Origin of the sequence: Inquilinus sp. Marseille-Q2685, from assembly GCF_916619195.1 — a bacterium.
In the GTDB taxonomy this organism is placed as follows: Bacteria; Pseudomonadota; Alphaproteobacteria; order DSM-16000; family Inquilinaceae; genus Inquilinus.
This window is the reverse complement of sequence record NZ_CAKAKL010000003.1, coordinates 335778-393299: the sequence shown is the minus strand read 5'-3', so window position 1 is coordinate 393299 and position 57522 is coordinate 335778. Positions and strand designations below refer to the sequence as shown.

At 68.8% G+C, this 57522-nt stretch carries 49 protein-coding genes (2 of these 49 running past the window's edge); 22 read left to right on the top strand and 27 right to left on the bottom strand.

Annotated elements, in window-relative coordinates:
- The 7 genes in view from tssE to LG391_RS19605 are tightly spaced (at most 45 nt apart) and all read left to right on the top strand, a layout consistent with a single transcriptional unit that may run on beyond the window.
- On the top strand, positions 1-304 hold the 3' portion of the coding sequence (gene tssE / locus LG391_RS19635) for a type VI secretion system baseplate subunit TssE (RefSeq protein ID WP_225769727.1). The gene continues 203 nt to the left of window position 1, outside the view; 304 of the gene's 507 nt are visible here — the last part of the coding sequence; the start codon falls outside the window, past its left edge; its stop codon occupies positions 302-304.
- Positions 304-2190: a type VI secretion system baseplate subunit TssF gene (gene tssF, locus LG391_RS19630; protein ID WP_225769726.1), complete on the top strand. Its 1887-nt coding sequence runs from the start codon at positions 304-306 to the stop codon at positions 2188-2190. Before tssE ends, tssF begins: the two co-directional genes overlap by 1 nt.
- Complete coding sequence (gene tssH / locus LG391_RS19625; RefSeq protein WP_225769725.1) at positions 2154-5891, top strand: type VI secretion system ATPase TssH; 3738 nt, start codon at positions 2154-2156, stop codon at positions 5889-5891. Before tssF ends, tssH begins: the two co-directional genes overlap by 37 nt.
- A 13-nt stretch (positions 5892-5904) precedes the next feature.
- On the top strand, positions 5905-7254 hold the full coding sequence (locus LG391_RS19620; protein WP_225769724.1) for a hypothetical protein: 1350 nt from the start codon (positions 5905-5907) through the stop codon (positions 7252-7254).
- Between the two features lie 45 nt (positions 7255-7299).
- On the top strand, positions 7300-9390 hold the full coding sequence (locus tag LG391_RS19615) for a type VI secretion system Vgr family protein (protein ID WP_225769723.1): 2091 nt from the start codon (positions 7300-7302) through the stop codon (positions 9388-9390).
- 9 nt (positions 9391-9399) lie between these two features.
- Positions 9400-10677: an ImcF-related family protein gene (locus LG391_RS19610; protein ID WP_225769722.1), complete on the top strand. Its 1278-nt coding sequence runs from the start codon at positions 9400-9402 to the stop codon at positions 10675-10677.
- Positions 10677-12041 (top strand): M23 family metallopeptidase, encoded by a 1365-nt coding sequence (locus LG391_RS19605; RefSeq protein ID WP_225769721.1) that lies wholly within the window; start codon positions 10677-10679, stop codon positions 12039-12041. Before LG391_RS19610 ends, LG391_RS19605 begins: the two co-directional genes overlap by 1 nt.
- 47 nt (positions 12042-12088) lie before the next feature.
- Here the strand turns inward: LG391_RS19605 and LG391_RS19600 are convergent, their stop codons facing one another.
- Positions 12089-12802 carry a hypothetical protein gene (locus tag LG391_RS19600; protein WP_225769720.1) on the bottom strand — a complete coding sequence of 238 codons (714 nt, stop codon included), beginning with the start codon at positions 12800-12802 and terminating at the stop codon, positions 12089-12091.
- Positions 12803-12895: 93 nt separating this feature from the next.
- Between LG391_RS19600 and LG391_RS19595 the strand changes: the two genes are divergently transcribed.
- From LG391_RS19595 to LG391_RS19570, 6 genes are read left to right on the top strand one after another with little or no spacing between them, the layout of a single operon-like run.
- Complete coding sequence (locus tag LG391_RS19595) at positions 12896-13414, top strand: peptidase S1 (RefSeq protein ID WP_225769719.1); 519 nt, start codon at positions 12896-12898, stop codon at positions 13412-13414.
- Positions 13415-13422: 8 nt separating this feature from the next.
- Entirely contained in the window at positions 13423-14814 is a 1392-nt protein-coding gene (locus LG391_RS19590) for a serine/threonine-protein kinase (protein WP_225769718.1), read from the top strand.
- Positions 14811-16826, top strand: a complete 2016-nt coding sequence (locus LG391_RS19585; RefSeq protein ID WP_225769717.1) for a vWA domain-containing protein — start codon at positions 14811-14813, stop codon at positions 16824-16826. Before LG391_RS19590 ends, LG391_RS19585 begins: the two co-directional genes overlap by 4 nt.
- Positions 16823-17551 (top strand): ABC transporter ATP-binding protein, encoded by a 729-nt coding sequence (locus LG391_RS19580; protein WP_225769716.1) that lies wholly within the window; start codon positions 16823-16825, stop codon positions 17549-17551. The genes LG391_RS19585 and LG391_RS19580 overlap by 4 nt, the downstream gene beginning before the upstream one ends.
- Before the next feature lie 4 nt (positions 17552-17555).
- Positions 17556-18770 carry an FtsX-like permease family protein gene (locus LG391_RS19575; protein WP_225769715.1) on the top strand — a complete coding sequence of 405 codons (1215 nt, stop codon included), beginning with the start codon at positions 17556-17558 and terminating at the stop codon, positions 18768-18770.
- Positions 18763-20382 (top strand): SUMF1/EgtB/PvdO family nonheme iron enzyme, encoded by a 1620-nt coding sequence (locus tag LG391_RS19570; protein ID WP_225769714.1) that lies wholly within the window; start codon positions 18763-18765, stop codon positions 20380-20382. The genes LG391_RS19575 and LG391_RS19570 overlap by 8 nt, the downstream gene beginning before the upstream one ends.
- Before the next feature lie 33 nt (positions 20383-20415).
- Here LG391_RS19570 and LG391_RS19565 read toward each other — a convergent pair whose 3' ends face one another.
- Both LG391_RS19565 and LG391_RS19560 read right to left on the bottom strand, forming a co-directional pair.
- Positions 20416-22101: a hybrid-cluster NAD(P)-dependent oxidoreductase gene (locus LG391_RS19565; protein ID WP_225769713.1), complete on the bottom strand. Its 1686-nt coding sequence runs from the start codon at positions 22099-22101 to the stop codon at positions 20416-20418.
- A gap of 33 nt (positions 22102-22134) precedes the next feature.
- Entirely contained in the window at positions 22135-25251 is a 3117-nt protein-coding gene (locus LG391_RS19560) for a 4Fe-4S binding protein (RefSeq protein ID WP_225769712.1), read from the bottom strand.
- Positions 25252-25610: 359 nt separating this feature from the next.
- Between LG391_RS19560 and LG391_RS19555 the strand changes: the two genes are divergently transcribed.
- The 3 genes from LG391_RS19555 to LG391_RS19545 are packed head-to-tail and all read left to right on the top strand — an operon-like array spanning position 25611 to position 29305.
- Positions 25611-26576 carry a cytochrome-c peroxidase gene (locus tag LG391_RS19555; RefSeq protein ID WP_225769711.1) on the top strand — a complete coding sequence of 322 codons (966 nt, stop codon included), beginning with the start codon at positions 25611-25613 and terminating at the stop codon, positions 26574-26576.
- A gap of 49 nt (positions 26577-26625) precedes the next feature.
- A complete protein-coding gene (locus LG391_RS19550) occupies positions 26626-28335 on the top strand; it encodes a DAHL domain-containing protein (protein WP_225769710.1) in 1710 nt (569 codons plus the stop codon).
- Positions 28336-28384: 49 nt separating this feature from the next.
- A complete protein-coding gene (locus LG391_RS19545) occupies positions 28385-29305 on the top strand; it encodes a response regulator (protein ID WP_225769709.1) in 921 nt (306 codons plus the stop codon).
- On the opposite strand, the gene LG391_RS19540 is transcribed toward LG391_RS19545, so the two are convergent.
- A complete protein-coding gene (locus tag LG391_RS19540) occupies positions 29298-30905 on the bottom strand; it encodes a hypothetical protein (protein WP_225769708.1) in 1608 nt (535 codons plus the stop codon). The two genes, LG391_RS19545 and LG391_RS19540, sit on opposite strands and share 8 nt — an antisense overlap.
- Before the next feature lie 514 nt (positions 30906-31419).
- Between LG391_RS19540 and LG391_RS19535 the strand changes: the two genes are divergently transcribed.
- A complete protein-coding gene (locus LG391_RS19535; RefSeq protein WP_225769707.1) occupies positions 31420-32097 on the top strand; it encodes an NrsF family protein in 678 nt (225 codons plus the stop codon).
- Positions 32098-32157: 60 nt separating this feature from the next.
- Here LG391_RS19535 and LG391_RS19530 read toward each other — a convergent pair whose 3' ends face one another.
- The gene (locus LG391_RS19530; protein ID WP_225769706.1) at positions 32158-32367 is read right to left on the bottom strand and encodes a hypothetical protein; all 210 of its coding nucleotides are present in this window, start codon (positions 32365-32367) and stop codon (positions 32158-32160) included.
- Positions 32368-32643: 276 nt separating this feature from the next.
- A complete protein-coding gene (petA, locus tag LG391_RS19525; protein WP_225769705.1) occupies positions 32644-33204 on the bottom strand; it encodes a ubiquinol-cytochrome c reductase iron-sulfur subunit in 561 nt (186 codons plus the stop codon).
- Positions 33205-33602: 398 nt separating this feature from the next.
- Here petA and LG391_RS19520 point away from each other — a divergent pair, with 398 nt between their 5' ends.
- The 4 genes from LG391_RS19520 (at position 33603) to lgt (ending at position 37803) form a co-directional block, all read left to right on the top strand.
- Complete coding sequence (locus LG391_RS19520; protein WP_374200752.1) at positions 33603-35927, top strand: heavy metal translocating P-type ATPase; 2325 nt, start codon at positions 33603-33605, stop codon at positions 35925-35927.
- 102 nt (positions 35928-36029) lie between these two features.
- On the top strand, positions 36030-36347 hold the full coding sequence (locus LG391_RS19515) for a DUF2933 domain-containing protein (RefSeq protein WP_225769703.1): 318 nt from the start codon (positions 36030-36032) through the stop codon (positions 36345-36347).
- A 72-nt stretch (positions 36348-36419) separates the two neighbouring features.
- On the top strand, positions 36420-36893 hold the full coding sequence (gene cueR, locus LG391_RS19510; RefSeq protein ID WP_308013058.1) for a Cu(I)-responsive transcriptional regulator: 474 nt from the start codon (positions 36420-36422) through the stop codon (positions 36891-36893).
- A 112-nt stretch (positions 36894-37005) separates the two neighbouring features.
- Complete coding sequence (gene lgt, locus LG391_RS19505) at positions 37006-37803, top strand: prolipoprotein diacylglyceryl transferase (protein WP_225769702.1); 798 nt, start codon at positions 37006-37008, stop codon at positions 37801-37803.
- Positions 37804-37825: 22 nt separating this feature from the next.
- On the opposite strand, the gene LG391_RS19500 is transcribed toward lgt, so the two are convergent.
- The 21 genes from LG391_RS19500 to LG391_RS19400 form a co-directional block, all read right to left on the bottom strand.
- Complete coding sequence (locus LG391_RS19500) at positions 37826-38749, bottom strand: hypothetical protein (RefSeq protein WP_225769701.1); 924 nt, start codon at positions 38747-38749, stop codon at positions 37826-37828.
- Positions 38749-39489, bottom strand: a complete 741-nt coding sequence (locus LG391_RS19495; RefSeq protein WP_225769700.1) for a cytochrome c biogenesis CcdA family protein — start codon at positions 39487-39489, stop codon at positions 38749-38751. The genes LG391_RS19500 and LG391_RS19495 overlap by 1 nt, the downstream gene beginning before the upstream one ends.
- Before the next feature lie 14 nt (positions 39490-39503).
- A complete protein-coding gene (locus LG391_RS19490) occupies positions 39504-40076 on the bottom strand; it encodes a hypothetical protein (protein WP_225769699.1) in 573 nt (190 codons plus the stop codon).
- Between the two features lie 130 nt (positions 40077-40206).
- Entirely contained in the window at positions 40207-40677 is a 471-nt protein-coding gene (locus tag LG391_RS19485) for a copper chaperone PCu(A)C (protein ID WP_225769698.1), read from the bottom strand.
- A 10-nt stretch (positions 40678-40687) separates the two neighbouring features.
- Positions 40688-41314, bottom strand: coding sequence for an SCO family protein (locus LG391_RS19480; RefSeq protein WP_225769697.1), 627 nt, complete (start codon positions 41312-41314; stop codon positions 40688-40690).
- Between the two features lie 138 nt (positions 41315-41452).
- On the bottom strand, positions 41453-41803 hold the full coding sequence (locus LG391_RS19475; RefSeq protein WP_225769696.1) for a hypothetical protein: 351 nt from the start codon (positions 41801-41803) through the stop codon (positions 41453-41455).
- Between the two features lie 4 nt (positions 41804-41807).
- Positions 41808-42101 carry a hypothetical protein gene (locus tag LG391_RS19470; protein WP_225769695.1) on the bottom strand — a complete coding sequence of 98 codons (294 nt, stop codon included), beginning with the start codon at positions 42099-42101 and terminating at the stop codon, positions 41808-41810.
- The gene (locus tag LG391_RS19465) at positions 42098-42592 is read right to left on the bottom strand and encodes a TlpA disulfide reductase family protein (RefSeq protein WP_225769694.1); all 495 of its coding nucleotides are present in this window, start codon (positions 42590-42592) and stop codon (positions 42098-42100) included. The genes LG391_RS19470 and LG391_RS19465 overlap by 4 nt, the downstream gene beginning before the upstream one ends.
- Positions 42593-42735: 143 nt before the next feature.
- Complete coding sequence (locus tag LG391_RS19460; protein WP_225769693.1) at positions 42736-43335, bottom strand: DsbE family thiol:disulfide interchange protein; 600 nt, start codon at positions 43333-43335, stop codon at positions 42736-42738.
- Between the two features lie 31 nt (positions 43336-43366).
- Positions 43367-43807, bottom strand: coding sequence for a DUF411 domain-containing protein (locus LG391_RS19455; RefSeq protein ID WP_225769692.1), 441 nt, complete (start codon positions 43805-43807; stop codon positions 43367-43369).
- A gap of 28 nt (positions 43808-43835) precedes the next feature.
- Positions 43836-45218 (bottom strand): multicopper oxidase family protein, encoded by a 1383-nt coding sequence (locus LG391_RS19450; RefSeq protein ID WP_225769691.1) that lies wholly within the window; start codon positions 45216-45218, stop codon positions 43836-43838.
- 184 nt (positions 45219-45402) lie between these two features.
- Positions 45403-45765 carry a hypothetical protein gene (locus LG391_RS19445; RefSeq protein ID WP_225769690.1) on the bottom strand — a complete coding sequence of 121 codons (363 nt, stop codon included), beginning with the start codon at positions 45763-45765 and terminating at the stop codon, positions 45403-45405.
- A gap of 164 nt (positions 45766-45929) precedes the next feature.
- Positions 45930-46112: a hypothetical protein gene (locus LG391_RS19440; RefSeq protein ID WP_225769689.1), complete on the bottom strand. Its 183-nt coding sequence runs from the start codon at positions 46110-46112 to the stop codon at positions 45930-45932.
- 173 nt (positions 46113-46285) lie between these two features.
- The gene (locus LG391_RS19435; protein WP_225769688.1) at positions 46286-46900 is read right to left on the bottom strand and encodes a class I SAM-dependent methyltransferase; all 615 of its coding nucleotides are present in this window, start codon (positions 46898-46900) and stop codon (positions 46286-46288) included.
- Between the two features lie 79 nt (positions 46901-46979).
- A complete protein-coding gene (locus LG391_RS19430) occupies positions 46980-50144 on the bottom strand; it encodes an efflux RND transporter permease subunit (RefSeq protein WP_225769687.1) in 3165 nt (1054 codons plus the stop codon).
- On the bottom strand, positions 50141-51814 hold the full coding sequence (locus tag LG391_RS19425; RefSeq protein WP_225769686.1) for an efflux RND transporter periplasmic adaptor subunit: 1674 nt from the start codon (positions 51812-51814) through the stop codon (positions 50141-50143). Before LG391_RS19425 ends, LG391_RS19430 begins: the two co-directional genes overlap by 4 nt.
- A 48-nt stretch (positions 51815-51862) precedes the next feature.
- On the bottom strand, positions 51863-52177 hold the full coding sequence (locus LG391_RS19420; protein ID WP_225769685.1) for a hypothetical protein: 315 nt from the start codon (positions 52175-52177) through the stop codon (positions 51863-51865).
- 133 nt (positions 52178-52310) lie between these two features.
- On the bottom strand, positions 52311-54026 hold the full coding sequence (locus LG391_RS19415; RefSeq protein WP_225769684.1) for a penicillin-binding protein 2: 1716 nt from the start codon (positions 54024-54026) through the stop codon (positions 52311-52313).
- Positions 54026-54781 (bottom strand): hypothetical protein, encoded by a 756-nt coding sequence (locus LG391_RS19410; RefSeq protein WP_225769683.1) that lies wholly within the window; start codon positions 54779-54781, stop codon positions 54026-54028. The genes LG391_RS19415 and LG391_RS19410 overlap by 1 nt, the downstream gene beginning before the upstream one ends.
- A gap of 5 nt (positions 54782-54786) precedes the next feature.
- Entirely contained in the window at positions 54787-55737 is a 951-nt protein-coding gene (locus tag LG391_RS19405) for a hypothetical protein (RefSeq protein WP_225769682.1), read from the bottom strand.
- A gap of 98 nt (positions 55738-55835) precedes the next feature.
- Positions 55836-56195: a hypothetical protein gene (locus LG391_RS19400; RefSeq protein ID WP_225769681.1), complete on the bottom strand. Its 360-nt coding sequence runs from the start codon at positions 56193-56195 to the stop codon at positions 55836-55838.
- Positions 56196-56448: 253 nt separating this feature from the next.
- Between LG391_RS19400 and LG391_RS19395 the strand changes: the two genes are divergently transcribed.
- Positions 56449-57522: the 5' portion of a L,D-transpeptidase family protein gene (locus LG391_RS19395; RefSeq protein ID WP_225769680.1), read on the top strand. It continues 87 nt past the right edge of the window; 1074 of the gene's 1161 nt are visible here — the first part of the coding sequence; the start codon lies at positions 56449-56451; the stop codon falls past the right edge of the window.

Genomic DNA, 57522 nt, shown 5'->3' with positions numbered 1-57522 from the left:
TGTCGCCGCTAGCACGCTGAACTACGGCATCTGGCCGCTGGGCGGGCATATCCGTGAAGGCGTCGACGCGAACGCCCTGCGGCAGGAGATTGTCGCCAGCCTGCACCGCTTCGAGCCCCGGCTCCTGCCCGACAGCCTGCGGGTGACGGCGATCGAGGACGGGCAGGATACCGGCTCGCTCCATTTCCGGATCGAGGCTGATCTGTGGGCCCATCCGGTGCCGCTGCGCATGGTGATGCGCACCGAGGTCGACCGCGAGCTCGACTTCGTCCGCGTCGTCGAGCTGGGCGCGGAGAACGGCTGATGGACCCCCGGCTGCTGCGCCTCTACAACGACGAGCTCGCCTATATGCGCGACATGGGGGCCGAGTTCGCCCGCGCCTTCCCCAAGGTCGCCGGCCGGCTCGGCATGGAGACGACCGAGGTCGCCGACCCCTATGTCGAGCGGCTGCTCGAAGGCTTCGCCTTCATGGCAGCGCGGGTTCAGCTGAAGCTGCAGTCGCGCTTCCCGGATTTCACCCAGCATCTGCTGGAGCTGGTCTATCCGCATTTCCTGCCGCCGGTGCCATCGATGGCGATCGTCCGGTTCGAGCCGGACCCGGAGGCCGGCCGGCTGGAGAACGGGTATCTGGTGCCGCGCGGGACCAAGCTCTTGAGCCAGCTCGCTCCCGGCGCCGTGACCCATTGCGAGTTCCGCACCGCCCACGACGTCCATCTCTGGCCGGTCGTGGTCAGCGGGGTCGACTACTACGCGACGCCGGGCCAGCTCTCGGCGCTGCACCTGCCCGGCCGGCAGGCGGTGAAAGCGGCGCTGCGCCTGCGGCTGCGGACGACCAACGGGCTGCCCTTCAACAAGCTGGCGTTGAGGGCGCTGACGCTGCATCTGACCGGCCCCGGCGGCATCGGCGCGACCCTGGCCGAGCAGCTGATCGCCGACACCCGAGCCATCGTCGCCCGGCCGCTGAGCCGGCCCGTGCCCTGGCAGGAAACGATCCCGCGGCAGGCGCTGCGGCAGGTCGGGCTGGAGCCGGGCTGGTCGCTGCTGCCGGAGGTCCCGCGCTCCTTCGACGGCTACCGGCTGCTGCAGGAATACTTCGCGCTCGCAGACCGGACGCTGTTCGTCGAGCTCGGCGGGATGGCCGATGCGATGGCGCTGTCGACCACCGAGGAGCTGGAGATCGTGTTCGCGCTGGGCCGCGCCGAGCCGCGGCTGGAGCGCCATCTCGGCCCGCAGAACATCGCCCTGTTCGCGACCCCGGCGGTCAACCTGTTCGAGCGCCAGGCCGACCGGATCCATGTCAGCGACAAGCATTACGAGCACCATGTGGTGGTCGACCGGATCCGGCCGCTCGACATCGAGCTGCACTCGATCCTGGAGATGAGCGGCGAGGGCGAGAGCAGCGACGCGGCGCCGGTGCCGTTCCTGCCCTTCTACAGCATCCAGGAGCACGGGCGGCGGGAGCAGCATTCCAGCTACTACACGGTGCGGCGTGAGCAGCGCCTGCTGTCCGAGCACCAGCGCGTGAACGGCACGCGGACGGGCTATATCGGCAGCGAGACCTTCGTCTCCCTGGTCGACCGCCACGCCGCCCCCTATTCCGCCGATCTGCGCCAGCTGTCGCTGCGCTGCCTGTGCTCGAACCGGGATCTGCCTCTGCTGCTGCCCATCGGCCGGGGCGAGACCGACTTCACGCTGGAGATCGGCGCCCCGGTGACCAGCGTCCGCTGCCTGTCGCTGCCGAGCCGGCCGCGGCCGTCCTTCGCCCATGGTGACGTTGCCTGGAAGCTGATCAGCCATCTGTCGCTGAACCACCTGTCGATCACCAATTCCGACCGGCCCGACCACCAGGGTGCCGAGGCGCTGCGGGAGTTGCTGCGCCTCTATGTCGATCCCGACGACGCCTCCGCCGCGCGGCAGATCGACGGCGTCCGGGACGTCCGGTCCAAGCCTGTGGTCCGGCGCCTGCCGGGCGGCGGGCAGGCCGCGGTGGCGCGCGGGATCGAGATCGGCGTCACCCTCGACGAGGCCGCCTTCGAAGGCGTCGGCATCTTCCCGCTGGCCTCAGTGCTGAACCAGTTTTTCGCGAAATACGTCTCCATCAACGGCTTCACCGAGATGGTGCTGTCGACCCTGCAGCGCGGGGAGGTGATGCGATGGCCGCCGATGATCGGCCGCCGGGCGGTGGTGTGATGCCGGACGCCCTCGACAACTTCCTCGACGCGGTCGCGGCCGAACCGCACGCCTTCGACGTCTTCCAGACGCTGCGGCGGATCGATGCCCTGTGCCCCGACCGCCCGAGGCTGGGGGAATCGAGCCGGCCGGACCAGGACCGGGTGCGGATCGGGCAACAGCCGGCGCTGGCCTTCCCGACCCGGCCGATCGCGGGCCTGACCGAGCCCGAGGAGGAGGATGGCCCCGCCCGGCTTGCCACCTATGTGTTCGGGCTGTTCGGGCCGAACGGTCCGCTGCCGCTGCACCTGACGGAATACGCCCATCTGCGGCAGCACAACGCCGCCGACGAGACGCTGGTCCGCTTCGCCGACATCTTCCACCACCGCATGGCCTCGCTGTTCTTCCGCGCCTGGGCGGAGAGCGAGCCGACGGTGAGCCACGACCGGCCGCAGCAGGACCGCTTCGCGCTGCAGCTCGGCGCCCTTGCCGGCTTCGGCATGGAGTCGCTGCAAGGCCGGGACGCCATGCCCGACCTGGCCAAGGTCCATTTCACCGGCCGGCTCGCCTCGCACACCCGCAACGCCGAGGGGCTGGGCGCCATCCTCGCCAGCTTCTTCGCGGCACCGGTCGAGATCCGCGAATTCGTGCCGAAATGGGTCCAGCTGCCGCGCGACGCGCTGTGCCTGCTGGGCCGCGACCCGGGCACCGGCACGCTGGGCAGCACCGCCACCGCCGGCGCCCAGATCCGGGTCTATCACCACCGGTTCCGCATCGTCATCGGCCCGCTCGACCTGGCCCAGTACGAGCGGCTGCTGCCCGGCGCCCCCGGCCTCGACAAGATGGCCCATGTCATCCGCAACTATCTCGGCGACGAGCTGGACTGGGAGGTCAACCTGGTCCTGCGCCGCGACGAGGTGCCGGCGGCCCGGCTGGGCCGCAGCGGCCGGCTCGGCTGGACCGGCTGGATGGGCAAGCGCCGCTCGCGCCGCCATGCCGACGACCTGACGACCACCCCCCCCTCCCGCCCCGACGGAAGCGGCATCCCCCGAAACAGCCTCGTGGAGTCCGTGATGACGGGCATCAGCCGCCGGAACCTGTTCAGCAAGCTGAACGCGCCCTGCTACGCCGCGATCGAGAGCGCCACCGCGTTCTGCAAGCTGCGCGGCAACGCCTATGTCGAGCTGGTCCACTGGCTGCACCAGTTGAACGAGGTCGCCGATTCCGATTTCGGGCGGATCCTGCGCAGCTTCGGCGTCGACCCCGGCATCCTGGCGCGCGACCTGACCCGCGCGCTGGACCGGCTGCCGCGGGGCGCCACCGCCGTCTCCGACCTGTCGCAGCATATCGAGGACGCGACGCAGGAGGCTTGGCTGGTCGCGACCCTGGCCTTTGGCGACGACCGCATCCGCTCCGGCCATCTGCTCTATGGCTGCCTGGCGAGCCGCCCTCTCAGCCAGGTCCTGCTCGCGATCTCCCCCGAATTCGGCAAGCTGGCGCTGGATCGGCTGCGCGACGGGTTCGAGGCGATCACCCGCGGCTCGCCCGAGGCCACGGCCGCGCAAGCGCCGGTGGAAGCGGCGGACGGGGCGACGCCCTCGGCGGCGTCCGGCGGGCGTGGCGGCGCCCTGGCGCGCTACACCGTGGACCTGACCGCGAGCGCCCGGGCCGGCAAGCTGGACCCGGTGATCGGCCGCGACCCCGAGATCCGGCAGATCATCGACGTGCTGATGCGGCGGCGGCAGAACAACCCGATCCTGACCGGCGAGGCCGGCGTCGGGAAGACCGCGATCGTCGAGGGCCTGGCGCTCAGGATCACGGCCGGCGAGGTGCCGGCGCCGCTGCGCGACGTCGCCCTGCACGCGCTCGACCTCGGCCTGGTGCAGGCGGGCGCCGGGGTGAAGGGCGAGTTCGAGCAGCGCCTGCGGGACGTCATCGCCGAGGTCCAGGCGGCGCCGCATCCGGTGATCCTGTTCATCGATGAGGCGCACACGCTGATCGGCGCCGGCGGCCAGGAAGGCACCGGCGACGCCGCCAACATGCTGAAGCCCGCCTTGGCCCGCGGCACGCTGCGGACCATCGGCGCCACCACCTGGGCCGAGTACAAGCGCTACATCGAGAAGGACCCGGCGCTGAGTCGGCGCTTCCAGGCCATCCCGGTGGCCGAGCCGGACGAGCCGGAGGCCGTCACCATGATGCGCCGCATGGTGCGGACGCTGGAGGCGCATCACGGCGTCGAGATCCTGGACGAGGCGGTGGAGGCCGCGGTCGCACTGTCGCGGCGCTACATCCCGGCCCGCCAGCTGCCGGACAAGTCGCTGAGCCTGCTGGACACCGCCTGCGCCCGCGTTGCCGTCAGCCGCCATGCCCGGCCCGACCGGCTGGAGCATGAGCGGCAGCGGATCGACGCCCTGACGCTGGAGTTGGAGATGCTCGGCCGCGAGGAGGCCGACGGCGGCGATGTCGGCGAGCGCCGGGCGGAGGTGGAAGAGGCGCTGGAGGAGGCGAGGCAGGAGGCGGCGCGGCTCGACGTCCGCTGGCAGGCCGAGCGCAGCCTGGTCGAGGAGATCCAGCGGGCCCGGGCCGCGCTCCGCGCCGATCGTAACGCCGATCCGGCCGAGTTGCGGCGGCTCGACGGCGAATGGCGCGAGATCCAGGAGGAGGCGCCGCTGGTGCTCGACCGGGTCGACCGCAACGCCGTGGCCGCCGTGGTGCAGGACTGGACCGGCATCCCGGTCGGCCGCCTGCTGAAGGACGAGGCCACCACCCTGCTCTCCCTCGCCGAGGCCCTGGGCCGGCGCGTCGTCGGCCAGGACCACGCCATGGAGGCGATCGCCCAGCGGGTGCAGACCAGCCGCGCCGGCCTGGACGATCCGGCCAAGCCGATCGGCGTCTTCCTGCTGTGCGGTCCGTCTGGCGTCGGCAAGACCGAGACGGCGCTGGCGCTGGCCGACACCCTGCTGGGCGGCGAGAGCAACCTGATCACGATCAACATGAGCGAATTCCAGGAGGCGCACACGGTCTCCTCGCTCAAGGGCGCCCCGCCGGGCTATGTCGGCTACGGCCAGGGCGGCGTGCTGACCGAGGCGGTGCGCCGGCGGCCGCATGCGGTGATCCTGCTCGACGAGATCGAGAAAGCGCATCCGGACGTCCACGAGATCTTCTTCCAGGTCTTCGACAAGGGCGTGATGGAGGATGGCGAGGGGCGGAAGATCGACTTCCGCAACACGCTGATCCTGCTGACCTCGAATGTCGGTGGCGAGCAGATCGCCAGGCTGTGCGCCGCCGAGGCGCGGCCGGAGCCGGAGGTGCTGGAGAGTGCGCTGCACCGGCCGCTGCGCGAGGTCTTCCCGCCGGCCCTGCTGGGCCGCATGACCGTCATCCCCTACTACGCGCTCAGCGACGGCATGCTGGACCGCATCGTGCGCCTGCGGCTGGAGCGGATCGCCGACCGCATGATGCAGGCGCACAAGGTGCCGCTGACCTTCGGCGACGATGTCGCCGAGACGGTCGCCGCCCGCGCGCGCCAGGTCGACACCGGCGGGCGGATGGTCGACGCCATCCTGACCGGCACGCTGCTGCCCACGATCAGCCGGCACATTCTTGCGGAGCAGCGCGAGGGCCGGCAGATCGGCCCGCTGCATCTCGACGTCGTAGACGGCGCATTCGCCCTGAACATCGCCGACCGCCTGGTCGCCGAACCCTCTCCAACCCTCGACTGAAGGCGTTCAGACAATGACCGGACTCACCGACAGGTTCTCGGCGTGGCTCGCCGAGCTTTGCCAGACACGGCCGAAACGCCCCGCAGACGATCTCGAAGCCCAGCTGGGCCACACCGGCACGGAGCCGATCGAGCTGGACTGGATGTCGCGCACGGACCTCGCCCCGATGAGCGCCGTCGAATGGAGCACCGATGAGGTCGAGCACGGATGCGCGGTCGGCCGTTACCAGGACCGGCCGGTCCTGGCCGGCTCCGTCAACGGCCGGCCCGTCGTCGTCGAGCGATCGCAGGCCGGCGAGATGCGGCTGCTCACCTCGACCTTCGCGCCGGGGGAAACGGTCCTGTCCGGAGGCGACGGCATCTTCATTCCGGACCGGCTCGGGGTGAAGCGCACGGAGTCCGTGGCGGGCGCCACCTTCGAAGTCCATGACGGGACCTATAACGGCCGCATCGTCGAGGTGCTCCGGACGCCCGGCACCGACAGCTTCCAGATCAGGGAGGTCGAGCGCGACGCAAGCGGCGCGGAGACGGTGAGGCCCGGCGCCATCGTTCGGCCCGCCCGGACGAACAGCGCAGAGTTCGTCGACTTGGTGACCAGGCTGCCGGACGCCTCGTCGCCGGAAGCCGCCCCGGTGATGGCCTTCCCCGATGGGGACAAGCCGAACACGATCTCGAAGGCGAAAGCGACGACCGGAAGCCCGATCAAGGAATTTCCGAAAAGCGGCCTCGTGGAGATCGGCAAGGACGAGGATCGCAAATTCTACGTCCCGGTTCTCGTCCGGATGCAGAGGGACGAGGACGCGGCAGGAGGAGCCGGCGTTCAGGACGAACCGCCAAAGATTGTTTACGCCGAGTACCGCCCCTCGGTGCCGGGGATCTGGGGAGAAGGTACGCTCGTCCTGCGACGGGAGCTGGGCTCAGGGGCCAAGGAAGGCCCTGCCGTGAAGTATGACGCCCACAACGGCCGATGGGTGTCGCCCGAAGAATACCGGAAAGCGATGGACCAGTTCGTCGACGCCACCATGAAGGCCGTTGATCAAGGCATCATGATCTGCTTCAGGGACGCGATGGATGGCGCCCTCGCCCTGCAGATGGAGGCCTTCAGGAGCCAGGTCCGGAACCTGGCCCGACAGGCCATCGCCAACGACATCACGGAAGACAAGTTCCAGGAAGGCGTGGCTAAGGTCCTGTCTGAGATCGGCAAGAAGGGCGAAGACACGAAATACAGAAACAGGACGGATTCCCAGATCAATTGGACGCGGGTGTCCCAGGTGGTGTCCCCGCTGATCGCCATCACGATGGGCGCCGTCTCAATGTACCTGATCCAGCAGTACAGAGCCGAAAGGCTCGCGGCTGCTCCGTAGCCGCCCGACGACGTCACCCATCCCTGCAGACCGGCGGAACACACCATGCCCCTGTCGACCATCGAGAGCCTTCTGAAGGACAACCGCTTCGCCGCGGTGACTTCGGCCGCGTTCCAGCTGAACGAGGTCTATCTCAGGCGGCTTAGAGGCACCGAGCGGCTGGGCGAGCCTTTCTTCTTCGAGGTGACGCTCGCCAGCCCCGACCCGATCCAGAACTTCGCCAAGGTTCCCGGCCAGACCCTGACCGCCGGTCTCAAGCTCAAGGGCACGGCGACGCGCTTCTTCCACGGCATCGTCACCAAGTTCCAGTATCTCGGCCTCGACGACACCGAGCGCCTCAATTACGTGGCGGAGGTGCGGCCCTGGCTGTCGCTGCTCGACTACCGTCGCAACAGCCGGATCTTCCAGAACAAGACCAGCCTCGAGATCATCACCACGATCTTCCGGGAGCACAAAGGCACCTTCAAGAACAGGACCACCGGCCGACTACCGCAGCGGCCCTTCTGTGTCCAGTACGACGAGACCGACCTGGCCTTCGTCAGCCGGCTGATGGAGCAGGACGGGATCTATTACTACTTCGAGCATTCGGAGAACCGGCACGACCTGGTGCTGGTCGACAACGCCTCCAGCCACAAGCCCTGCACGCCGCAAGTGGTGGAGACCCACCACAATCTGCGCCCGGCCCGGAACCTGCACCAGGACGACCTGATCTTGCGCTGGGAGGAGGTGGTGTCGATGCAGCCGGACCGGGTCGTCATGCGGGACTACGACCATGAGAAGCCGACGGCGAATCTCGAGGCCGTGGCCCGCGTCCCGTCCGTGAAGGTCGGCGGCATCCCGCCGCGCAAGACCCTGGCGGGCGCCGCCCCCGGGCGTCCCGGCGGCACGCCGGTCGCGCCGGTGACGGCAACCAAGACCTCGACAGCCGCGGGCGGCGCCTCGCCGACGCAGGAGAGCTTCGTCTATCCGGGCCGCTACATCGAAAAGAAGGACGGCGATTTCTACGCTACGATCCGGGCTGAGGAGCTGGCCTGCAACGCCTATCGCGCGCGGGTCGAAAGCACCGCGCGGCAGATCACGACCGGATCGATCTTCACGGCCGCGAACCCCTTCTACTACGGCGACGTCGATTCCCGCCCCAAGCCCACCGAGCGCTTCCTGGCGGTGGGGAACGAATTCACGATCGTCGGCGAGGTCGGGGAGGTCGGCGGCGGGCCGGGGAACGCGGTCGACGCCAGCGACCGCTTCCTCTATCGAAGCATGGTCGAGATCATACCGGCGACCACCCAGTACCGCCCGCCGCGTCGCACGCCGGCGCCGGTGATCCAGGGGCCGCAGACGGCGGTCGTCGTCGGCCCCAGGGCCGAGACGATCACGACCGATAAGCTCGGCCGCATCAAGGTCCAGTTCTTCTGGGATCGCGAAGGCAGGAAGGACGAGAACAGCTCCTGCTGGATCCGGGTCGCGCAGAGCTGGGCCGGCAAGGGCTTCGGCGGCCTGATCATTCCGCGCATCGGTCAGGAGGTCGTGGTCGAGTTCATCCACGGCAACCCCGACTGGCCGCTGGTGACCGGGGTCGTCTACAACGCCACCAACCTGCCGCCCGAGACCCTGCCGGCGGACAAGACGCGGTCGACCTTCCGGACGCACACCGACCGCGGTGCGGTCAACGCCTATAACGAGCTGCGCTTCGAGGACAAGCAGGGGCGGGAGGAGGTCTATCTCAAGGCGCAGAAGGACCACAATGTCGAGGTCGGCGACGTCTATTCCATCGACGTCAGGACGCAATACGTCCTGACTTCATCCCCCACCGCGATGGCGCCGGGGCCGGCCGCCGCGTCGACGCCCGGCAGCAGCCGCATCGAGGTCACCCCCGACAAGATCCGCTTCGTGGTGAACGGAGTGACCGGCCCGCAGATCATCGAGATCAGCGCCACGGGCATCGCCATGATCGGCACCACGATCGGCATGATGGCTAGGCCCGCCCGCGCCGGCGCCATCGTCTCGATGCCGCCCGCGATCCCGGCGCCGCCGACCCCGGCGCTGCTCCAGGCCCTGACCGCGGCGGGGCTGCCGGCGCCGCCCTCCACCGAGTTGCCGACGCCGCCTACGTCGCCGACGCTGGCGCCGGTGTGACCGCGGGCCATGGACACCCGTCGCCGCCTGACCCGCCTCGTAGGCTGCGTTCTGGCCGCGGCCGTGCTGGCGGGCCTGGCGGCGATCCATGTCTCCAACCACCGTCTCGCCGACCGGGCGCGCGCCGCGATCGAGCGTGCACAGGCGGCGACACCGGCGCCCGGGGCGGCTCCGGAGGATCCGGCGGCGGCGCTGCCCGCCCTGGATGCGCTGACTGCCTCGCCCCTGGCGGCCCCTGGCCCCCTGCCCTGGTGGCGGCAACTGAGCCTGAACGCCGCGCCGCTGGAGGATCTCTCCGCCGCGACCGCCGGGCTCGACCGGGAGCTGCTGCGGGACGCGTTCCTGCGCCGGCTGGCACAGCGCATCCTGGCCCGCATCGACCGGCCGGATATCGCCTCCGACCTCGCCTTCGACGGGCTGAAGGCGGCGCTGGCCATCGGCGGCGCCGGCCCGCGGCAGGACGGGTTGATCCGGCTGTGGGCGTCGACCGACTGGTCGCTGACCGCGCCGGACGCGTTGCGCCAGCCGCTGCTCGGGCTCCTCGACCGCGCCCTTGCCACCGAGCCGCGCCTCGCCGCCCCAACCGATATGACCGTCGTGGAGCGGATCCGGGCCCGGCTGCGCAGCGAGCCGTTGTCGGCCAGGGCCTACGCCGCCATCCGCACCTCGGATGCGGCCCAGAACCTGCTGCCTTTCCGCGCCGACCTCGTGCTCGGGGCGGACAGCTGGGCGGTGCGGCGTCGGTCGGGCGCCTCGCTGTCCATGCCGATCCCGGGGCTGCTGACCGCCGACGGTTTCCACCAAGTGGTCGTGCCGGCGCTGACGGACCTGTCCGTCTCTCTCGATTCCGACGACTGGGTGCTCGGCGCGGCGCCGGCGGAGAGCGGCGACCTGACGGCGTCGGTGCTGGCGCTCTATCTCGACGACGTGGCCCGCGCCTGGGATGGGCTGCAGGACGACCTCGAGCTGACTCCCGCCGATGATCCGGACGCCGCGGCACGCATCATCGCCGTGCTGACCCGGTCGCCCAGCCCGCTGCTGCGCCTCGCCGTCGCCGCCCGTCGGGCCACGCGGTTCGATCGCGGCCAGGGCGACGACGCGGCCCTCGCGGCGCTGGCCCGGAAGCTCGGCGGTCTGCGCCTGTGGACCGCCATCGACCGCCGCTATGCTTGGCTCGACGGCGCGGAGCCGCAGGGCGCTCCGTCGTTTGACGCCATCCGCCGCTTCGTCGCGACCGCCGGCAGCATGCCCGCCGATGCGGCGGCGCCGGCGCCGGCCCTCGACTGATGCCGCGGGATCTGATCGAGGCCGCGCCCTCCGGCGCCGTCACCGGCGCGGCTGGTACGGCCTGCCTCTGCCGTCCCGAGATCGGGCTCTGGGCCGTCACTGCGGACGATCCGCGATCCCGCCGCCTGGTCGTTGCTCTCGCCGCGCTCGACGGCGCAATTGACGAACCCCAGCTGGCGCGCATTGCGCGGCGGACGACTGGTGTCTCGGCCGCGATCGCCCTGTTGCGGCCGCCGCATCTGCTGTGCCTCCGTCTGGGCGACGGCGTCGCTCGTCACCTGACCCGATCCGGTCTCGTTCCCCTCGCTGCGGAAGCACCTGTCGGAACGATCCGTGTCCGGCTGGAAGCAGGCGATCGCGTCATCCTCGGCGCGCCTCCCATCGCCGATATCGTCGACGGGGCCGCGCTGCTGCTCGAACGGCTGCCGCCCGACGCCGCCGCCCGGCTGCTGGTGCAGCGCGCCGAGGAGGCCGCCCGGCGCGGCAGCGGTGCGGTGGTGCTGGCATTGTCCGACCGGCTGCCGGTGACGCGGGTCGAGGTCCCTGCCCCAACCCGTCCCCGGCCGCCGTCCCGCCTCCGGCCGTTGGCGGTCAGCGCTGCGGCCGCCCTCGCCTTGTCCTTCACCGCGGCGCTCGGCCTCGCCGTCTTCCGCAATGTCCCCGAGCCGACGCCGCGGCGTGAGATCCCCGCGACATCGCCCGAGGACAGCGGGTCGGCGTCAACCGACGAGTCCGGCGGCGATCTGGCCGCAGCCGACCGCCGCTTCGCCCGGATGGCGCGGCTGGCGACCGCCGTCGCTGCGATCGACCGCACGCTGCAGCCGCTCGACCTGCCGCCGGTCGCGGAGGATCGTATCGCCGCGATCCGCCCCTTCGCTCCGGCGGCGCTCGACGCGCAGGCCCGGACTCTCATCGCCCGCCTGCCGGGCTGGCCCCTTGCCGTGCCGCTGCGCGTGCCCTTGCGGCTGTCCAGCCCTTTCGGCCTGCGGGTCCATCCGGTGACCGGCGTTCCGACCCTGCATGCCGGGCTGGACCTGGTGGCGCCGGCGGGGACCCCGATCTACGCGACCGGGGACGGCCGCGTTCTGCGGGCCGGGCCGGCCGGCGGCTATGGCAACATGGTGGAGATCCAGCACGCAGACGGCCTGGTCACGCGCTATGGCCACATGCAGTCGATCGCGGTGGAGGCGGGGCAGGAGGTGACGGCAGCCACCGTGATCGGCCAGCTCGGCTCGACCGGCGTCTCGACTGGCCCGCACCTGCATTACGAGATCCGGCGCGCGGAAGAGCCGGTCGACCCGATGCCCTTCCTGCAGGCCGGGCAGGCGCTGAAATCGCTGCTGGCGGCCGTCATCCCTAACTGAAAGGGCGGCCTTCGGCCGCCCTCTGTCTTTTCCGGACGATCCGAGACTCAACTCGCCCCGGCCGCGGCGACCGGACCGGCCGGGGTGACGGGCACGGCGACGGGAAGGGCCTGTACCGGTTCGAACACGCCGGTTTCGCCGACATCGGACGGCTTCGCGGCACCTCCCGCCTGCGCCGTTGTCCCGGGAACCGGCTGCCCGTCGCCGATGGTGTTGACCAGACCGGAGACGGAGACGATCAGGCCGCTGAGGTCGTTGATCGTCGACGCCTGCTCGGTCCAGCCAGCGGTCTGGTCGCCTGTGGAGATCCGGGCACGGACCATGCCGCGGCGGACCTGACGTTCCGCCTGCCGCAGCGCCGCGTACTGCGCCGGGGTGCCGTTCCGGCCGAGATTGGCCCTGGCCTCGATCACCAGCTTCTTCAGATAGCTGAGCCGCTGTTCCATCGTGTCCATCGCGCGGTCGAGCGTGACGCGCGATGATTGCGCCTTGCGGGCGATGACTTCGATCGGCAGCGCCGTGCCGGCGACCGGCGTCACGGGCAACGCACCGGCGGCCGCAGCCTCGGCCCCCTTGCCGTATTGGGAGAACGGCTTCGGATCCGGCAGCCTATCGGCGCAGGCGGCGCAGAGCAGACCCAGACCGAGCACGATCGTCGGCGGCTTGAACGGAGACATGGGCAGCGCCTTCTCGAAAGTGGGTCGCGGAAGTCCGGCATCCTTGCCCCGGCATGGCCGCGACGGAGCATGCGGAATTGACATGATCGTATCCAGGCCGAACGGCCGGTGAATTCTGGCCCGCCCCCAGTTCGCGACGCATATTTCCCGAGAACAGCCCCGGATCTGGAGGCAATAATGCCAATCGCAAAATGCGCCTTTGCGGTTCTTTTCTGCCTGTTATTGACAATATCAGCATCGATCGCACAGCAGGCCGCATCCGCGCCGGTTTCAGCGACGGCGCCGGACCCGACGGCCCGGCCATATTATCTGGCCGCCACCCTCACGGGCGCGTTCCGGACCGACCCTCTACCGATCGGCGTCCTGGCGGGCGGGCGTAGCTCGGTCGTCGGCCTGGCCAATGACTGCGTCGGCAACGTCACGCCGGAACGTCCCGATGCGACCATCGATCTCGAGGATGTCCGCGGCCCCGTGAATTTCTACGTGGCGGCCGGCACGGACACGGCCCTGGTGATCCACACGCCCGCAGGGCAGTGGCTGTGCACCGACGACAGCGAGGCGGGCGGCGTCAATCCTGCGATGACGCTGACCGCTCCCGGAAACGGCCGCTACGCCATCTGGGTCGCGTCGGTCGAGGCGCCCGACCGGCCGGTGCCGGCCGTGCTGGTGGTCAGCGAGTTCCCTCCGGTCTGGTAGCCGAGGCCATGACCGCCGATCCGATCCGTGACGCCGCGGTGCCGTCGGGCGACGAGACGCGCTTCCTCGCCCCGGCCGCGCCGGCCGAAGCCGGCTCGGCATTGGCTCCAGGCACGGTGGTTCTGCACACCTATCGGATCATCCGGCTGATAGGCCGCGGCGGCATGGGTGAGATCTATCAAGCCGAGCACCGCGACCAGCGGACCCTGCACGCGATCAAGATCATCCGGCCCGACCTGGTCGGCGACGAGTCGATCGTCAACCTGTTCCTGCGCGAAGCCGAGGCTCTGCGCAAGATCCGGCACGCGGCGATCGTCAGCTATGACGGCCTGTTCCGCGATGCCAGCGGCCGGCTGCATCTGGTGATGGAGTATGTCGACGGCCCTTCTCTGCGTGACCGGCTGCGCGACGGGCCGCTGGCGCCGGACGAGATCGCGCGGCTACGCGACCGCCTGGCCGCCGGGTTGGCCGAGGCGCATGACAAGGGCATCTACCATCGCGATTTGTCCCCCGACAACGTGATCCTGGAGCACGGCCGGCTGGAGCAGGCGAAGCTGATCGATTTCGGCATCGCACGCTTTGCCGATCCCAGCATGCGGACCCTGGTCGGCAGTCGTTTCGCCGGGAAGCTCTCCTGGGCGTCGCCGGAGCAGATCGGCCTGTTCGGCGCACAGGTCGACGGCCGGTCCGACATCTACAGCCTGGGTCTCATCCTTGCCGCCGCCGCACGCGGCCGGCCGCTGGAGATGGGCAAGACCATGACGGCCACGGTCGAGGCCCGGAAAGCGACCCCCGATCTCGACGGCGTGCCGCCCGGCCTCGTCACCCAGATCACCCGCATGCTCGCCCCGGATCCACGCGACCGGCCGCAGACGATGCGGAGCCTGGTCGACGAGCCGGCGCTCGATCGGTCCCGCTGGACCGTGCTCCTCCGGTCGTGGCCGGCCCTGGGCGCAGCCCTGTCGCTGATGCTGGCAGCCGTCGGAAGCGCATGGTGGTGGTCCGCCCCACCACCGGCGGTGCCCGCGCCGGCAGCGCTGATGTCGGCAGCACCGACCCCGCCGGCCGCGGTGCAGGCGCTCGACCGCCGGCAGTTGCCGCGGATCCTGGCGCTGGCACCCGCAGAGATCTTCGCCGCCGGCCAGCGCTTCCTGACCGAGCAGCGCGACGCCGACACGGCACTGGTGCTGTGGGAGGAGGCGTCGCGGCGTGGCAACGGTGACGCCGCCTTCGGCATCGCCCAATTTTACGATCCGAAGGCCCGGAGCACCGGCCCGAACCCGTTCAGCGCCCCCAATCCGACCAAGGCGCGGGAGTTCTACGCCTTGGCCCTGCAACGCGGCATCGGCATCGCCCGCGCCCGGCTGCAGGCCCTCGACAACGCGGATTCGACGCGATGACGACACCCGCCTTCCGGCTCCGCCTCGCCGCCCTGCTGGGCTTGGCCTGGCTGGCCGCCTTCTCCGTCGCCGCCCCGGCGATCGCCCAGGATCCGGCGCCACCTGCCGCTGGCGCCCGCAAGCCGCTGCTGATGGCCGGCGCGACGAGCCTGTGGCAGCGCATCCTGACCCGCCCGGGCGCGCGGCCATCCCAGGCACCCGGCGGACCGCCTGCCGAGGCCGAGATCCCACCCCTGACCATGCTGTTCGTCTATGCCCGCGCGGCGGGCGACGGCGGCAACTGGCTCGAGGTCGGCCCCACCATAGGCGGCCAGACGCTGGGCTGGCTTCCCGAGGCGGAGGCGATCGACTGGAAGCAGACCCTGGTGGTGAACTTCACCAACCCGGTCAACCGCGACCGCGCCCTGTTCTTCAAGGACTCCGCGCCGCTGCTGTCGATCATGGAGGCCCCGGATGCGGAGGCCCGGACCGCGGCACTGCGCCAGGCGGCGATCACCGGAACCCTGCCGCCGGACAGCCCAATCGCGGCGATCGAGCCGTCGACCTGGGTCGACCCGGCCAAGAACTTCTATCTGCTGCCGATCCTGAACTGGACCGACGGCTATTTCGCCAAGGGTTTTCCCGGCCTGGCCCTGCAGGTGGCGGCGACCTCGCTGCAGGAGGCCGCGGATCCGCCGCCACAGGCGGCCGACCCCGGCAGCGCGGCGCAGGTGATGGCCGGTTACCGCGCCGGCGTCGTCTTCGTGGTCGACACCACCGTCTCGATGGATCCCTACTTGGCGCGGACGCGCGAGACCATCCGAACCCTGATCGAGAAGCTGCATGCCGAAGAGGGCGACAGGCTGAGCCTCGGCCTGGTCGGATTCCGCGACGTGCTCGATGACGGCCGCCCGGACGAGTACATCGCCAAGGTCTTCGCCGCCCTGTCCGACGGACTCGACCCGAAGGAATTCCTCGACCGCTTCGATCAAGCCACGGTCTCGCATGTCGACAACCGCGACTTCCGTGAGGATTCCTTCGCCGGGGTGAAGGCCGCGTTGGACGACATCGACTGGGCCGGCGTGGCCGGGCGGCTGATCGTCCTGATCACTGATGCCAGCCCGCGCCGGGCGAACGACCCGTATTCCTCCACCCATCTCGATCCCGACCAGTTGCGGCTGCTGGCCCAGTCGAAGGGCGCCGCGGTGCTGGTCATCCACTTGAAGACCGCGGCCGGGAAGGACGACCACGCCGCCGCCGAGGAGGCCTATCAGCCGCTGTCCGACTATCCCAATGTCGGCAGCCTCTACTTCCCGATCGAGGGCGGCGACCTGCGCACCTTCGGGTCGGTGATCGACCGGATCGCCGGGGTCATGCTCGGCCAGATGCAGGCGGCAGCGAAGGGCCAGGTGGCGCCGGCGACGGATGCGCCGGCCGACGCCAAGTCCGACGATCCAAGCCGGACGGCCCTCGCCCGCACCGGCTTGGTCGGGCGCGCCATGCAGCTCGCCTATCTCGGCCGGAAGGAAGGTGGTCGCGTTCCCCGCCTGTTCTCGTCCTGGATCTCGGACCGCGATATCGCCAACCCGGCCCGCAAGGCGCTGGACGTGCGCGTCCTGATCACCAAGAACCAGCTCTCCGATCTCCAGACGACCCTCAACGCCATCATCGATGCCGGCGAGGCGACGCGGGTGGCGCCGAACGATTTCTTCCGCCAGCTGCGCAGCGCCGCTGCGACCATGGCCCGGCGGCCGGAGGGCGTCGGGCAGGAGGAGGCCCGGCACCTGGCCGATCTCGGCCTGATCGGCGAATACCTCCAAGGCCTGCCCTATCGCAGCCGGATCATGGAGCTGACCGAGGACGACTGGCTGTCCTGGAGCTTCGGCCAGCAGCGCCAGTTCCTGGACGACCTGCAGGCCAAGGCGACCCTGTACCAGCAGATCTACGACAACACCGATTTGTGGATCGCGCTCGACGGCCAGCGGACCGGCGGCGATGCGGTCTATCCGATGCCCCTCGATGCACTGCCATGATGGGTCCCGCCCCCGTCTACACGCTGCGCAACGTGGTGCTGCGGCGCGGCACCCGCAAAGCCGGGTTCGAGCTGCATGTCAGCAGCCTCGTGGTGCCACGCGGCGAGATCCTGTTCCTCAACGGCCAGTCGGGCTCCGGCAAATCGACGCTGCTGGACCTGCTGGCCGGGACATTGGCGCCGGACCGGGCGGAGACCTTCGAGCTGACGGCGCTCGGCCGTCCGCCCTTGGATCTAGCGGAGCTGTGGCGCCGACGGCGGCAGGACGCGTTCGCCGCCGTCCGGGCGGGCAGCATCGGCTATGTGCTGCAGACCGGCGGCCTGCTGCCTTATCTCTCGGTGGTCGAGAACATCGCCCTGACCGCCCGCCTCGCCGGGCGCCACGATCCCGGCCATGTGCGCGAGCTGGCGGAGCGGCTGGGCCTCGACCGGCTGCTCGGCCTCAGGCCGGACCGGCTGTCGGTCGGCGAGCGGCAGCGCGTCGCCATCGCCCGCGCCCTGGCCCATCGTCCTGACGTCCTGCTGGCCGACGAGCCCACGGCCTCGCTCGACCCGCCGACGGCCGACCGGGTCTTCGCCCTGCTGGTCGAAACGGTCGAACGCTTCCGCACCACCGCCGTGATCGCCTCGCATGACTGGTCGCGCACGCAGGCGACGGGGCGGCGGAGCATCGGCCATGCCCTGCGCCGCGAAGACGACGTCGTGCGCGCCTATTTCTGGACCTGAGCCGATGACCGTACGCATCGCCATGGCGGCGCGCCTCGCCACCCGGGATTTCGGCCATGACTGGCGCATCGCGGTGTGCCAGGTGCTCGGCCTCGCGGCCGTCCTCGCCCCTCTCCTCGTCCTGTTCGGGCTGCGCTTCGGCCTGATCGACACCCTGGCCCAGCGCCTGATCGAGGATCCCCGCAACCGCGAGATCATCCCCGCCGGCAGCGGCCGCTTCGACGGCGCCTTCTTCACGACGCTGGCCGCCAGGCCGGACATCGCCTTCGTCACGCCGTCGACCCGCGCGATCGCCGCCGGCGTGACCCGGCTGCGCAGCGAGGCGGGCGGCCGCACCCTGTCCGGCACGCCGCTGCTGCCGACCGGGCCGGGCGACCCGATGCTCGGCGCGGCGGAACCCCCGGCCGGTGCCGCGGTGGTGCTGACGCGGCGGCTGGCGGACTCCCTGGGCGTCGCAGAGGGCGGCCGTCTGGTCGCCGAGATCACCCGCCAGCGCGACGGCGTGCTGGAGGCGCAGCGCATCGCGCTCACCGTCTCCGGCATCACCGACCAGCCGGTGTCGCCGGGCGAAGCGATCCTGGCGCCGCTCGACCTGCTCGTCGCCACCGAGGACTGGCGGGACGGCTTCGCCGTCGACGACCGCGGCTGGCCCGGGGCGCCACGGCCGCAGGCCGAGCGCAGCTTCGCCCGCTTCCGACTCTATGCCCGCTCGATCTACGACGTGGCCGGGCTGGAGGAGGCGTTCCGGCGCCAGGATATCTCGGTCCGCACGGCCGCGGCCGACATCGCCCAGATGCAATCGCTCGACCGCAATCTCGGCATCGCCTTCTGGCTGATCGCCGGCTGCGGCGGATTCGGCTACCTGGTCTCGCTGGCGGCCGGGCTGCGCAGCCATGTCGAGCGGAAGCGGCGCGACCTCGCCCTGCTGCGGCTGATCGGTCTGCCGACCCGCGCCCTGGTCGCCTTCCCGGTCACCCAGGCGGTCCTGATCGCCCTGTTCGGCCTCCTCCTCGGCGGCGCGGTCTTCCAGGGGGCGGCCACCGTGCTCAACACTGTGTTCGCCACCGGGCTGCTGCCCGGCGAGCGCATCTGCCGGCTGCTGCCCGTCCATCTCGCCGTGGCCGCGGCGGCGACGATGGCGGCCGCGCTGCTGTCGGCCAGCTGGGGCGGTTTGCTGGCGGCCAGGATCGAAGTCTCCAGGGAGCTGCGCGATGGCTGAATACCGACCATCGTCCCTCAGGGGCCTGCTGATCGGCGTGGCGCTGCTGGCCGCGGCGCACCCGGCCGTTGCCGATGACGTCTCCTGGCCGGTGGAGGCTTACAACCCCGCCCCGGCGGAGGGCGACGTGGCGCTGCCGATGCCCTGCGGCGGCGCCATGGTCTTCCGCCGCGTCGCCCTGCCCTCGACCGGGGTGCTGGACGACGTCCGGGTGCAGTTCGGCGATGCCCAGCCCGAGCTCGGCTTCTTCAGCGACCGGCGGTTCGACGTGATCGCCGGCGCCTTCGGCGACCCCGCCGTACCCGGCACCCGCTATTTCCTGATCGGCAAATACGAGGTCACGCGCGCGCAATGGGCCGCGCTGTCCGGCGATGCCTGCCCGGATCCCGGGATGCGGCAGCGTGTGCCGCAGACCGAGATCTCCTGGTTCGACGTGGTCGGCTTCGCCAACCGCTACTCGCAATGGCTGCTGGCCCATGCCCGCGACGCGCTGCCGGCGGAATCGGGCACGCCCGGCTTCCTGCGCCTGCCGACCGAAGACGAATGGGAATATGCGGCCCGCGGCGGCATGGCCGTGTCCTCCGAGAATTTTCTGGCGCCACGATTCCCGATGCCGGAGGGCGCCGCTGCCTATGTCTGGTACCAGGGCAGCGGCTCAGCCGAAGGCCGGATGCACCCGATCGGGCTGCTCAAGCCCAACCCGCTCGGCCTCCACGACATCCTGGGCAACGCCTCGGAGATGATGCTCGAATCCTTCCGGCTGAACCGGCGCGGCCGGCTGCACGGCCAGGCCGGCGGCTTCATCGCACGCGGCGGCGACTACAACACGCCGCTCAGCCAGATCCGGTCCGGCATGCGGGTCGAGATGCCCTACTACACGGCCGGCGCCGCCACGGCCACGGCCAGCCGGCAGCTGGGATTCCGCCTGGTGGTGGCGGCTCCGGTGGTGACCTCGCCCGAGAAGCTGACCGAGATCGAGAAGGCCTGGGAGGCGATGCCGTCCTCCGGCGAGGCGCCGTCCACCGCACGCCGTGAGGACGCCGCGCTCGGCACCCTCGACCGTCTCGCCGACCAGGCGGGCGACGAGACGGTCCGCATCCAGCTGCGCGACGCCGGCCGGTCGATCCGTGAGGCGCTGGTCGACCGCAACGATGCGCGCGACCGCACCGTCCGGCTGCTGATCAATGTCGGCGCCCTGCTGGGCAACAAGCTGCGCATCGACCACCAGCGGCTGCTGGCGGTGCAGAGGGCGATCGACGGCGTGGCCCGGCCGGCGCTGCGGCAATTGCAGGCGCGGCGCCAGGACACCCAGATCCGCAAGGCCATCGCCGACGCCACCGCGCGGATCGGAGAGATGGAGGACCAGCGGGACGGGCTTGAGGACACCGTCAAGACCTCCCGCGAGACCTATCTCGACACCGTTCTCAGCACCAGCAGCGACTATTCGGACGAGGTGATCGCCGCCCAGCTGCCGGCGCTGAAGGCCGAGTTGCACGCCCGCGGCTCCGACGCGCTGTTGCCCTATGTCGACCTCTTCGTCCGGCACATGCGGCGGATGCGCGACGACGGCGCCGCCGACCCGCAGAGCCTGATCGACGACCTGACCCGGTAAGGCGACGGCCGATCGGCCGTCGCCTTACCGCCTTCAGGCGTCGATGACGACGGTCCCCCGGGCCTGGCCGATGCAGGCCAGGAAATAGCCCTCCGCGATCTCGGGATCGGACAGGGCTGCCTGGCCCTCCATGCTGACGGTACCGCTCAGCTTCCGCATCCGGCAGGTGCCGCAGACGCCGGAGCGGCAGGAGCTCGGGACCGGGACTGCATGGCGGTCGGCGGCGTCGAGGATGGATTCGTCCGCGCCGCAGTCGATCGTCCGGTTGCTGTTGCGGAAGACCAGCCTGGCCTCGGCGGATGCGGCGGCGATCGAGGCCGGTGCGGTCGCGGCGGTCACTCCAGGAACCGGCGGCGCCTGGGGCGCCCGCGACACCTGGGGTGCCGGCAGCGCGGGCGCAGAGGCCGGTGCGCCGCCGAAGCTCTCCTCATGATAGCGGGCCATGGGGAAGCCTCGTGCCTGCAGAAGCATCCTGATCGTCGCCATATAGCCGGAGGGGCCGCAGACGAAAACCTCGCGCTCCAGCACGTCCGGCGCCAGCAGCCGCAGCAGCGCCTCGCTGAAATGGCCGGTCGGGCCGTTCCAGGACTGCCCCGGGGACACCCGCGACGGCACGACCGCGAGGCGCAGGGCATCGCCCAGGCGCGAGCTGAGATGCTGCAGCTCCTGTCCGAAGATCACGTCGTCGGGCGTCCGGACGTTGTTGATCAGCACGATGTCGGCGGCGCAGCCGGTGTCGGCGAGCCACCGGAGCATCGACATCGCCGGCGTGATGCCGCTGCCGCCGGCGATGAACAGCAGCTTGGATGCGGGCCGGTCGACGCAGGTGAAATGGCCATGCGGGCCGATCAGATCGAGCTCGAACCCCGGCGTCATGGTGTCGTGCAGCCAGTTCGAGACCCAGCCCTTGGGCACGCGCTTGACCGTGATCGACAGGGTGTAGGGCCGCGACGGCGAGGACGAGATCGTGTAGCTGCGGCGCAGGATGCGGCCGTCGATCGGCAGCTCCAGCGTGACGAACTGGCCGGGCTTGTAGCTGAAAAGGCGGGGCGGGTCGGCGGCCAGGGTGAAGGTCCTGGTATCCCGCGTCTCGTCGACGCAGGAGATGCAACGCACCCTGAGCTGGCCACCCTGCCACACCGGCGCGTCGCCGATCGCCATCCGCGCCGCGGGCCAAGACTCGGTCCCTGGAGTTGCAGTGAGAGCCGGCTCCGGCTTCGGTTCGATCTCGGGGTCGCGCGACGCGGCCGTCGCTGCGGCGGATATCGGAGGCGCCAGCAGCGCTTCGAGCTCCTGCCGGGCGCTGGCCCGTCCCTTCGACTCCCCGAGGGCGAATCTGACGCCTGATCGTGACGGTCCCCGGCTGATGCGCTGCACCAGGTCGGCCAACGATGCCTTCAGCGCGTCCGCGCGTTCGCTGCCGAACGCCCGGTCGAACCGGACCAGCTGGCCGGCGATCGCATCCCGGTCCGCCGCCAACGTCCCGGCCTCGTAGTCGGCCCAGGTCGCCGTATAGTTGAACCGCAGCGTCGTCAGCGCCCGGCACATGTCCTCGTTGTCGGTCCAGTGCAGGTCGTTCATCAGCATCTGGAAACGCTGCACCTCCTGCGGTGTGATGTCCTTCTCGCTGTCGGAGACGAAGACGAAGACCAGGAACACGAGAACCGCCAGATCGGTCCCCTGTGCTTCAGCTGTCATAGTTTCGGTCAGCGTGTCCATGCGCGTGATGTCCCTGTCTTGGTTCGCATGTCGTTAGCTGGCGTAGCGGAGGGGCGGCGCGAGATCCGCCGCCTCGGGATGCCCCGTCGGTTCCGGCGCCGTCGCAGCCGGGTCGGGCCGCGGGATGGTCATGACGACCGCGAAGTCGCTGACGATCTCGAGCGCGCCGTCGCCATCGCCCGGATCCATGAGATCTCCGGCCTCGAAGGCGCGCGCGGATGTGCGGGCTGATCCGAACTGGAGGAAGCGCATCTCGCCCGGCCCGGCCGCCGGCAGTTCGTCGCCGGCCCGGAAACGTCCGACCCGGCAGTCGCGGACGGTCTCGGCGAGGGCGGAGAGGCCCAGCGGCCGCAGCGCCGGGCTGCGGGCCAGCGCCACCAGCCGCAACACCGGGTCGAAGGACCGCAGGCAGCGGCTTTCGGTGGCGTCCTGCCAGTCGATCCGGAGGGTGGGCCCGGCGCCCGGCCCGAAGGTCAGCAGGGCGTCGCGGCGAAGGGTGGTTGCTTCACCGTCGCAGGCAACGCCGTCGATGAGGATCCCGGCGTCGTCGAGCCGCAGGAGACGGACTTCGCCATGGGCCAAGGACAGCGCCATGTGGTATGGCCACACCAGCGGGCTGGCGATGGTGATGTCGTTGCCGGGGCCTCGGCCGACGGTGATCACCGGCTGCGCATGCGTCGAGCGGCTCTGCGTGCCGTCGGGCAGCACGATCACGGCGTGGATCACCGGCTCGGGCGCACCAGCCTCCGCCACCGCGGCGCCACTCAGGATGTCCACCGTCTGCCGCAGCAGCCAGTGGCCGTCGCCCTCCCCACTGTCCGCAAGCCGGCGCGCCGCGGCGCGCGACAGGGCGTCGTCGACATAGCTGAACGCTGTCAGCGTCAGGGCGCGGGCGACCGGTGACCCGTGCTCCAGCAGCAGGTCCAGGCTGGCGGCGCGGTCGAGGCCGGCAGCGATGACCTCGCGGAACGACCGGCGCGGCAGCTCCGCGGGGCGCTTGTCGTCGGTGTCGGGCGCGCCCTCCAGGATGGCCGTGATGGTCTCGCCGAGCGCCTCGCTCCAGCGGACCTCCTCCTGCCCCGCGACCGGGCGGGACAGCGCGTCGATCACGCCGTCGCCCGCCAACGCAGCCAGGTCCTGCGCGTACCAGCGGGCGATCTTTCCGTCGCCGAAGGCGTGCAGGCAGGACAGGGCGGCTTCATGCATCGCCGTGAAACGGTCCGACCCGGCTGCCAGCAGCAGCTCGTTCAGCGTCCGGGCGAAGCGATCGGGCAGGCTGGAGCTCTGCAGGCAGAAATACGCCCCCTGCAGCTTCGCCAAGCCGTCGAGGATCGAGTCCATCTGCCTGGCCAGCATGCCACCCTGGGCGGTGAATTCCGCCATCACGCTCCGGTGCTCGGCATCGGTGATCTGCAGGCTGGTGCGGAGGGTCCGGATGGTCGCCTGCATGCCCGGGTCGGTCCGGATCGTGTCGAGCATCCGGCCGGACGCGACATGGGCGATGAGATACCGGCCGATGATCTGATGGTAGTTGGCGACGCAGGCCATCCGCTCCTTGGTGGTGGTGGTGCGGACGGCATCGAGAACCGCTGCCTCGGAGATCTCCGGCTCCTCCAGCAGCCGCAGGTGGTCTTCGTCGCTGATCTCCATCTGCTGCCGCACGTCATGCAGCAGCTCGGCCGAGGACACGGCCCCGGTCTTGCCCGTGCTGATGGCATCGTCCAGCAGGTTACGGTAGGCCTTGAGCTTCTGGTCGTGCGGCAGCTCCGGCAACACCTTGGCCAGGACGTAGACCTCGTCGGGCTTGAGCTCGCCGATTGACCGGCCGTCCAGGTACCGGCTGACATCGACCTTCAGCTTCTTCAGCTGATCGAGCAGGCTCGAGGCGATCTTCTCGCGCTCATACCTGAAGGCCGAGCGGTTCAGCGCCTGCCACAGCCACATGGTGCTCAGCGAGACGATCAGGATATCGACGAAGTGGATCGCGGCCGAGGGCAGCATCAGCAGGCTGGGCCGGCCGCCATGCAGATAGAAGATGTTGATCGACAGATAGGCGCTGACGCTCAGGCAATGGTTGACGACCTCGACCTCGGGGATCGGCTTGCCGGCGCGGCTCCGCGCCCAGCGATAGGCCCGCTCCAGGCCGGTGCCCAGGGCCAGCGAAGCCAGGACAGCGGCCCCCATGACCAGCGGCACGGCGGCGAGCTTGGGGATCGGTATCGCCTGGCCGGCGAGATACAGGCCCGGATCGAGAAGCCGGCCGAGCGCCCCGGACTCATGGCTCCAGACGCCGGAGAGATAGTAGTCCCAGCTTCCGGCATAGAGGTAGAAATACCAGTAGAAGCCGATGATCAGCCCGTTGAACATGTAGTAGATGCGACGCCGGGCCGGATCGAGGATCGAACTCCAGTAGGATTGCTCGAGGTCGATGTCGCCGCAGTTGGCGGTGCAGCCGACGCAGGCGCTGCGGTCGCCGTCCGGCGAGCTGCTGCGGCACATCGACTGCGGCACGGCCGGGCGCTGCAGATGCGGTGCGCTTTCCAAAAGCCCGCGCGGCTCGGTGTAGATCTTCTGGACGATGTTCGCCGGGCAGAAGTAGTTGCACCAGGACTTGCCGCCCCAGAGAAAGCCGACGAGGAACGCCGCGGCCAGGACCAGGATCAGCGCCGCCGCCAGTGCGGTGCGATCGCTGTTGATGAACAGGATCCGCGCATTCAGCCCGGCGAACAGGATGCCGAACTGGACGTACCACGCGTTGCGTTCGAGCCAGCCGCCGCGGGGGATCAGGGCCAGGGTGCGCTCGAGCTTGCCGGTCCGGCGCCGCACCACCGTGCGCTGCCGCTGCCAGCCGAGATAGCGCGGCAGCTGGGACATCAGCGACAGCGGGCAGATACGGCGCCATGCCTCGTGACCGAACACCATCAGGAACAGCGGAATGACCGGCACGACCATGGTCCAGAACACCCGGGCCCCGACCTGATAGGGCTCGCTGGCCAGCATGCGGTCCTGGACCGCGACCACACCGCCGGCCTGGCTGGTCCAGCCCGTCGAGACGGGGTCCCAGAACAGTGAGGCGATGAGCCCGACCCATCCGGTCAGCAGCACGCCCCGTACGGCGAGCATCTTGCGTTCGGCGGTCCGGGCGAGCATGTCAGGCGTCCCCTGCAGTTGCGGCTGGGCAACGACTGGCCGGGACATTCATGTCCTGGCCAGTGGTGCGCGACGCTCGGGAGTGCGTGTCAGCACTCTGGTTCCGGAGGCCCGCGGGTCCTGACGGTACCGCAACAGCGGAGGCTCTCCGCCCATCGCCGCGATGATACGGCCATAACGAGATCGCATGGTGCGGAGATCTTCTTCCGGCAGACAATAATTCTCGCCACGCCCCAATGTCGTGGCCACGAATTCATCTGGGCAGGCAGAAGATGAAGCGCGATCTCGACCCTCGGCGTCTACGTGCGACAGGACAGGCTTCGGCCCCGGCCACCAGGCGGCCGCTCCTGATCGCCGCCATGCCCGCCCTGGCCCTGGCGTTTCTGGGTCCCGCCCTGGTCGTGGCGCAGACGCCGGAGCCGATCGCGCCGATCCCGTTCCAGCTGGAGCTGGATCAGCGGAAGGTCGATCTGGGCGAGGCCCTGTTCCACGACGTCCGGCTGTCCAGGAACAATGAGAACGCCTGCTCGTCCTGTCACGATCTCGGCAATGGCGGCGACGACGGGCTGCCCAAGTCGCGCGGGCTGGGCGGCAAGGCCGGGAAGCGGAACACGCTGACGATCTTCAACTCGACACTGAATTTCCGCCTGATGTGGGACGGTCGCTTCGCGTCGGCGGAACAGCAGATCGAGGCGGCGATCCACGACCCGACCGTGATGGGCGAAACCTGGCCGGCCATCATCGGCAAGCTGTCGCAGGACCAGGCGCTGAGCCAGGCTTTCGCCGGCCTCTATCCGGAAGGGATGCAGCCGCAGACCATCACCGACGCGCTCGTCGTCTACGAACGTTCCCTGACCACGCCGAACGCGCGGTTCGACAAATTCCTGCGCGGCGACGCGGCAGCCCTCAGCCCCGACGAGCTCGAGGGCTACAGCCTGTTCAAGACCTATGGCTGCGCCTCCTGCCACCAGGGGGTGAATGTCGGCGGCAACATGTTCCAGGTGTTCGGCGTGCTGGGGACGCCCGGGGACTACTTCCGGTCGCACGGCGCCGCCGCAGATCCCGATTTCGGCCTCTACAACACCACCAAGGCCGAAGAGGACAAGTTCGTCTTCCGGGTCCCCAGCCTGCGCAACGTCGCGCTCACGGCGCCCTACTTCAACGACGGCTCAGCCGCGACGCTGACCGAAGCCGTCGACGCCATGGCGAAATACCAGCTCGGGCGCCAGATCCCGTCCCGCGACAACGCGCTGATCGTGGCGTTCCTGCGAACCCTGACCGGCGAATACAAGGGCCGTCCCCTCGACGCCCGCCCTTCGCAGTGAACTGCCCACCGCAATCGAAGAGCCACCGGCCGGTGACGGAGATCACGTCATGATCGTCACATCCAGGATCGTCTGCAGTGTCTTCATCGCCGTTCTTCTCGCCGTACTGGCGACCCTTCTGGCCATGCTGCGCGCGCCGGACACCCGGCCGTCGGAGCTGCTGGCCAGCCTCGCCGAGATGAAGCAGATCGACGCCCTGTGGAGCGCCGACGTCCTGAGCCTGGAGCTGGGCCTGAACCCCAATTACGACTCCGTGGCCGCCCCCGTCGGCAAGCTGGCCGAGCGCTATCGAGCGATCGAGACGCTGGCCGCGGGCGCCCCGGCGTGGGGCCACGATCTGTCGGCCTCGCTGGCCGCCTATCGCTCGGCCATGGACGACAAGATCCGCATCGTCGAACGGATCAAGGCGCAGTATTCGATCATCAGCAACTCCTCACGCCTGTTGCCGATCGCCGCGGCCGACCTGTTCGCCGAGCTCGAGGGCAGCAGGCCTCAATCCAATCCGCCGATCGCCGACCTGCTGACCCGCATCGTCATCGATATGGCCAGCTACATCGTCACCCCCAGCGAGCAGCTGCGGCAGGCCATCGACACCCAGATGACGGCCCTGCGCGAGGCCGCCGGCCGGGCATCGCCCGAGGCAGCTTCGAAGGCAGAGACGCTGCTGGCCCATATGGCGGTCATCCTCCGCCAGAAGCAGCTCGGCACCAGGCTGATCGTCGACCTCACGGCCGTGCCGACCGCCCAGGCCATCGATCGGTTGCAGCGCGATGCGCAGGCCCTGGAAGCCGATCAGAACCGCGACCGGTCGCTGCTGCGCGACCTGGTGCTGGCGTGCACTTTCCTGCTCATCGCCGCGACGGCCTGGGCCGGCTATCTGCTACGCCGGCACTACCGGCGGCTCAACCAGGACAATTCGGCGCTGCAGCAGGCCAATGAGGACGCGCAGTCGCAGCTGATCCAGTCGTCGAAGCTGTCCGCCATGGGCCAGATGGTGGCGGGCATCACCCACGAGATCAACACGCCGCTGGCCTATGTGAAGGCCGTGTTCTGCCTGATCCGGGACCAGATGGCGGAGATGCATCCGGTCGGCACGGCCGCCCCCGGCACCGTTGCGGAGTTGCGGCCGGCCGCGGCGGACGGGCAGCCCGACGACCGGATCGGCGAGCTCAACATGCTGATCGACGAGGGGCTGCACGGCCTTGAGGAGATCACCAACCTGATCATCACGATGAAGAACTTCTCGCGCCTCGACAAAGGCCGCCTTGAATATGTCGACATAGAAGAGGCCCTGGACAGCGCCGCCCTGATCGCGCGGTCCGAGGTCAAGTACATCGCGGACACGGTCAAGGACTACGGCAAGATCCCCAGGATCCATGCATCGCCGACGCAGCTGAAGCAGGTGTTCCTGAACCTGATCAACAACGCCGCCCATGCCATGGCCGACCAGCCCAAACGAGGCAAGCTGACCCTGCGCACGCGGGCGGAATCCGAGGACTCGATCCGGATCGAGATCGAGGACAGCGGCACCGGCATTCCCCCGGACGTGCTGCCCAGGATCTTCGACCCGTTCTTCACCACCAAGGATGTCGGCAAGGGCACCGGCATGGGGCTGTCGATCTGCTACCGCATCATCCAGACCCATGGCGGCACCATCTCCGCCCGGTCCGAGGTCGGCGTCGGCACCACCTTCACCATCATCCTGCCGCACCGCGCCAAGGCCGACGCCGAGCATCGGCTCGAGCAGGCGGCTGCATAGACGGTTCCGCCACCCTCCCATGACGCTTCGAGGTACGAAGGAGAGCGAGATGACTGACAGGCCCAGCCTGCTCTTCGTGGACGACGAAGAGCGCATCGTGAAGCTGCTCAAGGTGATGTTCCGGTCCAGCTACGACGTCTACACCGCGACCAGCGGGCGGGAGGCCTTGGCGATCCTGGAGGCCCACCGGATCGACGTGATCGTCTCCGACCAGCGGATGCCGGAGATGGTCGGCATCGAGTTGCTGTCGCAGGTCTGCAAGCGCTGGCCCAACACGGTGCGGATCCTGCTGACCGGCTACAGCGACCTGGTCGCCATCATCGGCGCGGTCAATGAAGGCGAGGTGTTCCGTTTCCTCAACAAGCCCTGGAACCAGGATGAGCTGCGTCAGGTCATCGCCGAGGCGGTCGACATCGCGCGCGCCGCCCCGGCCGCGGCCGAGGAGGTCGAGGCGGTGCTGACGCCGCCGCTCGGCGTCGCCACCAAGCTGCTGGCGATCGACGGCGTGGCGGCCGACCGCCAGGAAATGCTCGAGATGTTCACCCGCGACTACAGCATCCTGACCGCCTCCACCATGGAGGAGGCGCTGGAGATCCTGGAGCAGGAGGAGATCGGCGTCATCGTCACCAACAGCGAGGTCGACGGCGTCGACGTCACCGACATGCTGGCGCGGGTCGCCAAGATCGACCCCTCCATCACCGTGGTGGCCACGACCTCCGCCCCCGACGCCGACACCATCGTCAAGCTGATCAACCAGGGGCAGATCTACCGCTTCGCCATCAAGCCCCTCAGCCCGAACGTCTTCCGCCTCGCCGTCAGCGCCGCCATCCGCGAGCATCGCCGGCGCCTGGTCGATCCGAGATTCGCCCGGCAGCCGGTGCAGAGACAGGTCGAGGCCGCGGCAACGGAGGGCGGCGGTCTGCTCGACAACATCGTCCGCAGCCTCGGCCGCTTCACCAAGGTCAGCTAGCGGGCTCGCCCCGGACCGTACGCACCGGCTTTCGGGCCCGCGGGAGACACGCGGACCCGTGCGCAGTCGCGTCGGCGGTCGATCGAGGAGAAGTCATGCTCGCATCTCGGCCTGCCCGCGACGCCGGATCCGCGACCCTGCGGCAGATGATGCCCGGATCGTCCGGCCGCTTGCGTGCGTGCTCACCCTCGCGGCCTCCGGCATCCCGCCAAGAAGGCGACGCTCCTCGAAGGGGAGCGTCGACGGCTGTACATCTGTTTCCAACCGGAGGTTGGCTAGGCGGCAGCCTCGCCCGAGCCGCGGCGCCTATGCCCGTCCTCTTCCTGCTCCGCCTCCTCGCCCTCCTCCCGATCGTCGCCCGGCGGCATGAGCACGGGAGGCCGTCGCCTGCCTCCCCGTCGGTGGCCCCGCGCTCCTCGGGGGCCGGGCGTGCCTTGGTGGTGCAGGCCAGGATCCAGGGATAGTACAGGGCGAAGCAGAGCAGACAATTCATCGCGTTCGATGCAACGTTGTAGCCGGCGTCCCCCAGCCTTTCCGGGGTGATCAGGTTCTTGTTGACGGCCAGCAGGCCGGCATTGACGAGCTGGATGTAGACGACACGGGCCAGCATGATGCCGCCCGCCTGCATCATCAGGTCGTGCAGGGTGGGAAACTTCAGCTTGATGCGCAGCTTGAGATCCTTGAGCTGCATCGGGGTCGCCCCCTCCACCAGCTTGCCCCAAAGCACCGTCGTCGCCGGAAAGCTCAGGCCGTTGCCGAATTCGGGAAGGGCGTAGAGGCCCGCGAACTTGGTTGCTTCCCAGGCGCTCTGCCCCCAGGTGAGATCCTTTGAGGCCTCGGCGTTCCCGGACAGGAAGAACCCCGAGTAGAACAGAGCGGTCGGCAGGATCTGGGTTCCGGCATACAGGACCGAATCTGCGGTCATGGACAGCCATGACGGCGCCATGACGCCATCCTGGTTGTTGTCGAGGCCGATCATGGTCGAGACCCCGTCGCGCACCGCGCCCGTCAGCAACGCCTTGGCGGCGATCGGCGCCATGGGGGCGAGAACGCCCGTCGCCCCGGCGACGGCAGTGCCGGCGACCATCAGGGCGAAGTTCGCCGTCAAGCCGATGTCCGAATCCCGGGTGCTGGTCCCGGTCTTCCGGGTATAGGCCAGGGCGAGAATGTTCCCGAGCGCCGTCAGGCCCATCAGGCTTCCGGCCAGCGCGGCCTTTCCCTCCTCCGAGTACTTGTCCATCGACAGCAGCATGCCCTTGGCGGCGAGTTCGCGGGCGAGGAGCACCCACATCGCATGCAGCCCGTGCCGGCCGCCGATATGGACGACGTTCCCGATCCAGGTCTCGGGTGTCCCCTCGAAGGCCTGGAACATCTTCGCGAGCACGCCCTGAAGCCGGTTGCTGTGATCGACCACCTGCCGCTCGGCCTCGTCCTCCCCTTCATCGCCCTCCGCGGCCGGCGAGGCGGGCGCGACGGTCAATTCCAGCCCTTCTCCGAGCTCGGCGAGGGCGCCCTCCGGATCGACCGGCAGCTTCAGATTCGTCAGGGTGTCGGCTGCGCACGCGGCCGCGCCCATCATGCGAAGCTGATATTCCGGCATGTCGCCAGCGCTTCCCTGCCGGGCCGGCGACAGGAGCCGGCGCCATCCCGAGGCGAAGCAGAAGAAGGTTCGGCAACGTCTGACGGAAGCGGGCGCGGCCGTGATCAAGATGACCGGCCCTGTTACAGATCAACCATTTAGCATGGAGATTGGTGAGCCGGGTGGAAGGTAAATAACTCTGTAATTTCAATACATTGGAGGCTACAAACCCCGTGTCCGGCCCAACCAGAAATCAATGGGTTACGGCGCATTTTCCAAACCCACACTCCTCCCCATTCCCAGCCCGGGAGCGCACTGTCGGGACCGCCTTGGCCGGCTTCCGCTGCAGCAAAAAGCTATCATCCAGCACAAGGGACATCGAGCCACCGGACGATGCTGAGTTCCTCGCCGAAACCTTTCCCGTGCCCGAAGCGAACAACCATTCGACAGGTGCCCGGAACCAGCACTCTGTGCCGGGCGACTACGGCGATCCGTCCAGGGCAGCGCTAGCGCTGCAACCGTGTGTTGGGACCATATGATCAGGAAGAGGGCGGACAGAGCCGAAACCCTGATCGACCGCCTCGTTGCCGAAGCCGAGCCGGTGCGACCCTTGCGGCCGCCCCTCTGGCGCTGCCTCCTCTGGCTTCTGATCGCGGTGATCGTGATCGGCGGGGCCGTGTCCTCGATCGGTCTCCGGCCTGATCTCGCGCAGCAGATGGCGCGACCGGCCTATCGGCTCGAATGGCTGGCGTCGCTGTTGGCCGGCGTCCTCTCGGCCATAGCCGCGTTCCATCTCGGTCTCCCGGATCGGTCGCCGCGCTGGACGCTGGTGCCCGCGTCGGCGCTGATCGTCTGGATGGCCGTGATCGGCTACGGCGGCCTGACCGACTGGATCCGCCGCGGCTCGCAGGGCTTCGTGATCGGCAGCAGCTTCCCTTGCTTCATGTCGATCCTCACGATGAGCATCCCACTCTCGGCGGCGATGCTCATCATGCTGCGCCATGCCGGGCACGTTCGGCCGGTCGCCACCATCGCCACCGGGATGTTCGCCACTACCGCGCTCGCAGCCACCGGCCTTACGCTTTACCACCCGCTCGACACCTCGATCATGGTGCTGATCTGGCACGGCGGCACGATCGCCCTGCTGGTCGGTCTGACGACGTTGGCCAGTCGACGGCTTTTCGCGCTTGCTGGGGTGGCCTCGCCCACTTGATCACTCACCAAGAGGTACCCGGCGGCCCAGATGCATCGGTTCGTTGGCAGCGGGAGAAGCTTAATGCGCCCAGGTTTTCTGCGGTCGCGGCTTCGCCGGCAGATCGGCGACGGCTAGGTAAGCATCGTCGAGCGTGAGGTCCGATCGATCCTGTTGCTCCAGTTGTTCCAATGCATGGAGCAGATGCTCGGCGACGTCGAGCCGACCTTCGCGGCACGACCGCTTGAACAGCCTGAGGACGCCCTCCTCCAGCGACTTGGCTCGCGACATTTGGACCTCCCTTTAAGAGGGCAGCTTCGGTGAGGATGCACCTTCCGGCATTGTGAAGGTCAATGACGATCCGTGGGCTGACTACGATACTGAGGCAAGCCCCATCGATCTCATCTCGGAGCGGGATTTCCCCCTTCGCCAAAGATGGCAGGGCTGGCGTGATCGTGGAGTCGATCACCAGACGACAGGCAGAATCCCCCGAGCGCGTTCGGCGCGGCGCGGACTTCACCGCCGAGAGATTGATGAACGGGTGCCGGCTATAGGCGTCAACAGCGCTCATCCGATCTGAATCCGGGTACCGTCGAGGAATCGATAACGCGGAACCTCGAGATTGCGCGGCGCCGGCCCCCGCCTCACGCGCCCGGACGTGTCATACATCGACCCATGGCACGGGCAGAACCAGCCGCCGAAGGGACTGCGCGGATCCACCGGCCGCTGGCCGAGCGGGATGCAGCCGAGATGCGTGCACACGCCGACGATCACAAGCCATTCCGGCCGCTGCACGCGCGCGGCATCCGGCTCCGGATCGATGAGGCCGGGGTTCGCATCGTCCGCCCGGGCACGGGCGATTTCGGCCTCCGTGCGGTGCGCAATGAACACTGGGCGGCCCCTCCATTTGAGGGTGATCCGCTGACCGACGGCAACGGGCTCGAGATCGACGTCGATGCTCGACAGGGCCGTCACATCCGCCGCGGGATTCATGCTGTCGATCAGCGGCCAGACCGCCGACACCGTTCCCAGGGCGGCCACGGCACCCGCGGTCAGGTAAAGAAAGTCCCTGCGAGTCCCGCCATCGGGGGCTGATGGCTCCGGTGTCGCTGTGTTGTCGGCGGTCATCGGCTGATGGCCTGTTTGCGCCCCGGTTATTGCGGCCGAGGCCCTCCCGAAGCTCGTGCTCGGCAAGCCGTCCCGGTGAGCGCGACCGCCTTCACCGAAGGACGCCCCATCGAACAGAGCTGGTTAGGGCACGATGGACCTTCACAGTATGTGAGGGTCAAGACTGCGCTTGGCGCCTCGGCGACACCGGAAGCAAGGGCCATGATCGGGCTTGACCTTACCATGATGGGAAGCCGTAGCGCTTACGGCAGATCGGAGCGGCATCATTGGTTCGGGCCCATTCAACTCAGGACAGATATCGCGTTGCGAGGAGCAAGAGGATGACCAGCCACCATCAACATGAGGGGGCTCCCTCAGAGACAGGTTCTGCATCCATCGGCGGGCCGACGCAGAGCCGAGTGAAGGACCCGGTCTGCGGGATGATGGTCGATCCGACGGCCACGCCGCATCGGCACGAGATCGACGGCACAACCTATCACTTCTGTAGCGCCGGCTGCCGCGCCGAGTTCGCATCCGATCCTCAGCGCTACATCCATCCCTCCGCAGCAGCGCCCATAGCAGGCGATGCGGCCCCGAGCGCCCCGCCCGTCTCCCTTGAAGGCTCAGTCTGGACCTGCCCCATGCACCCGGAGATTCGCCAGGCCGGACCGGGGAGCTGCCCGATCTGCGGCATGGCGTTGGAGCCGTTGGCTCCCTCGGTCGAAGAGGGTCCGAACCCGGAACTCCGCGACATGACTCTGCGGTTCTGGGTGAGCGTCGCGCTTACGCTCCCCATCGTCGTGCTCGCCACGGGGGAGGAGCTGTTCGGCTGGGCGCCGCTGCCGGCCCCGGCATCGACCCTGGCGCAGCTCGCCCTGGCGACACCGGTCGTGCTCTGGGGCGGATGGCCGTTCTTCCAGCGCGGCTGGGCCTCGGTGATCAACCGCAGCCTCAACATGTTCTCGCTGATCGCGCTCGGCGTGGGCGTCGCCTATGCCTACAGCGCCGTGGGCGCGCTCTTCCCCGGCCTGCTGCCGGCTTCGTTCCGATCGCCGATGAGGGGACAGGTGCCGGTCTATTTCGAGGCGGCCGCTGTCATCGTCACGCTGGTCCTGCTGGGCCAGGTGATCGAGCTCCGCGCCCGATCGGCCACGGGCCGGGCCATCCGTGCCCTGCTCGGCCTCGCCCCCAAGACCGCCCGCATCGTCCACGACGATGGTCGCGAGGAGGACGTCCCGCTCGACCAGATCCACGCGGGCGCCGTGCTGCGCGTGCGACCCGGGGAAAAGGTGCCGGTGGACGGCGTCGTGATCGAAGGCCGCTCCTCCGTCGACGAGTCGATGATCTCCGGCGAACCGGTGCCGGTCGAGAAGACGGCCGGGGACAAGGTCACCGGGGCGACGGTCAACGGGACTGGCGGCTTTTTGATGCGGGCGGAACGCGTCGGGCAGGACACGATGCTTGCGCAGATCGTGCGCATGGTGGCCGAGGCGCAGCGCTCACGGGCGCCGATCCAGAAGCTGGCGGACCTCGTCTCCGCCTGGTTCGTGCCGGCCGTCGTCGCGATCGCCATCCTCGCCTTCGCCGTCTGGTCGATGTTCGGCCCGGAACCGGCAATGACCTTTGCCCTCCTGAACGCGGTCGCGGTTCTGATCATCGCCTGCCCGTGCGCGCTGGGCCTCGCCACGCCGATGTCGATCATGGTCGGCACGGGCCGCGGCGCCCAGGCCGGCGTGCTGGTCAGGAACGCGGAGGCCCTGGAGCTCACGGAGAAGATCGACACCCTGGTCGTCGACAAGACGGGCACGCTCACCGAGGGCAAGCCTCGGCTCGTTTCCGTTGTCGTCGCTCCCGACGGCGGCGTCCCAGAGGACGAACTCCTGCGCCTGGGTGCCAGCATCGAGCGCGGCAGCGAGCATCCGCTCGCGGCCGCCATCGTGAAGGGAGCCGAGGAGTTGGACCTCTCTATAGCGGCAGCCTCCGATTTCCGCTCCGCGACCGGCAAGGGCGTCACCGGGATGGTCGACGGCCGGACGGTGGCGCTCGGCAATCTCGGCCTGCTCGACGATCTCGGCATCGATCCAGACGGCTTGGACGAGCGGGCGCAGGCCCTGCGCGCAGACGGTCAGGGCGTGATGTATGTTGCCGTCGACGGCCGCGCGGCCGGCCTCCTGGTCGTCGCCGACCCGGTGAAGGACAGCGCCGCGGCCGCGATCCAGGCCCTGCGGGCGGACGGGATCCGCGTCGTCATGTTGACCGGCGACAACCGCACCACCGCCGAGGCGGTGGCGCGCAGGGTCGGCGGCATCGACGAGGTCGTCGCCGATGTTTTGCCCGACCAGAAGCAGGCGGTGGTGGCGCGGCTGCGGCAGTCCGGGAGGCGGGTCGCCATGGCGGGCGACGGCATCAACGACGCGCCGGCGCTCGCCGCGGCCGATGTCGGCATCGCCATGGGCACCGGCACGGATGTCGCGATGGAAAGCGCCGCCGTGACCCTGATCAAGGGCGACCTCAACGGCATCGTGCGCGCCCGGCGGCTCTCGCGCGCCGTGATGCGCAATATCCGGCAGAACCTGTTCTTCGCCTTCGTCTTCAACGCTCTCGCCGTTCCGATCGCGGCCGGCGTTCTCTACCCGATCTGGGGACTCCTGCTCTCTCCGATGATTGCGGGTGCAGCCATGGCACTGAGCTCGGTCACAGTGATCGGCAACTCGCTACGCTTGCGAGCCAGCAAGTTGTCCTGACCTCGCCCCAGAGGCCTCTGCGGGCCGCCCCACAGGCCCCTTGACCTTCACATGATGTCAAGCTCCATCTTCATGCCATCGACCTTCACACAGGAGATCACGATGGACGGTTCGTTCAATCTCCCGGATCGGTCGGCTCCGGCAGCGCCGTCTCACTCCAGCGCGTGCGGCGGGTCATCCGGCTGGTTCGGGCGGCATCGCCGGACGGTCATTCTGGCCGCGGTGGCGGTCACGATCGGCGGCTTCGCCCTCGGCTGGGGCTGGCTCGGCTTTGCGGCCATGGCCCCGCTCCTCTATCTGCTCCCCTGCATGGCGATGATGGCCTTTTGCATGAAGGGGATGGGCCGGCATGGCGGTGAGGCCCCCGGAGCGAGACGGGACACCTCCGGCTCGGATCCGGTATCTCCGAGCAGGACCTGACGCCGGTAACGAGGCGCGATCCAAGGAGAGTTTCCACGGCACATGTCTCGCGGCCGATCGAAAGGTATTCCCATGACATCTCTCGCTGACTTGCGCGGAGCGGCCGCACCCACGCCTCGGACCCCAAGGCTGGTTGAAGCGGGTCGCGCGAGGCCAATGAACATCGGGGCCCTCGCGAAGCGAGCGGGCGTGTCGGCGCGCATGATCCGTCACTACGAGGAGATCGGGCTGATTCCCGCCGCGGCGCGGACGGCATCCGGATACCGGACATACGGCGAAAACGACGTCCGCACCCTGAGCTTCATCGCCCGCGCCCGCGGCCTCGGCTTCTCTCTCGAGGAGATCGCAAGCCTCCTCGACCTGTGGCGGGACCGGGACCGCGCCAGCGCCGATGTGAAGGCCATCGTCGACCGACATATGGAGGAGGTGGAGGCCAAGATCCGCGAACTTCGATCGCTGCAGAGAAGCCTGGGTGATCTCGCCCGGTGCTGCCACGACGACGACCGGCCGGAGTGCCCGATCCTCGACGGCCTCGCCGGCAAGTGACGCCACACCCCGCGGTCGAGGCCTGAGGCGATGAAGCGATCAGGTTCCTAGGCTGCCCGTTTGGCCATCTGCCGAGCGTCCTGAGCCTGTCGCATAGCCAACGAGACGCCTCATGGAATGGTTCGATCCGGTCGCCCTGCAGATCGGCCCTGTCGCGATCCGCTGGTACGCCCTCGCCTACATCGCCGGCTTCCTCCTCGGCTGGCGCTACGCGCTGTGGCTGACCCGCCGCACCGCGCTGCCGCCCGACCGCGCGGCGCTGGACGACTTCCTGACCTGGGCGGTGGTCGGCACCATCCTCGGCGGCCGGCTCGGCTACGTCCTGTTCTACAATCTCGAGGAATATCTGAAGGTGCCGCTGTCGATCCTGGAGATCTGGCACGGCGGCATGTCGTTCCACGGCGGCCTCATCGGCGTCACCGCCGCGATCATCCTGTTCGCCCGGCGGCGCGGCTTCTCGCCCCTGCTGCTCGGCGACGTGGTCGCCGCCGCCGCGCCGATCGGGCTGTTCTTCGGCCGCATCGCCAATTTCGTGAACGGCGAGCTGTGGGGCCGGCCGACTGATGTGCCCTGGGCCGTCGTCTTCCCCAATGCCGGGCCGGAGCCGCGCCATCCGAGCCAGCTCTACGAGGCCGGGCTGGAGGGGCTGCTGCTGTTCCTGATCCTGCTGCCGCTGGCGGCGAATCCGCGCATTCGGGCCAGGCCCGGCCTGGTGCTGGGTGTCTTCGCCATCGGCTACGGCCTGTCGCGCTTCCTGGTCGAATTCGTGCGCCAGCCCGACGCCCAGCTCGGCTTCCTGTGGCTCGGCGCGACCATGGGGCAGCTGCTGTCGCTGCCGATGATCGTGATCGGCATCGCCGTGGTGCTGTGGGCGGCCCGCCGGCCGGCGGTCGAGGCCGCCGCGGCGTAACTCGCCAGTTGGCGCGCCAGGATCACACGCCGCATTTGGCGCCGGCCGCCGGCTCGGGGATCAGATCGGGGATCGTCTTGATCCGCGCCTCGACATTCCGGCGCCATGGCCCGATGGCGGAGAAGTCGTGGCCCATCACCAGCTTCGGATCGACATCGCGCCAATCCCTCCTCTCGAAGATCCGGAAGTAGAGGGCGGTCTTGACGTAGGTGTCGGGAAACCAGAACGAGTTGAAGCCGAGCGCCTCGCGGTAGAGCTCGTCCTCGGTCAGGCCCTGTGACGCTCCGAGCTCCAGGAGCCCGAGCAGCGCGGAGCCGTGGTTGCAGTCCTGGTAGAAGGTCGAGTTGTTGCAGCACGGGCGGAAGGTGGTCTTGGCGACGCGGGTCGCCAGCGCCTCCTGCTCCGGTGTCAGCGCGACGATCGGCAGCTTGTTGAAATACGCCGCACCGTTCGCCTCCGCGCCCAGCCACCAGCCGGCGGTGGAGGCGAAGTTGGGCAGCGACACCGTGTTGATCGGGCTCTGCTCGTTCGTCGTCATCCGATTGGCCAGGCCAAGCGGCCAGAGCAGATTGACATAGGCCGTCGCCGTCTCCGCGGTCAGGAGGATCGGGTTGTGCGACGGCCATTTCAGCAGATAGCGAACCGCCGGCGGGATCCCGCCCGGCCGGTCGTAGAGCGAGATGAATTTCCGTGGATCGAGGACGCGCTCTTCGATCAGGCGGGACACCGTGTCCTTCAGCGCGATCCGGCTTTGAAAGCCCTCCTTCGGCCTGACGTCGGCCTCCGCTTGGTCGAACAGCGCGCGGCGTCCCTCGGGCGTGGCCAGCATCTCTGCGGTGCGGTGCTGCGAGGCGAGCTTGAGCCACCCCCAGCCGACGATCGATGCTCCGGCGACGACGGTGAGCGCGATGCCGAAGCGCCTGCGGTCGAGCGACATGCCATGCATCAGCCGATCCTCGCCAGGGCCGGGAAAGTCTCCAGGAACCAGTAGGACATCTCGGTCATCTTGCCGGTGATCATGGCGGCGCCCATCGCCACCATCAGCGCGCCGGCCCCGAGCTGAAGATAGCGGCCGGCCTTGCGCACGGCCCTCAGCCGGCCCAGGACCTGGCTGGCGAAGAGCGCGCACAGCAGGAACGGAATGCCGAGGCCGAGGGAATACAGCGCCAGCAGCGTGATCCCATCCGACACCGTCGCGGTGGCGGCGCTCACCGTCAGGATGGCGCCGAGCACCGGCCCGATGCAGGGCGTCCAGCCGAAGGCGAAGGCCAGGCCGAGCGTATAGGCCGCCAGGGGGTGACCACCCCGCAGCTCGGCATGGAAGCGATGGTCGCGCTGCAGCCAGCCAAACCGGACGATGCCGGTCGTGAGCAGCCCGAACAGGATGACGAGCACACCGCCGATCAGGTTGGCCTCGTACCGGTAGGACAGGAGCAGGCTGCCGAGCGCGGTGGCGCTGGCGCCGAGTAGGATGAAGACGGTCGAGAAGCCGAGGACGAAAAACGCCCCGAGACCCAGGACGGCCAGCCGGGCGGCCAGATCGTTCCGGTCCGCCTCTTTGTGCAAGGACTGGCCCGCGACATAGGAGAGATAGCCCGGCACCAGCGGCAACACACAGGGCGACAGGAACGACACGGTGCCGGCGGCGAAGGCGGTCACGAGGCCGATGCCGGAGAGTTCAGACATGCCGGTCCCCGCCCTCAGCCATGATCGCCGCCGCCGCAGCCGTCCGAAAGGTTCCAGACCGTCGTCACCTGCTCGCCGGTGAAGCCGTGCTCGCGGATCAGGCGCTTCGCCAGTCCGCCATAGACCCGCCAGCGCCAGCAGGGGCAGCAGCACGGTCCCTTCTCGTCCGAGTGCTGCATGGCGTAGTCATACGCCGCTTGCTCTGTCTCGGTGAGAGCCAGGTCGTAGGAGGCCATCAGATCCGCCGCCAGCCCGGCCGGAATGTCGTAGGGATCCGACGGGATCAGCGGCTGGTCGGCATAGGCCCTGAGGCCTTCGATCTGCTCGATGTAGCGGTGTAGATCCATGGGGCTGCAGCACGAGCCTTGGAGACGCGCCTCCGGCGGCATGGTCGCGATCGAGTCCCTGAAGGCGCGGGAGCAGTTGGAGTTGCCGTGCGTGCTCAGATAGGCGAAGCGCTGGGCGATCGTCGGGGCGCCCGCCGCGTGCACCGGCGCTCCGATGATCGAGCGCAGGGCCAGAACTCCCATGCCGGCGGACAGGACCCGACGGGAAATGCCGGCTGATGTCGCGTGTTGTGTGCCCATGTTGTCCCTCACCTCCCCTCAGATCCGATCAGCTCGCCGCAAGCGCCACGCCATGGCGGACTCGCCGTCATTCGCGGCTTCGCGTTCTGCCGATGGCCGATATCGGCGGATTGCCCAATCTCCGACATCCCTATCCGCCGCCAGCAGCACCGGGGACCTCCATCGCGCCGATCTTGCCGATGCGGACCGTCACCTCGACGCTATGGGCAGTCTCAAAGGTCAGGGTGAGCGGAAAGGTCTGGCCCTCCCGAAGCGGCTGCGTCAGGCCAAGCATCATCATGTGGATGCCGCCCGGCTTCAGCGTGACGGTCTCTCCCGGGGCAAGGTCGAGGGCGGAGAGCTGGTCCATCTTCATCACCCCGCTCTCGCTGGACGAAGAATGGAACTGGATGGTCTCAGCGATCGGGCTCGAGGCGCCGAGCAGACGATCGGCGTTGGGTCCGTTGTTGGCGAGGGTCACATAGACCACCCCCGTGACCGCACCTTTGGGAGTAGCCCGCGCCCAGGCGCCGTCCACGGCGATGCCGCCCGGATCGGCTTCGGCCGCTGCCGTCGACAAGACACCGATCGCAAGAACAAGAGCGGCCATGACGCGCTTCATTCATCGGCTCCTAGGTCGAGTGTTCGTTGATCAGCTTGCGCACCGCATCCGCCATCTGGTCGCCCGGCGTACCGCCGTCGATGACGTCCACGAACACGCCGTCCGGATTCATCAGGTAGACATAGGTGCTGTGGGCGACGAGATAGGTGTCGCCCGACTCCTTCTGCGGCTCGACATAGAGCCGGTAGGTCTTGATGATCGCGTCGGTCTGCGCCTCGGTCCCCACCAGCCCGACGAAGCGGGGATCGAAGGATTCCAGGTAGGACGCCACGACCTGCCGGGTGTCGCGCTTCGGGTCGACGGTGATGAAGAGCGGCTGGATCCTGTCCGCCTCCGCCCCGAGCGTCTGCAGGGCGATGCTCATGTTGTTGAGCGCCGTCGGGCAGGCGTCGGGGCAGAAGGTGTACCCGAAATAGATCAACAGCCATTTGCCGCGGTAGGTCTGGTCGGTCACGGTCCGGCCGTCGGTCGCCGTCAGCGTGAACGGGCCTCCGATCAGCACCGTGCCGGTCCTCACCCATGTCCCCGAGCTGGGCATCATCGGCAAGCGCCCTGTCGTCAGCAGCACGAGCGCAGCGACGTTGACGGCGAGCGCCGCGACCAGGAGCCGTAGAAGCCACTTCACGCGACGGCTCATGACCCGAACCGATCCTGAGGCGCGACGGTCTCAGTGACTATGTTGGCGATGGCGTTCCCGGGCATTTCCGTGATTGCGGCTGTCCGTTGATCCAGGCTGGTCCGGGCGCGGGGAGAGCGCGCCCGGACCGAGACTCGATCAGCCGCCCTGCTTCTGCGGCGCAGCGCCCTGGCCCTGGGGCGGCGTCATCGCCTGCTGCATCATCTTGTTGCAGGTCTCCATCATCTGACTCATCTGGGTCATCATGTTCATCATCGGCATCATGCCCTCGCCCTGCTGACCCATCATGCCCTGGCCCTGCATCATGCCGGGCGTGGCCGGGCCGGCCGCCGGCGGCTGGGCCGGCGTCTGCTGGGCTTGCTGAGCGAAGACGGCTGCGGCGCCGGTCAGCCCGATGGCGAAAGCCGTGGCGGCAAGCATGACATTGAAGCGGTTACGCATGATCATTCCCTTTCGGTTGGAGTGGTCGGTCGTCCCGTGATGCGCCATGTGCCTATGGCGCGGAGTCGTCCTGCTTCGAGACCGGAATGCCGTCCGTGGTCGAACTCCCGGTCTTGCTGCAGCTTTTCATCGTGCAGAGACCGACGGCGCACATGGCCGCGCAGGGCGCGAGCGACAGCAGGATCGGGGCGATTCCGGCCGCGACCAGCCATGGCCAGCCGAACCAGAGTCCGCCCCCAGCCGCGGCCACCGCGGCCAGGATGAGGGCGCGTCTGCCATGGAGCCAGGGCCGCACCCTGTCGCCGAGGCCGGGCCTCGGCAGTTCGTTCGACGTCAGATCGGTCATGATCCTTTCTCCTCGGATGTGGATGGAAGGCCGGCCGCGCTGCGGCCCATGCCCTGCCGGATCAGCGCCTTCATCTCGGGGCTGTCCCATTCGGCCGGGCCGGTCGCGCGGCCGACCTCCCGGCCCTCGCCGTCGATCAGCAGCGTGGTCGGGATGCCGACGACGTTGAGCGCCTGGGTGGAGGCGTTCGGAGGGTCGAGAAAGATGGCGAGATGCTCGAGCCCGAGCTCGCCGAAGAAGGCGCGGACCGGCTCCAGGCCGCCGCGGTCGATCGACAGCGCCAAGACCTGGAAGTCCGGGCCGCCCATCACCGCCTGCAGCCGGTCGAGCGACGGCATCTCCTTGCGGCACGGCGCGCACCAGGTCGCCCAGAGGTTGAGCAGCACGGTGCGGCCTTTGAAGGCGTCGAGGCTGAGCCTCTGGCCCCCAGCGTCTGTGAAGCCGAAGGCCGGCACCGGTCTCGGCTGCTCGTGCAGGGTCAGACGGGACATCGGAGCCGTCGTCGCCGGGCCCGGTAACGGGTCGCTGGATCGGCTCAAGACGAAGGTGACGACGGCGGCCAGGCCCACGGCAAGCCAGAGGCCCAAAGAGAGGGCGAACACGAACTGCCGCCGCGGCAGGATCGGCACGCCCCTCATCGCCGCAGCTCCGCGACCAGCGGCAGAATGGTCCTGTCCATCACGTCCGGCGTGACGGGGCCGACATGCTTGTGCGCGATCCGCCCCTGGCGGTCGATGACATAGGTCTCGGGCACGCCGTAGACGCCCCAGTCGATCGCCACCCGGCCGTCGAGATCGGCGCCGGTCCGGTTGTAGGGATCGCCCATCTCGTCGAGCCATGCCGCGGCATCGGCCGGCTTGTCCTTGGTGTTGAGGCCGTGCAGGGGGACGGCGCCGGTCCCAGCGAGCCGCATGAACACCGGATGCTCCAGGCGGCAGGCGGTGCACCAGGAGGCGAAGACGTTCACCAGCGAGACCTGACCGATCAGATCGGTGCTGGCGAGACCCAGCATGCGCCCCTGAACCGGCGGCAGCGCGAACACCGGCACCGGCTTGCCGATCAGCGCGGAGGGGAGCACGCGGGGATCCTGATTCAGCCCCCAGGCGAACAGGCCGGCGAGGCCGATGAAGCCGGCCGCCGGCGCGACGTAAAGCAGCCGACGCCGCGATATCCCCTTGTCCGGCAGGGTGGTCCCGGCCAGGGGCGCACCGATCGTCGCAAGGTCTTCAGTCATGGCGGAGGAGCTCCATCGGCCGTCGCCCCGGTCACTCCTCGGCGTAGACCACCGGGGGCGGTCCATTCTTGATGACGGCGTAGACGGTGAACGGGCCGGACTTCTCCCCGCCCATTCCCGGTGAGCCCATCGGCATGCCGGGCAGGGTGATGCCCGTGATGGCCGGCCGCTCCGATACCAGCTTCTTGACGATGTCGGCCGGGACATGCCCGTCGACGACATAGCCGTCGACGAACATGGTGTGGCAGCCTTCCATCTCGGCTGGCACGCCGGCCTCCGCGCTGATCTGGGCCAGGTCGTTGGTCGGTTTGACGTCGACGGTGAATCCGTTGTCGCGGAGATAGGCAGCGTAGCCCTCGCAGCAGCTGCATTGTGGGTTCTTGTACAGGGTCGCCGCGATCGGTTCGGCCAAGGCCGGCAGCGGCAGGACCAGGGTGGCGATCACGGCGGCGATGCGGGACATACGGTTCATTTCGGTTCTCCTGTCAGCGAAAAGGGATTCAGGCGACGCGCAGCACGGTCATCAGGCCGGCCATCTGGTGGTCCATGACGTGGCAATGCAGCATCCAGTCGCCCGGGTTGTCGGCGACGAAGGCGCATTCAACCGTGTCCTTCGGCGCGAGGAGCACGGTGTCGCTCCACTGCCGATGCAGGATCGGCGCGCCGTTGCGGCTCAGCATCCGGAAGCTGAAGCCGTGGATGTGCATCGGATGCCACCAGGCGGTCCTGTTGCGGATGGTCAGCACGCAGCTTCGCCCGCGTTGAAGGGTGAACAGCGGCGGCATGCCGGCATGGCCGTCACCGGTCATCGACACGCCATTGATCGCCCAGGCCGCGCCGCCGTCCATGCCGGGCGTCGCCATGCCGTGCATGCCGCCCATCCCCATCATGGCGCCGCCGCCCATCATCCCGCCTTCGAGCGTCAGCTCGTGCCGTTCCGCGGTGGCGAGATCGGGCTCCGGCAAGGGATTCGGCGGCAGGCGCAGCGGCGTGTCGGGCGGCTGCTCCCGGATCGGCGGCCCCGCTTCGTAGGCGAGCACGGTCAGCGGATAGGACAGCCCGTCGTAGAAGTCGTCGACCACCCGGTAGCGCTTCCCGGGCTCGCCCTGCAGGTCGAGGACGACGTCGAGCCGCATGGCCGGGCCGAGCAGCAGTCGTCCGCCCTCGGGCTCGTGCGGATCGCAGGGCTGGCCGTCGACCGCCAGCACGATCGGGCGATGCCCCTCGAAGCGCAGCGCCATGATGCGGGCGAGCGCGGCGTTGATCAGGCGCAGCCGGATGCGCTCGCCGGCCCGCACCGGCTGGTCGGTCGGGATGGCGCCGTTCAGCGTCACTAGGTTGCCGACCCGGCCGGCCATCGCCGCCTCCATCCCGTTGCCGAAGCCCGCCGCGATCCGCTCGTCCCGGGTCAGCCGCCAGTCGGCGAGCATCCAGACCAGGTCGCGGTCGGCCGCGACCGGCTCGGGCTCCTCGACGATCAGGACGCCGGCCATGCCCCGCCCGAGCTGTTCCAGGCTGTTGGCGTGCGGGTGGTACCAGAAGGTGCCGGCGTCGGGCGGCGTGAAGGAATAGGTGAAGCGCTCGCCGGGCCGGATCGGCGGCTGGGTCAGGCCGGGCACGCCGTCCATGGCATTGGGCAGGCGGATGCCGTGCCAATGCACCGTGGTGTCCTGGTCGAGCCGATTGTCGACCACAACCTTCAAGGGCTCGCCCTGCCGAACCCGAATCTCCGGGCCTGGCACCCGGCCGTCATAGCCCCAGATCGCGGTTTCGGTTGCATCGTCGCCGAGCAGGGCGGCGCGCCCCGGCGCGGCACTCAGGGCGACGGTCCTCGGTTCGGCCGGGGCGGCGCGGGCCCGGGGAAGCCAGGACGACAGGGCCACCGCGCCGCATCCGAGCAAGGCGGAACGCCGGTTCAAGACCGGCAGCAATGGGTATGGAGACATCACGTCCGTCGATCCTGTCATCGACGACCGCTGCTGCGATCGGCGATGACCATCGGCCCTGGGAACGACTGCCCGTCAGGCCGAAAGCGTCAGGGAGCGGCCCGCGAAGACGGGTCGCGGCTCAGGCGCGGACGGTGGGTCTAGGTGGGAACGGATCCGGGGCGGTGAGAAGACCGGTCAGCAACTGCGTCGACGGATACGCCGGAGCGACGTGGTCATGCTCGAGAGGAGCGCTCGCCAGCGCCGGAAACGCAACGACGGTCGCACAGGTCGCGTTGACGCAGATCGAGCCCATCGTGGCTTTCAGCGGGGCGCCGCTCTTGCCGCAACCCGACTTCGCGTCACCATGATCCGAATTCATGGCGACGTGAGGCGCGGCGCAACTGGCCATGGTCGCCCCCATGCTCGCCTGCAGTGGCAGAACGAGTGCGAAGACCAACAGGGCCAGAAGCCCGATCAGCCGGCGCAGGAGGAGCGATCTCATGCGGAAAAGATAGTGGGCGCAGCTCGATTTGGCAAATGTCCCTCCGCCAGGGCCCAGCCCAAGTGGAGCAGGAGCCGGAAGCCCGCGAGCATACGGATCCCACCAGATCGAGGCGCCAGCATTCGAAGATCACCCGCTCCTGCGCCGTGCTCCGGCCTCGCATCTCAGGAGACCGCCCGAAGACCGACGAGAAGGTCGACGAGCAGAAGGGCGAGCACCATCACGGCGCAAAAGAACCAGAAGAAGCGAGACGCAGCCCGTGCGATTCCCGGCCGGACGTGCCGACGCCGCCGCGGCCTCGTATGCCGCGGATCGACGGTGGTGCCCTTGTAAAGGTAGAGGGGCATCAGGCACTCCTGGGCGCGGCGCCCAAACTATGCCTATGGCGTGCATTGGCTTCGATCGATCAATTCTCGACCAATATGCCCGCCCTCGTCACCAAGATCTGTCGCGTCGCTGCACCGGATCCTCTGAGGCCTGATGCGGCAGGTGATCAGCAAGACAGCGAGACAGTATCGCGCTACGGCGTGGCGCGGCCCTGATAGAGGTAGCCCATCATCCGGGGGGTCTTCGGCACGTAGCTGTTTTCAAGCGCCGTGATGGTGAAGCCGGCGGTCTCGATCAGCGTCCTGATCGGCCGGTTGAGATGACACCCGCCGGCGATGGGCCTCCAGACGGGTGTCAGCCGGTTCTGCCACCAGCGCACCCTTTCCTCGGGCGCCAGGCCATGTTCGACGAACAGGAGCTGCCCGCCGGGCCTGAGCACCCGGCGCATCTCCTCGAGCGCCGGGATCGCCTGGGGGATGGTGCAGAGCGTCCAGGTCGTCACCACGGTGTCGACGCTGGCTCGGTCCAGCGGGATCGCCTCGGCCAGGCCCTCGATGAACGTCACGGGCGGTCGCGCCTCCTTCGCTGCGCCTCGCGCCATCTCGATCAGCCGTGGCGACGGCTCGAGGCCGAGGACCTCGCGCACCTGCGGCCCGTAGAGGGGCAGGTTGAGCCCGGAGCCGATGCCGATCTCCAGCACTTGGCCCTCGGCCGCGGCAGCGGTGCGCTCGCGGTACGGCGCAAGCTGTGCGTTGCGCATCGCCAGGTCGACGAGGTGCGGCAGGATGTGGTCCTGGTAGAAGCCCATTGGTCCCTACTCCTCCTCGGCAATGTGGATGACGCCGCAGCGCGGCGAGCCCATCGAGCCCGCGCCGGCCAGCCCCATTCTAAACCCTCGACGCATCCATCGGCCGTACTCCGATTTCCGCGGCTTCGGGCGATGCCTTCGACAAGCTCCAGCCTTTGACGAAGGCATAGACCGCCGGGATCACGACCAGCGTCAGCACGACCGACGAGCCCATGCCGCCGATCATCGGCACGGCGATGCGGCGCATCACCTCGGAGCCCGTCCCGGTGGTCCAGAGGATCGGCAGCAGGCCGGCGAGGATCGCGGCGACGGTCATCGCCTTGGGCCGAACACGCTCGACCGCACCCTCGACGATCGCCTCATGGAGATCGGCCCGCGTCACCGGCTGCCCCGAGGCGGCTCGCCGCTCGCGGATCTCCCGCAACGCCTGGTCGAGATAGATCAGCATGACCACGCCGGTCTGGGCGGCGACGCCGGCCAGCGCGATGAAGCCGACCGCGACCGGCACGCTCATGTTGAAGCCGAGCCAGTCCATCAGCCAGAGGCCGCCGACCAGGGAGAACGGCACCGAGGCCATGACGATCAGGGTCTCGGTCAGGCGCCCGAAGTTCAGGTACAGCAGCACGAAGATGATCGCGAGCGTCACCGGCACGACGATCGACAGGCGCGCCTCGGCGCGCTGCAGATACTCGAACTGGCCGCTCCATTCGAGATGCATGCCGGACGGCAGGCTCACCCTCTCCGCCACCGCACGCTGCGCATCGGCGACGTAGCCGCCGATGTCGCGGCCGCGCATGTCGACGAAGACATAGGCGGCAAGCTGCGCGTTCTCCGTCCGGATGGTCGAAGGCCCCTGCGTCGTCGTGATCCGGGCGACGCTGCCGAGCGGCACCTGCATGCCGTCGGCGCCCTCCACCAGCACCTCCGACGCGATCGCCACCGGATCCGACCGCAGATCCCGCGGGTAGCGCAGGTTGACGGTGAAGCGGCGGCGCCCCTCGACCGTGGTGGTCACCGTCTCGCCGCCGAGCGCCGAGCCGACGGCGGCCTGGAACTGCTCGATCGAAAGACCGTAGCGGGCGAGCGCGTCACGATCCGGCACGATGTCGAGATAGGACGCGCCGGTGACCCGCTCGGCGAAGGCGCTGGTCGTGCCCGGCACCGCCCTCACGGCCGCCTCGACCTCCTTGGCGATGCGCTCGATCTCCTTCAGGTCCTGGCCGTAGACCTTGATGCCGACCGGCGTCCGGATGCCGGTCGACAGCATGTCGGTGCGGGCCCGGATCGGCATGGTCCAGGCATTGCTGACGCCGGGCAGCGTCACCGCCTGGTTCATCTCCGCGATCAGGCCGTCGACCGTCAGCCCGGGACGCCATTCGCTTTCGGGCTTGAGGTTGATGATGGTCTCGCTCATCTCCATCGGCGCCGGGTCGGTCGCCGTCGCCGCGCGCCCGGCCTTGCCGAAGGCGGAGGCGACCTCGGGGAAGCCGGCCAGGATCCGGTCCTGGGTCTGCAGCAGCTGCTCCGCCGCGGTGATCGAGATGCCGGGCAGCGTGACCGGCATGAACATCAGGACGCCCTCGTTCAGGCTGGGCATGAACTCGCTGCCGAGCCGCCGGATCGGCACGATCGCCGTGGCCATCACCGCCAGCGCCAGGACGATGGTCACCAGCTTGAACCGCAGCACGAGGCGGATGACCGGCCGGTACAGCCCGATCAGCAGGCGGTTGATCGGGTTGCGGTGCTCCGGGAGGATGCGGCCGCGCACGAACAGGATCATCAGCACCGGCACCAGCGTCACCGACAGGAAGGCCGCCGCGGCCATGGCGAAGGTCTTGGTGAAGGCGAGCGGACGGAACAGCCGCCCCTCTTGCGCCTCCAGGGTGAACACCGGCAGGAACGACACGGTGATGACGAGCAGGCTGAAGAACAGCGCCGGACCGACCTCGCTCGCCGCCCGGATCAGCACCCGGACCCTCGGCTCGTCCGGCGATCGCTCGAGCTGCTTGTGGGCGTTCTCGATCATGACGATCGCCGCGTCGACCATGGCGCCGATGGCGATCGCGATGCCGCCGAGGCTCATGATGTTCGAGCCGATCCCGAGCAGCCGCATGATCAGGAAGGCGATCAGAACCCCGACCGGCAGCATGAGGATCGCGACGAGCGCGCTGCGCACATGCAGGAGGAAGATCAGGCAGACCGCGGCGACGACGATGCTCTCCTCGATCAGCGTGCCGCGCAGCGTCTCGATCGCCCGCTCGATCAGCCCCGACCGGTCGTAGACCGGCGTGATGACCGTGCCCTCCGGGAGCGTGCCCTTGGCCGCGGCGATCTTGTCCTTCACCCGCTGGATGACATCGAGGGCGTTCTCGCCGTCGCGCTGGACGACGATGCCGCTGACCGCCTGGCCCTGGCCGTTCAGCTCGGCGATGCCGCGCCGTTCGTCGGGGCCAAGCTCGACCCGGGCGACGTCGCGCAGCAGCACGGGCGTGCCGTTCGCGGCGCGCAGGACGATCTTCTCCAGATCATCGGTGCCACGGACATAGCCTCGGCCGCGCAGGATGAACTCGCGCTCCGCCATCTCGACGGTCCGGCCGCCGACCTCGCTGTTGCTGGCTTCGATGGCCGCGCGGACATCCGCCAGCGTCAGGCCGTAGCCGCGGAGGCGCGCCGGATCGGCCACGACCTGGTACTGCCGCACATAGCCGCCGACGCTCGCCACCTCGGCCACGCCTGCGGTGGCGGCGAGCCGGTAGCGCAGGTCCCAATCCTGGAACGAGCGGAGCTCGACCAGGGGATCCCGGTCGCTCTGCAGGACGTATTGGTAGACCCAGCCGACGCCGCTGGCGTCCGGACCGAGCGTCGGCGTCACCCCGGCCGGCAGCCTGGCGGCGACGCCGTTCAGGTATTCGAGGACGCGGCTGCGCGCCCAATAGAGATCCGTGCCGTCCTCGAAGACCACATAGATGAAGGACACCCCGAAATTCGAGAAGCCGCGGACCACCTTCGAGCGAGGAACGCTGAGCAGCGCCGTGGTCAGCGGATAGGTCACCTGGTCCTCGACCACCTGCGGCGACTGGCCCGGCATCTCAGTGTAGACGATGACCTGGGTGTCGGAGAGATCGGGAATGGCGTCGAGCGCCGTGGTGCGCACGGCCCAGACGCCGGCGCCGACCACGAAGGCCGTCACGAACAGGACGAGGAAGACGTTCTTGCTCGACCACGCGACGAGGCGCGCGATCATCGCGACGCCTCCTGCCCGGGCTCCGCCGCGAACGCGGCAATCGCCGCGCGCATGTTGCTCTCGGCATCGATCAGGAAGGTGGCGCCGTCCACCACCGTCTCGGTTCCGGAGAGGCCGGAGAGGATCTCGACCCGGCCATCGGCGCGGGCTCCCGTCCGAACCTCGACCGGCTTGAACCGGCCGGCGCCGGTCTCGACGAACACGGTCCGGCGCTCGCCGCTATCGACCACCGCAGCCGCCGGAACCGAGACGACCTCGTTCCCGCCGGACGTCGGCGCTGCGACCTCGGCGGTCGCCAGCATGCCGATGCGCAGGCGACCGTCCGGGTTCGGCAGCGTGATGCGGACCTTGGCGGTCCGCGTCGCAGTTTCCAGCGCCGGGTAGATGCGGTCGACGCTGCCCTGGAACGTTTCTCCAGGATAGGCGGCGATGGTGACGGACACCGGCAGCCCCTGCCGCAGCAGGCCGACATCCTGTTCGAAGACGTCGATCAGGACGACGACCGTGGAGAGATCGGCGATGCGGAACAGCGGATCTCCGGGGCGGAACATCATGCCTTCGATGGCGGTCTTGGACAGCACTGTCCCGCCGATCGGCGCCGGGATCTGGATGGTTCGGAGGATCCTCCCCGAGGCCCGGATGCGATCGATCTGCGGATCGGAGAGGCCGAGGTTCACCAGACGAAACCGTCCGCCCTCGAGGTCCCCGGAGCGGCCGCTGGTGACGGCCAGGAGATAGTCGGACTGGGCCCGCAGGAGGTCCGGGCTGTAGACTTCCATCAGCGGCTCGCCCTCGGCCACGCCGCGGCCGGTCTCGTTGACGTAGAGGTGTTCGATCCAGCCTTCGACCCGGGGCGTCACCATCGCGCTCCGGCGCTCGTCGGTGGCGATGGTGCCGATGGCGCGGATGCTCCGCGTCATGACCTGCCGGGACGCCGGCGCGGTCCGCACCCCCATGGTCTGGAGGCGAGCCGGGCTGATGCCGATGCTGCCGTCGTCGGCCGTTTCGTCGGCGTAGACGGGGGTGTAGTCCATCCCCATCGAATCCTTCTTGGGCACCGGCGAGGTGTCGGGAAGGCCCATCGGGTTGCGGTAGTAGAGGATCCGGCGCCCTCCCCCTGCAGCCGAAGCTGCAGGGGTTTCCGGGGCCGGTGCGGCTTCGCTGCGCGCGCCGAGCGGCGGCAGCACCGGTGCGACCTGCGACGGGTAGACCGGCAGGTAGTCCATGCCCATCCCGTCCTTCCGGGGGACCGGCGACGTATCGGTGCCGCCCATGGGATCGCGGTAGAATAGCGGGCGCTCATCGGCCGGCGTCTGGCCGTCCTGCCCGATCTTCGGGAACAGCGGTGCGACCTCGGACCGCCGGACGGGCACGTAGTCCATGCCCATGGAGTCCTTCTTCGGTTCCGCCGAGACGACGGGATTGCCCATCGGGTCGCGCCAGAACACGATCGGGTCGTCTTCCTTGGCGACCCGCATCGTCGTCTCCGACGCCGTCCTCGTGACGGCTGCGAAGGCCGAAGAGCCGAGATCGACGAGATGGGAGGTGCCGCCCTGAACCCAGAGGCCGAGCACGAAGCCGGCCAGTCCCAGCGCGGCGGCGCCGAGCCCATAGCGTAGTTTGCGCATGATGATCTCCGCCGGCGTCCTGCGCCGGCATGATTGGTCCAACGTGGTCGGTTGCCTCCGCTTCGCAGCGGAGGCGCGCTCAGCGTCGGATCAGGAGATCGGAGGCCGGTGCTGCGGAGGCGGGCCTCCGCCCGTCATCGCTTGGATGCTGCCCCAGGCCGGCCCGTCCGCGAGGCGCGGCGAAGGGACCACGGCAAGAAGTCCGGCGTCGGCCTGGGTGAAGGGAGCCAGCGCGCAGAGGGCGATGGGGCATGCCTTCAGGCAGCCGTCCTGCGGCATCTCGTCGGCCATGCCCGACATCGGGCATGGCGGCGTCATCTCGGCGCTTCCGGGCAGCGTCGCGCTGCCGAGCGAAACGGCAACGAGCGCCAGCAGCATGACGATGAGGCGAAGGGCCCGGAGCATCTTCGCCTTATGCCCGATCGGCGGCCGGCCGCAAACCTCGTTCTGTCCCGGCAGGTGTGACCCTCTGACACGGCGCCGTGAAGACCGGCCGGCGGTTGGCCGAGTTCTCCTGGCAGAGGCCGGCACCGGTCGATCACCGATGCTTGGCAGCATCCCTCCCGGTCTCGGGCACGCTGCCCCACGCCCCGCGCGCTGCCATGGTGGGAAACGCTTGAGGTACCGACCCAAAGCGCGGCACCTCCCCAAGCATGGGAAGGGCGCCCGCCATGATCCTTCCGGTCACTGGCGCGGCGTTCCACCCCGCCGTCGCGAACCCGTAGGAGTCGGGAGTGCTTTGCGGCTCATCGAGGATCGTCAGGAAGAGGTAGCGAGGCGCATCGGCCGGCGAGATGCCCATGAAGGCCGTCAGCGACCGGCTGCCGGCATATCGGCCGTCCACGACCTTCTCGGCCGTGCCCGTCTTCCCGCCCACCATGTAGCCGGCGACGTCCGCCTTCTTGGCCGAGCCCCGCTCGGCATTGAGACGCATCAGATATCGCAGGGCCTCGCCCGTTTCGGGCGTGACCACCCCACGGGCGACGAGCCTCGATCCGACCTCCGCCCCTGCGATGAGGGTCGGCCTAATCAGGTCGCCGCCGTTCACCAGGGCCGCGACTGCCATGGCCGCCTGCAGCGGCGCAACGGCGATGCCGTGTCCGAAGGCCACTGTGGCCGTCGTGACCTCCCCCCATTGCGCCGGGACGATCGGCTGGGCCGTCTCGGGCAGTTCGGTCCGCAGCTTCCCGAACTGCCCCATCAGGCCCAGGAACGCCTTCTGCCGCTCGGCGCCGACTGCCAGAGCCATGCGGGCCATGGCGATGTTCGACGAGTAGATAAAGGCCTCCGGAAGCGTCAGGATGCGCTTCTCGCCCCGGTAATCGTTGATGCTGAAGCGTCCGAACCGCAACGGCTCCCGCGCATCCAGAGACGAGTTTATCGTGAACAGTCCAGAGTCCAGCGCCATCGCCGTGGTGAGGGCCTTGAAGGTCGACCCCATCTCGTAGACGCCGACGTTGATTCTATTGATGCGTTGGGGGTCGAGGGCCTCAGCCGGTGTGTTCGGGTCGAAATCCGGCAGCGAAACAAGCGCGAGGACCTCGCCATTGGTCACGTCGAGCACCAGCCCGGCGGCCGCTCGGGCCTGATACGTCTCGATCGCGCGGAGAAGCGATGCATGCAGCAGGGCCTGCACCCGGATATCGAGGGACAGCCGCACCGCCTCCGTGCCGCCCGGGCCGGTCTGCCGCACCAGTTGATCGAGATAGGCCTCGATGCCGGCGATGCCGGCATCATCCACGCTCGTGTACCCGACCACATGCGCCGCGATCCGGCCGCTGGGATAGACCCGCTTCGTCTCCATGCGATAGTCGATCCCCGGGATCCCGAGGGCATTGACCGCCTTCAGAACGGCCGGCGCCACCTGTCGCTTGATCCATAGGAACCGCCCGCCGGCCGCGATGCGCCTGCGGATCTCAATGGGATCGAGCCCCGGAAGCACCCGGGCCAGCAGCTTCGCCGCCTCCTCCGGATCGGGGATGATCTGCGGATCCGCATAGATCGACGGGATATCGACATTGACCGCGAGCAGGACTCCGTTGCGGTCGCGGATCTCCGGCCGCTGAGGTGTCGCCTCGATCATCTCAAACCCGTGCGCGTCCCCGCGGCTCTGCGCCGGCCCCATGACCCAGATCAGGCGGACGGAGACCACGACGAAAGCGGCGAGAGACAGCAGCGTCAGAACGGCGAGACGCTTCCTGGCCTGCTTCATGTTTACAGGCCGCGCCTGAGAGGCTCCGATGTCCTGCACCATCAGGTCCTCCCCTCCCTGCCCTCGCCGCGCAGCCCATCGAGCCACGCGTTGAGGGCCCGATTGAAGGCGAGCGTCTTCTCCCGGCTCGGCCAGGCGATGCCATACCGCTGGAACAGTTCTCCGAAGCTGGCATAGGCGCTTGGCCGGATCACCTCGGTCGCGGCCTTCGTCAACTGGAGCGTCGCGCCGCGGCCGTCCCATGCGGACAGCACGGGAAATCCCTGTGTCCCGAGGAAGGGATCCCAGGTCGCGTCGACGATGATGCTGCGTCCGTCGAGGCCGACCTCCACGGATTGATGGAAGCTTCGTGTTTCGCCGAGCAGCGCGAGAATCGAATCCGGGATCGGCAGATCCCTCCAGTCGAAAACGACCTGGACCGGCTGGGCCGGATAGCCCCAGATCCGGAACAGCCGGCGCAGCGCAGCGGCCTTGTGCCGGCAATCTCCAGCGCCCAGGGCGAACAGCCCGTCCGGCTGGCTCGGATCCCATCGGCTGAGGCGATAGGGGAATCCTCGGACGAGCTCGAAGGCCATGATGCGCTGCTCGACCGGCGAGAGGCCGCGCCCGAGGATCTCCGCGACTTCCTCCGCGCTTGTGGGGATCGCGTCTTCCCGCCGGCGCCGATCGTCGAGAAACGATCGGGTCGCCGCGGCGCGATCGAGCACCGCCAGTTGGATCGCCTCCTGCGCAGCGACGCACCGGACCGAGAACAGCAGCCCGGCGGCCGCCGCGGACATGAAGAGACGGCGATTCATGGCGATCACCGGCGGGCACGGATCTTCAGGCGACGGTGGTCGGGGCCGGAGGATGCCTCCCCGTCGTCCGCCTGCACCGTCATGGCGGTCTTCGAGAGGGCGGCACCCTTGACGAGACAGGCGACTCTGCCGTTCATGCCTCCGAGGTCTCGATGTGACTGAAGGTCGAGACCGCAGGCCCGAGAGGCCCGAAGGACGTCGTCGGCGATCTCCTCCCTGTGATTGAACACGAGGAGCCCGGCCGGCCTCAGGAGGGTCGCCGCGCCACAAAGGAATGCTTGCGCGTCCCTTTCGAAATAGGCGGCCGCCTGCGAGTAGATGATGTCCACGTTCCCGCGCGGCACGCCATCCTGCTCGACCGCGAGGATTCCGGCCGCCGTGACGAAAGGATGCTCCCTGACGCCGGCGGGCAGATCGTTGTGCCACCGGGTCAGATTGGTGAAGTGAAGATGCAGTGACCGGTCGAGGCTTCTCGGATGGGCGGAGGCGAGCCCGGCGATGTCGTCGATGAGCGCATCCCGGCCGGGGCGTGATCGGAACCCAGCCCAGCCGCCGCCGACCTCCAGGAAGCGGACGCTTCCGTTGACCCGGAGCCAGGCACCGACCAGCGCGGCAAGGTCGAGTCCGATCATGTCGGCGAGGCGGAAGGAGCCGCCGCTGGACGTCCAGGATCCCGCATAGAGCGCCGCGTCCAGCGCCTTGATTAGCGAGCCGGTTTCTCGCCGCAGCGTGCTCAGATAGCGAAGCAGGTCGCGCCTGGGAGGCACCCGGACATTGGGGCGCAGGCGGCGGGCCTGCAGATCGCGCTCGATCCCGAGCTTGATTTCCCGCCAGCCCTCGGCGTCGGGGAAGTATCCGACCTTGGCGAAATTGTTCTTGATGGCGCGCCGAGCGCGCCAGGATTGCATGAGCATGTCATCGTCCGTTTCGATTGAGCTGAGCCACGGCCGGCGCATGCCGGCCTCTTCGTCAGCGCGAAGCGGACTGCCGAAACCTCGGATCAGGACTGTTTATAGAGCGACCCGCGGCCATCGTCGCAGACGCGCTTCGCGCATCAGCGGACGCGGCTCTCGCGCGGTGGACGATGCAGCTCCCCTGCCGGCATTTCCGACAGGCCGTCGCTGGTGTCCGGCCAGCTCAAGCTGAAGGCGGACAGCACATGATCATGCTCGGCCGAGGTGATTAGGCCGACGGGGTGAACGTGTTTTTCCGAGAAGACATGGTGCCCGACGCCCTGCTGTCCCCTGACGTCGTCCCGGTTCGACCCGTCACCGTCGGCGGCGGCAACGAACTCCGCTCCGTGCGCCGTGTCAGCGGGCACTCCGAAATTGTGAAGCGCAGTCACGAGCACCAGCACCGCGAGAAGCGTCGACAGCAGCCGCTTGAGGCGCCAGGACAACTTGCATCGCATCATGGCTGCAGGGATTTCCAAACTCGCTGCGGTGGTGGCTGCCCGGTCCCCTCACGGCATCGAAAGCCGTGTCTGAAAAGATAGACGTTGGGCGTTGAGAAGCAACGACAAAGTCATTTGCAAACGCGGAGGGACGTTCCTTGATGCGGAGCAGCGACAAGACGGCGCAGCGGTGCCGCAAGCTTGACCTTCCGGTCGGTGGAAGGTCGATCTATCGATCATACTGCGAGCGAAGGCTCAGCGTGAGGAGGGGCGAGTGATATTGAAGGCCGCGTCTGTTTGTGCGCTTGCGCTGAGCGTCTCGACCGCTGCATGGGCGACAACTCATTCGGCCACCGCGCCGATCGTCGATCCGGTATATTCCCGGCTCTCCCAAGCACTTGGCGAGCTCGATGGCCAAGTCGCAGGCAACCCGGTGGCGGATATCTCGGGTACGTCGTTGAAACCAGGCGACATCGATGCGCGCGTTCCGTTGCTCAAAGCGCGACTCGCGGCGTTGGGAGACGGAACGCCCGGCCCAGCGGCCTATTCCGTCGGAGATGCCAGTGCCTCGGCGGTGACCGAGGCGACGCCGCCCGCGCCGTCCGAGCAGGTCTACGACCCCCAGTTGGAGGAGAACGTGAAGACGTTCCAGCGCGCCTGGGGATTGGGTGACGACGGAGTGGTCGGGCGGTCGACGATGTGGGCGCTGAACTTCGGGCCGGATGATGCGCGGTCCGCGATTGTCAGGACGTTGGCCCGGTACAGCCCTCCGCCGGCGGAGGGCAAGTCGATCCTGGTCAACATCCCCTTGGCGGAGGTGATCGCGTTCGAAAACGGCAAGGAGGTGATGCGTTCGCGCGTCATCGTCGGAACTCCGGAGACGCAGACGCCCCGAATGACGTCGCGGCTGACGGCCGTGAAGTACAATCCGGACTGGACCGTTCCGTCCGGATTGACCGAAAAGTATCGGAAACTCCTGCTGGCCGGACGATATGACGAGGTGCGTCGCATCGGCGTCAAAGTCAAAGGTCCGGAAAACACGCTTTACGACGTCGCCGATATTTCCCCCTATTCGATCGGCTATGACGGCCTGCGCTTCTGGCAGCCACCGGGGGACGACAATGCTCTCGGCCTTCTGAAATTCGAGCTCGACAACACGCGGTCGATCTACCTGCACGACACACCCAAGAAGGCGCTGTTCACCCGAGACAGCCGCGCGCTGTCCAACGGCTGCGTTCGCGTCGAACGGTATCTCGAGTTCGCAGCCTGGGTCCTGGACACGACGACCGAAGAGGTCCAGGCGCGTATCAATGCAGGGAAGACGAGCTTTGCCCGCGTCCCGACACCG

What these genes read in the sequence shown, in the direction of transcription:
- LG391_RS19515 (WP_225769703.1), top strand. Translation starts at nt 36,030, where the DNA reads ATGGACGGTTCGTTCAATCTCCCGGATCGGTCGGCTCCGGCAGCGCCG.
- LG391_RS19495 (WP_225769700.1), bottom strand. Translation starts at nt 39,489, where the DNA reads ATGTCTGAACTCTCCGGCATCGGCCTCGTGACCGCCTTCGCCGCCGGC.
- LG391_RS19480 (WP_225769697.1), bottom strand. Translation starts at nt 41,314, where the DNA reads ATGAGCCGTCGCGTGAAGTGGCTTCTACGGCTCCTGGTCGCGGCGCTC.
- LG391_RS19420 (WP_225769685.1), bottom strand. Translation starts at nt 52,177, where the DNA reads ATGCTCCGGGCCCTTCGCCTCATCGTCATGCTGCTGGCGCTCGTTGCC.
- LG391_RS19545 (WP_225769709.1), top strand. Translation starts at nt 28,385, where the DNA reads ATGACTGACAGGCCCAGCCTGCTCTTCGTGGACGACGAAGAGCGCATC.
- lgt (WP_225769702.1), top strand. Translation starts at nt 37,006, where the DNA reads ATGGAATGGTTCGATCCGGTCGCCCTGCAGATCGGCCCTGTCGCGATC.
- LG391_RS19470 (WP_225769695.1), bottom strand. Translation starts at nt 42,101, where the DNA reads ATGACCGATCTGACGTCGAACGAACTGCCGAGGCCCGGCCTCGGCGAC.
- LG391_RS19575 (WP_225769715.1), top strand. Translation starts at nt 17,556, where the DNA reads ATGACCGTACGCATCGCCATGGCGGCGCGCCTCGCCACCCGGGATTTC.
- LG391_RS19465 (WP_225769694.1), bottom strand. Translation starts at nt 42,592, where the DNA reads ATGTCCCGTCTGACCCTGCACGAGCAGCCGAGACCGGTGCCGGCCTTC.
- LG391_RS19615 (WP_225769723.1), top strand. Translation starts at nt 7,300, where the DNA reads ATGCCCCTGTCGACCATCGAGAGCCTTCTGAAGGACAACCGCTTCGCC.
- LG391_RS19405 (WP_225769682.1), bottom strand. Translation starts at nt 55,737, where the DNA reads ATGCGCCGGCCGTGGCTCAGCTCAATCGAAACGGACGATGACATGCTC.
- LG391_RS19410 (WP_225769683.1), bottom strand. Translation starts at nt 54,781, where the DNA reads ATGAATCGCCGTCTCTTCATGTCCGCGGCGGCCGCCGGGCTGCTGTTC.
- LG391_RS19530 (WP_225769706.1), bottom strand. Translation starts at nt 32,367, where the DNA reads ATGTCGCGAGCCAAGTCGCTGGAGGAGGGCGTCCTCAGGCTGTTCAAG.
- tssH (WP_225769725.1), top strand. Translation starts at nt 2,154, where the DNA reads ATGGCCGCCGATGATCGGCCGCCGGGCGGTGGTGTGATGCCGGACGCC.
- LG391_RS19620 (WP_225769724.1), top strand. Translation starts at nt 5,905, where the DNA reads ATGACCGGACTCACCGACAGGTTCTCGGCGTGGCTCGCCGAGCTTTGC.
- LG391_RS19535 (WP_225769707.1), top strand. Translation starts at nt 31,420, where the DNA reads ATGATCAGGAAGAGGGCGGACAGAGCCGAAACCCTGATCGACCGCCTC.
- cueR (WP_308013058.1), top strand. Translation starts at nt 36,420, where the DNA reads ATGACATCTCTCGCTGACTTGCGCGGAGCGGCCGCACCCACGCCTCGG.
- LG391_RS19595 (WP_225769719.1), top strand. Translation starts at nt 12,896, where the DNA reads ATGCCAATCGCAAAATGCGCCTTTGCGGTTCTTTTCTGCCTGTTATTG.
- LG391_RS19600 (WP_225769720.1), bottom strand. Translation starts at nt 12,802, where the DNA reads ATGTCAATTCCGCATGCTCCGTCGCGGCCATGCCGGGGCAAGGATGCC.
- LG391_RS19610 (WP_225769722.1), top strand. Translation starts at nt 9,400, where the DNA reads ATGGACACCCGTCGCCGCCTGACCCGCCTCGTAGGCTGCGTTCTGGCC.
- LG391_RS19445 (WP_225769690.1), bottom strand. Translation starts at nt 45,765, where the DNA reads ATGAGATCGCTCCTCCTGCGCCGGCTGATCGGGCTTCTGGCCCTGTTG.
- LG391_RS19540 (WP_225769708.1), bottom strand. Translation starts at nt 30,905, where the DNA reads ATGCCGGAATATCAGCTTCGCATGATGGGCGCGGCCGCGTGCGCAGCC.
- LG391_RS19570 (WP_225769714.1), top strand. Translation starts at nt 18,763, where the DNA reads ATGGCTGAATACCGACCATCGTCCCTCAGGGGCCTGCTGATCGGCGTG.
- LG391_RS19605 (WP_225769721.1), top strand. Translation starts at nt 10,677, where the DNA reads ATGCCGCGGGATCTGATCGAGGCCGCGCCCTCCGGCGCCGTCACCGGC.
- LG391_RS19550 (WP_225769710.1), top strand. Translation starts at nt 26,626, where the DNA reads ATGATCGTCACATCCAGGATCGTCTGCAGTGTCTTCATCGCCGTTCTT.
- LG391_RS19455 (WP_225769692.1), bottom strand. Translation starts at nt 43,807, where the DNA reads ATGAACCGTATGTCCCGCATCGCCGCCGTGATCGCCACCCTGGTCCTG.
- LG391_RS19415 (WP_225769684.1), bottom strand. Translation starts at nt 54,026, where the DNA reads ATGGTGCAGGACATCGGAGCCTCTCAGGCGCGGCCTGTAAACATGAAG.
- tssF (WP_225769726.1), top strand. Translation starts at nt 304, where the DNA reads ATGGACCCCCGGCTGCTGCGCCTCTACAACGACGAGCTCGCCTATATG.
- LG391_RS19440 (WP_225769689.1), bottom strand. Translation starts at nt 46,112, where the DNA reads ATGCCCCTCTACCTTTACAAGGGCACCACCGTCGATCCGCGGCATACG.
- LG391_RS19560 (WP_225769712.1), bottom strand. Translation starts at nt 25,251, where the DNA reads ATGCTCGCCCGGACCGCCGAACGCAAGATGCTCGCCGTACGGGGCGTG.
- LG391_RS19400 (WP_225769681.1), bottom strand. Translation starts at nt 56,195, where the DNA reads ATGATGCGATGCAAGTTGTCCTGGCGCCTCAAGCGGCTGCTGTCGACG.
- LG391_RS19490 (WP_225769699.1), bottom strand. Translation starts at nt 40,076, where the DNA reads ATGGGCACACAACACGCGACATCAGCCGGCATTTCCCGTCGGGTCCTG.
- LG391_RS19585 (WP_225769717.1), top strand. Translation starts at nt 14,811, where the DNA reads ATGACGACACCCGCCTTCCGGCTCCGCCTCGCCGCCCTGCTGGGCTTG.
- LG391_RS19555 (WP_225769711.1), top strand. Translation starts at nt 25,611, where the DNA reads ATGCCCGCCCTGGCCCTGGCGTTTCTGGGTCCCGCCCTGGTCGTGGCG.
- LG391_RS19430 (WP_225769687.1), bottom strand. Translation starts at nt 50,144, where the DNA reads ATGATCGCGCGCCTCGTCGCGTGGTCGAGCAAGAACGTCTTCCTCGTC.
- LG391_RS19460 (WP_225769693.1), bottom strand. Translation starts at nt 43,335, where the DNA reads ATGACTGAAGACCTTGCGACGATCGGTGCGCCCCTGGCCGGGACCACC.
- LG391_RS19475 (WP_225769696.1), bottom strand. Translation starts at nt 41,803, where the DNA reads ATGGCGCATCACGGGACGACCGACCACTCCAACCGAAAGGGAATGATC.
- petA (WP_225769705.1), bottom strand. Translation starts at nt 33,204, where the DNA reads ATGACCGCCGACAACACAGCGACACCGGAGCCATCAGCCCCCGATGGC.
- LG391_RS19485 (WP_225769698.1), bottom strand. Translation starts at nt 40,677, where the DNA reads ATGAAGCGCGTCATGGCCGCTCTTGTTCTTGCGATCGGTGTCTTGTCG.
- LG391_RS19580 (WP_225769716.1), top strand. Translation starts at nt 16,823, where the DNA reads ATGATGGGTCCCGCCCCCGTCTACACGCTGCGCAACGTGGTGCTGCGG.
- LG391_RS19500 (WP_225769701.1), bottom strand. Translation starts at nt 38,749, where the DNA reads ATGCATGGCATGTCGCTCGACCGCAGGCGCTTCGGCATCGCGCTCACC.
- LG391_RS19590 (WP_225769718.1), top strand. Translation starts at nt 13,423, where the DNA reads ATGACCGCCGATCCGATCCGTGACGCCGCGGTGCCGTCGGGCGACGAG.
- LG391_RS19435 (WP_225769688.1), bottom strand. Translation starts at nt 46,900, where the DNA reads ATGGGCTTCTACCAGGACCACATCCTGCCGCACCTCGTCGACCTGGCG.
- LG391_RS19565 (WP_225769713.1), bottom strand. Translation starts at nt 22,101, where the DNA reads ATGGACACGCTGACCGAAACTATGACAGCTGAAGCACAGGGGACCGAT.